Source organism: Mesorhizobium sp. CNPSo 4671 (assembly GCF_057784245.1).
In genome coordinates this window covers 57210-114880 of sequence record NZ_JBWLUW010000004.1, presented here as the reverse complement: position 1 = coordinate 114880, position 57671 = coordinate 57210, and the positions used below count along the sequence as shown (strand labels likewise).

Below are 57671 nucleotides of genomic sequence, written 5' to 3'. Positions count from 1 at the left end.
CCGCGAAGACACGGCGGTCGCCTTCGATGACGGTGGATAGCGACTGCTCGAAGACGGGATGCGATTTGTGCTGGGTGTCGATTGCCTCACGCGCCTGGCCGCCGAGGAATTCCTTGGCGTCGCGGACGGCGGCCTCCGCGCTTTCGGCTTCGACCGCGTCGGCATAGGCCCGGTTGACCCATTTCAGGCGCCCGTGCTCATCGCGCAGCCATGCCGGCATCTTCAGCGCCTCGAGCAGGCCGATCATCGTGTCGTGGTCGGCGGCCAGCCGCTGGTTGTCGATCTTCAGCCGGGCCTGGCTGCGCTGGGTCTCGGAAAGCGAGACGAACCGCACCAGTATGTGCGCGGCGCTCTTGCGGCCATGCACTTCGAGCGGTGCGCCGGCTTGCGATTCGATGACCAGGTCGAAGGGCCGGGCCTTTTCACGCAAGCCCGCGACGGCATGCTCGAGCGCCGCCGCCGAGCGCGGCATCAGCCAGCGGCCGAAGGCGAGGAAAGCTGCCCGCTCCTCCGGCGCGCCGCTTTCGACCGGCAATGTGCCGATGAGTTCGGGTTTCTTGTTTTCCGAGGCCCAGACGACCACACGCTGGTCGCGCAGATTGAGCAGCGCTTCCGAACGGCGCAGCGCCGCGTTGACGTCGGCGACGCGGCTTCTCAGTTCGACATTTTCCGCCGAGGTACGAGCCCGTTCACGGATGAGAACGATGGCCGACAAAAGCGCCGCGCCCGTCACGCCGACGAACACCGCAAGCTGCATGACTTCGACTGTGCTGATCGACAGGCCGGCCGTCGCCACGGCGGCGTTCTCGGCATGCGCCACGGCGCTGGCCAACGGATAGGCAAGTGCTGAACTGGCCAGGAACAGTCCCGCGCGGGCACGCCATGAAAGGCGCCCACCCTGAGTGGCCGAGCCTATGGTCCCCGAATCGTCATGGCCGCCGGAAACGGCCGATCCCGCTCCGTGCGGGTTTTGCCCCGGCATGTCTTGGTCCTCTCCGCCGCCTGAATGCAAGACCGCCCTGAAACGCGCCTCTCTGATCCCCTCTCGGGCCGGAAGCGTCGCGAATCACCTGACAATAAACCCTCGCCGAATCGCCGTGAAGGCTGATCGCGCGCAAAAATAAAGCCGGGCGAAAAGTCAATCGCCCGGCGTCAATATCTGGTAGTAAATTTAGCTTTGGTTAATAGCGGTAGTGTTCCGGCTTGAACGGACCCTGCGGCGTGACGCCGATATAGGCGGCTTGTTCACCCGACAGTTCGGTCAGGCGGGCGCCGAGCTTGTCGAGGTGCAGGCGCGCGACCTTCTCGTCGAGATGCTTGGGCAGGACATAGACCTGGTTCTGGTACTGCTCGCCCTTGCTGAACAGCTCGATCTGGGCCAGCACCTGGTTGGTGAAGGACGCCGACATGACGAAGCTCGGATGGCCGGTGGCGTTGCCGAGATTGAGCAGGCGGCCTTCCGACAACAGGATCATCCGCTTGCCGTCAGGGAAGGTGATCATGTCGACCTGCGGCTTGACGTTGGTCCACTTCAGATTGCGCAGCGACGCGACCTGGATCTCGTTGTCGAAGTGGCCGATATTGCCGACGATCACCATGTCCTTCATCGACCGCATGTGGTCGAGGGTGACGACGTCCTTGTTGCCGGTGGTGGTGATGACGATGTCGGCGGTCGGAGCCGCGTCTTCCAGCGTGACGACCTCAAAACCGTCCATCGCCGCCTGCAGCGCGCAGATCGGGTCGACCTCGGTGACCTTGACGCGGGCGCCGGCGCCCTTGAGCGAGGCCGACGAACCCTTGCCGACGTCGCCATAGCCGCAGACGACCGCGACCTTGCCGGCCATCATCGTGTCGGTGCCGCGACGGATGCCGTCGACCAGCGATTCCTTGCAGCCATACTTGTTGTCGAACTTCGACTTGGTGACGGAATCGTTGACGTTGATGGCCGGGAAGGGCAGCAGGCCCTTCTTCTGCAGCTGGTAAAGCCGGTTGACGCCGGTGGTCGTCTCTTCGGTGACGCCGCGGATGGCCGCCTTCTGCTTGGTGAAGAAGCCGGGCGAAGCCTTCAGGCGCTTCTTGACCTGGGCGTAGAAATATTCCTCTTCCTCGCTCTGCGGATTGGACAGCACATCCTCACCGGCCTCGGCGCGGGCGCCGATCAGGATGTACATGGTGGCGTCGCCGCCATCATCGAGGATCATGTTGGAAAGGCCGCCATCGGTCCACTGGAAGATACGGTCGGTATAGTCCCAATACTGTTCGAGGCTCTCGCCCTTGACAGCGAAGACCGGAATGCCGGCTTCGGCAATGGCGGCTGCCGCGTGGTCCTGGGTCGAGAAGATGTTGCAGGAAGCCCAGCGGATATCGGCGCCGAGCGCCTTCAGCGTCTCGATCAGCACCGCGGTCTGGATGGTCATGTGGAGCGAGCCGGTGATGCGCGCGCCTTTCAGCGGCTTCTTGGCGCCGAATTCCTCGCGGCAGGCCATCAGGCCCGGCATTTCGGTTTCGGCGATATCCAGTTCCTTGCGGCCCCAGCCGGCAAGCGAGATGTCGGCGACCACATAATCCTTGCTACCCGTCATGGCAGTGCTCCGTGCAATTTGATGTGCTTGCGAATTGGTTGCGGATGCGCCCGCGCCGGTTGGCGCGTCGAAGGGCGCGAATTGCCGGCCTGACTAGCAGATCGGTATCGAGACGACAATGGGATATAAAGAAATCTTTATCCCTGCATGTCTCTCGGGCATGCCCGGGCGGCGTGCGGGATCAGCATTCCTCGCCGAAACGGGAGGCGACAAGCTGCTCCAGCGCGTCCATGACCTCAAGCGCCTCAGGCCCGCTGGCGGTGACGCGGATCGAGTAGCCCGGGCTGGCGGCAAGCATCATCAGGCCCATGATCGACGTGCCGCCGACCTTGAGGCCGTCCTTCTCGACATGCACCGAGGCGTCGAAGCCGCTGGCAAGCTGGACGAATTTCGCCGAGGCGCGGGCGTGCAGGCCGCGCTGGTTGACGATCGGAAACTCCCGGACAATCTGGTCTTTTTCCGGGGATAGCGCGTTCATTTGCTGCTCAGAAGCTGGCTGGCGACGTTGATGTATTTGCGGCCGGCTGCCTGCGCCTCGTCGAGCGCGGCCGCCATGTTATCGCCCTTGCGGATCGAGGACAGCTTGATCAGCATCGGCAGGTTCATACCGGCGATCACCTCTGTGCGGCCGGACTCCATCACCGAAATGGCGAGGTTCGACGGTGTGCCACCGAACATGTCGGTCAGCACGATGACGCCTGTTCCGGTGTCGACGCGGGCGACGGCGTCGACGATGTCGCGACGACGCTGTTCCATATCGTCGTCGGCACCGATCGCCACGGTTTCGAAATTGTCTTGTGGCCCGACGACATGTTCGACGGCATGTCGGAACTCGGTGGCCAGTTGACCGTGCGTTACAAGCACGAGTCCGATCATTCTTTGGTGGCTCCCGTCATCGCCGCTTCACAGGCGCATTTTATGCTCGCCAGCCATTCCAGGCGGCGGGAGCGCTATCTTGTCGACGCGCGGCCCGTTGACAAGCCCAAAATTGCGCCGGCCCATGCCATTTTGACGCATTGCAGCAAAAAATCGGGAGCGGATCATAGAAAAGGCGCGATCGACAGCCGCGCCATCACGGCGGGCAGGGCCGTGGCGGCGTTACGCTCGGCAAGGTCGATACGCGGCACCGGGCAGCCTGCGACCGGCTCGCTGATTTCCTCCTGGAAACGGGCCATCTCTGGCTTTGGCACCAGCCTCACATGCAGGTCGATCACCCCGCCGGGCTCGAACGGCAGCGGACGCGGCATGAACCCAGGCACTTCGGCGAGACCGGCGATGGTCGCCGGCACGCGACAGACCAGCCGCCCCGCATGGGCCGTGGCAAGCAGCCTATCGTCGCCGATCAGCCGCGAGAACAACCCGCGCGCGCGACAATGGTCCAGGAGTGTCAGCGCCAGCGTCGTCTTGCCGGCACCGGACGGCCCAGTGATCAGGACGCCGCGCTCGCCGATCAGGATCGCGGTTCCATGGATGTTTTCAGGCGGAGCGACAGGATCAGGCACGATCATGACCGATCACGTCTTTGGATGAGGCATGATCTCTGGATGAACGGAACCGTTCGTCCGAGAAAACCGGTTTCCACTTTGCGGGATCATGCTTCTGCCGGCAGCGTCACGACGAAGCGCGCGCCCTTGATCTCGCCGGGCTTGGTGCCGGGGATGTTCTCGGCGGTCAGCGTGCCGCCATGGGCCTCGACGATCTGCCTGGAGATCGACAGGCCAAGGCCTGAATTCTGACCGAACGCCTCGCCGGCCGGCCGGTCGGTGTAGAAGCGTTCGAAGATGCGGTCGATGTTGTCGGCACGGATGCCGGGACCATTGTCGTCGACGGTCAGGATGTTGAACTTGCCGGCGCGCGCCAGCGACAGGCTGATATGGCCATGGTCCTCGGGAACGAAGGAGCGCGCATTCTCGATCAGATTGGTGACGACCTGGCCGATGCGCAGATCGTGGCCGGCGACGAAATAGCCTTTGACGCCCTGTGGCAGCTTGGCGACCTTGAGTTCGATCTCTACCGCCTTCTTGTTGCGGGTGGTTTCGCGCGACACGGCGACGAGGTCGGTGATGAATTTCTTCAGGTCCACCGTCCCGGCATCTTCGCGCGCCAGCTCGGCATCGAGACGGGAGGCGTCGGAAATATCGGTGATCAGCCGGTCCAGCCGCCGGACATCATGCTGGATGATGTCCATCAACCGGCTGCGCGAATTGTCGTTCTTGGCCAGCGGCAGGGTTTCCACCGCGCTGCGCAGCGAGGTCAGCGGGTTCTTCAGCTCATGCGACACGTCGGCGGCGAAGCTTTCGATCGCCTCGATGCGGGCATAGAGCGCGTTGGTCATGTCGCGCACGGCGACCGACAAATTGCCGATCTCGTCCTGCCGGTCGGAAAAGTCAGGGATTTCCTCGCGGCTCTTGACGCCGCGCCGGACCCGGACCGCCGCGGCGGAGAGCCGGCGCAGCGGGTTGGCGATGGTCGAGGCCAGAAGCATCGACAGGATGGCGGTGACCAGCGCCGCGATGCCGAAGACGCGCAGGATCGCCTTGCGCTCGGCAGCGACGATCTTGTCGATGTCGCCGCCTTCGGTCGACAGCATCAAGACGCCGAGAACGGCGCGGAAGCGCTGGATCGGCACCGCCACCGAGACGATCTGCTCGCCCTGTTCGGAGACGCGCACAATGGTCGACGGGCTGCCGGTCAGCGCCTTGACCACTTCCGGGAAGGCAGCGCCATTGCCGCCGGGCTGTTCGTGATAGACAGGCAGGTCGGTGTTGCGGAAGAAGTCGAAGATGAATTTCTGGACGCGCTCGACAAGGTCGGGCTCTTCCTCCTCGACCGGCGGCAGGTCGTAGCGCAGGATCTGGCCGCGCGAATAGAGGTGGCGCGAATCGAGCAGCAGATTGGCGTCGCGGTCATAGATGCGGGCCCGCGTCCGGGTCGGCGAGATCAGCCGCCGCAGCACCGGCGCGACACGTTCGGGATTGATCGGGAAATCCAGATTGTCGAGCTGGTCCGAACCCGGCCCCAGACTTTCGCCGGCCTGCAGCTCGAGCAGCTTTTCCGGGTCGATGCTGATCGAATCGGTCTCGACCGTCGCCGACGCCGCGATTGCCCCGGCGATGATCTCGCCCTGGGTCATCAGGCTTTCGACGCGGGCATCGATCAGCCCGTCGCGGAAGGTGTTGAGATAGAGGATACCGGTGACCAGGACGGCGAGGCCGGCAAGGTTGAGGAACAGGATGCGCCGCGTCAGGCTGGAAAAGATGTGGTGGCCGAGGAAGCGGCGCATCGGCACCGTGATTTTCGATACGAAGGACGGCATGATGCGCGACGGCCGCCTGGCGCCCGTCGGCCTGCTTCGCTGTGCTTCCACTGCCATCGAATAGCAGTCCCTGCTTAGTCTTCGGTTCGATGCATGACGCAGCCCCTGGGCCGGGGCCGCGTTTGCTCGACATACATCAAATTACGCTTCGCGGAACCGGTATCCGACTCCGTAAAGGGTTTCGATCATTTCGAAGTCGTCGTCGACGGCCTTGAACTTCTTGCGCAGCCGCTTGATGTGGCTGTCGATCGTGCGGTCGTCGACATAGACCTGCTCATCATAGGCTGAATCCATCAGCGCATCACGGCTTTTTACGACGCCGGGACGCTGCGCCAGCGAATGCAGGATCAGGAATTCGGTGACGGTGAGCGTCACCGGTTCGCCCTTCCAGGTGCAGGTGTGGCGTTCCTGGTCCATGACGAGCTGGCCGCGCTCGAGCGAACGGGCCTGCTGACTGGGCGCCTTTGCCGCTGCCTCGCGGGCGCTGGCACGGCGCAGCACGGCGCGCACCCGCTCGACCAAAAGGCGCTGCGAGAACGGTTTGCGGATAAAATCGTCGGCGCCCATCTTGAGGCCGAACAATTCATCGATCTCGTCGTCCTTGGAGGTCAGGAAGATCACCGGCAGGTCGGACTTCTGGCGCATCCGGCGCAAGAGCTCCATGCCGTCCATGCGCGGCATCTTGATGTCGAGGATGGCAAGGTTCGGCGGACGTGCCGCCAGGCCTTCCAGCGCGGACGCACCATCCGTATAGGTCTCGACGCGATATCCCTCGGATTCGAGGGCGATCGACACCGACGTCAGAATGTTGCGGTCGTCATCGACAAGCGCGATTGTTGCCATTTCAAGCGGCTCCCTCATGAGCTGTCCCTTCTTTCGTAGAGAAGGGGCTTTTGCAGGACAAATTAGGTACAAAATGTGGCATAGGGCTTGTCCGCTGTCACGCGCGGGGTGCCGCAGGCCACAATCCTACCTCGACATGGATTGGACGAACGAACAGCGCCAATCCTTTGGGCAACCGTGAAACTTTTCGCATATATAAACGATTTAAACAACTTTCAAAATATTTAAATCGATTAATGATTTGATATCATTTGGCTTTTCTGGTTTTGACCATCTCAGCCCGCACAGCGGGTGTGCCGGAAATACGCCGGCAAAGATGCGGCAAATCCAAGAAGGGACACCAATGTCGGAAGTCGGCAAACGCAATCCTGCTTGCCCGATCGATCGTATCGGCCTGAAAACCACCGGCGTGGTGCGCTACAATTTCGGTGCGGCCGCCCTTTACGAGGACTCGATCCGGCGCGGCGAGGCCCGGTTGACCGCGCATGGTGCGCTGGTCGCCGAGACAGGCCAGCACACAGGCCGCTCGCCCAAGGACAAGTTCGTCGTCCGCGACGCCGCCACAGAGGCGCATGTCTGGTGGGACAACAACAAGGCGATCTCGCCGGCCCAGTTCGAAACGCTGTTCGCCGATTTCCTGGCCCACGCGGCGGACAAGGATCTCTACGTGCAGGACTTGGTCGGCGGCGCCGATGCCGAGCTGAAACTGCCGACGCGCGTCATCACCGAATTTGCCTGGCACTCGCTGTTCATCCGCAATCTGCTCATCCGCCCGGACAAAGCCGAACTCGAACAGTTCGTGCCTGAGATGACGATCATCGACCTGCCGTCCTTCCGCGCCGACCCCGCCCGCCATGGCAGCCGCACCGAAACGGTGATCGCCGTCGACCTCAGCCGCAAGATCGTGCTGATCGGCGGCACCTCCTATGCCGGCGAGATGAAGAAGTCGGTGTTCACCATGCTCAACTATCTCCTGCCGCAGAAGGGCGTGATGCCGATGCACTGCTCGGCCAATGAGGGGCCGGCCGGCGACGCCGCCGTCTTCTTCGGGCTTTCCGGAACCGGCAAGACGACGCTGTCGGCCGATCCGTCGCGCACGCTGATCGGCGACGACGAGCATGGCTGGGGGCCGCACGGCATCTTCAATTTCGAAGGCGGCTGCTACGCCAAGACGATCAAGCTGTCAGCGGAGGCCGAGCCGGAGATTTTCGCCACCACGCAGCGCTTCGGCACGGTGCTGGAAAATGTCGTGCTCGACGCCGACGGCGTACCGGACTTCAACGACGGCCGGCTCACCGAAAACACACGCTGCGCCTACCCGCTCGACTTCATCCCCAATGCCTCGAAGACCGGGCGCGCCAGTCATCCGAAAAACATCATCATGCTGACCGCTGATGCTTTCGGCGTGATGCCGCCGATCGCGCGGCTGACCCCGGCGCAGGCAATGTATCATTTCCTCTCCGGTTACACGGCCAAGGTGGCCGGAACCGAAAAGGGCGTCACCGAGCCCGAAGCGACGTTCTCGACCTGCTTCGGCGCTCCGTTCATGCCGCGCCATCCGTCGGAATATGGCAATCTGCTGCGCGAACTCATCGCCAGCCATGGCGCCGATTGCTGGCTGGTCAACACCGGCTGGACCGGCGGCGCCTACGGCATCGGCAAGCGCATGCCAATCAAGGCGACGCGCGCTCTGCTCGCCGCCGCGCTCGACGGCTCGCTGAAGACAGGCGAATTCCGCACTGATGCCAATTTCGGCTTCAAGGTACCCGTGGCCGTGCCTGGCGTCGACAGCGCCATTCTCGATCCGCGCTCGACCTGGGCCGACAAGCCTGCCTATGACCGCCAGGCCGCAAGACTGGTCGGCATGTTCGCCGTCAACTTCGAGAAGTTCGAGCCGCATGTCGACGCAACCGTCATGGGTGCGGCGCCCCGGATGCAGGAAGCGGCGGAGTAATAGCCACGTCGCTCAGCACCATTGAAGGCCCGGTTTCGATCGGGCCTTTTCTTTTGTCCGCCGCCGCGCCATGACTGCGGCATGCCGATCGACGACAACATCATCATATCGGACGAAGCCGTGATCCATCCGGGCGATCTGCACGAGGATTTCATCCGCTCGTCCGGCCCCGGCGGCCAGAACGTCAACAAGGTGGCGACCGCGGTGCAACTGCGCTTCGACGCGGCCAACGCGGCCGGCCTGTCGGAACGCGTGCGGGCGCGCACCATCAAGCTCGCCGGCCAACGCGCAACCAAGGACGGCGTCATCGTCATCGAGGCCGGGCGCTTCCGCACCCAGGAACAGAACCGGGCGGATGCCCGGGCAAGGCTGACGGCACTGGTCGCCAAGGCCGCCGAACCGCCGCCGCCGCCACGCAAGAAGACGCGGCCTTCGAAAGGCGCTGTCGAGCGGCGGCTGAAGAGCAAGGCAGGGCGCGGCACCATCAAGAAGCTGCGCGGCCGGGTGGAAAACGATTAGGCGCCAGACCAAGCGCGTGCTCGACCATGTCTGACAAGGGCATTTGCGCGTCCAGAAGACGCGCAAACACATCAGACCCTACCAGCTGCGCTTCAGCGAAGCCGTGATGTTGCGGCCCTGGCCCAAATAGCAATAGCCGCTGTTGCACACGACAGGACGTTCATCGGCGATGTTGCGGACGGCGAAGGCGGCGGAAACACCTTCATACTTCCTGTCGATGGCGCCGAAATCATAGGACGCAGAGGCGTCGAGATAAACCGCCGCATCGTTCTTGGCGGTGTTGGTGGTGTCAGTGTAGGTCGCGCTCTGCAGCCTTGCACCCGCACCGACCGAAAGGCCAGGCGCGGCACTGCCCTCGTCGAACTTGTAGTTGGCCCACAGGCTCGCGACATGCGCGGGCGTGACCGCTGGAACCTTGCCGATCTCCGCAGCCACGCCGTCAGTGATCTCGGCGTGGTTGTAGTTGTAGGCAGCGATCACATCGAGCCCGTCGGTGATGGCCGCGCGGGCCTCCAGCTCAAGGCCATTGCTGGTGACTTCGCCCAACGCTCGGTACGTTCCCGCATTGGGATCGACCACGACCGGCTTGTTCTTCTCGATGAGATGATAGGTAACCGCCGACAGCAGGATGTCGGTTCCCGGCGGTTGATATTTGACGCCCAGCTCGAACTGCTCCCCCTCCGTCGGCTTAAGGATTTCGTGTGACGCAGTTTGGTTCGTGACCGGTTCGAACGAAGTCGCATAGCTCGCGAACGGCGCAACGCCATTGTCGAACAGATAGAGGGCGCCGGCCTGCACGCTGAAGGCGTTCTTGTTCAGGCCCTCGGAACTGCCGCTACCGTATTCGCGCGTCTGCTCGACCCAGGTCTGCCGGCCGCCGAGCGTGAAGCGCCATCTGTCCAGTTCGACCTGATCGAGCGCATAAATGCCGGTCTGGCGCAGATCCGCATCGGAAGTCGTGGAATTATAGTCCGGCGTCGGACCGGAAACACCGTATGTCGGATTGGCGATGTCGAAATCATAGGCAGGATTGACGGGACCCGCGCCATAGCCGAAGGACGAGGTCAGGTTGGTGTAGTCAAGGCCGAGAAGCACAGTGTGGGCCAGCGCCCCGGTGTCGAATTTGGCCTCGATCTGGTTGTCGGCCTGGAAGACGTTCATTTCGTCGCGGATCGAATTCGCATACCGATGTGCGACGGTGCCCGTCCAACTCGCGACCGCAAGGTAGCGCGACCTCAGGTCGAGATGGGAATACCGGACGTTCTGGCGGAACGTGATGCCGTCGCCGAAATCGTGTTCGAATTTGTAGCCGACCTGCTGCTGCCGGATCTTCTGATAGTCGTAGTCCGGATCGCTTGAGCGCAAAGTGTGTACCTTGCCCGACGGATCGGCAATCGCGGCGACACTGGTATCCGTCTCGTCGGCCTGCACCAGGCTGTAGATGGTGAAGGAGGTCGCGGCATCCGGGTTCCAGGTCAGCGAAGGCTGCAGGAAATAGCGGTCGTCGGCAATGTCGAAATTGGTGTCGCCGTTTCGCGCCAGGCCGACGATCCGGTAGAGGAACTCGTCGCTGCCTTCGGTGACGGGGCCGCCGAAATCGAAGGCCGCCTGCGCCCTGTCCTTGGTGCCGTAGAGCAACTGGACTTCGCGGATCCTGTCCTCGGTGGGCAGCTTGGGCACCTTGTTGACGATGCCGGCCGGCGTTCCCGTGCCGTAAAGCACCGACACCGGTCCCTTGATGACCTCGACGCGTTCGAGCGAATAGGGGTCGGTGCGGAAGGTGCCGTAGTTGATGTAGGGCTGGCGCAGGCCGTCCTTGTAGTCGCTGAGCGTGGTGGCGTCGTAACCTCTGATATAGTGACGCCCGCCGAATAGCGCACCGCCTCGATGATGTCCTGTGTGCCGCGCTCCTCGAGTTCCTTGCGCGTCACCACCGAGACGGAGCGGGGCGTTTCGATGAGCGGCGTATCGGTCTTGGTCGCACCGGAGCTGCGCTTGGCGGCCACTGTCTTGTCGTCCCCGGAAGTGACCGGATCGCCCTTGCCGCTGACCGTGATCGGCTCGAGCGTGCCGTCTTGCGTCCGACGGGCGGATTGCTGCGCAAGCGCCTGATGAGCACCGAGCAGTGCCGCGAGACACGTCGTGGCGAGCATTCCCCGGCACCACACCTTGCCATCCCTGACCATGTTAGACCCCTCATGAAACGTCACGTCGGTATGCCTCGCTCTTGCCATTTGCCGCCGGCGACTCTCCCCTTCCGCCGGCATCCAAATTGTTGTCTCAAACACTCAAGTTCAAAACTTGACTATGAAATTCATGTTTACGCGTCAACTACCTTTCGCGAAGCGGGGGCGTGAATTCCACATCGGCAGCTGGGGTGACACTGGCGACGGCTTTCGGGTCGCTGTTTTCCGTCGATGGTGGCATCTTGCCGGCTCGAACCATCTCAAGGTGCGCTATTCCATGCTCGTTCTGCCCAACGGCGTCCGCCACATGCCGGCTTATCTCTCCCGCACCACCCAGGAGGCGCTGGTCGAGGAAGTGAGAAGCATCGTCCAGCAGGCGCCGCTGTTCGTGCCGGCCATGCCGCGCACCGGCAAGGAGATGAGCGTGCGCATGACCAATTGCGGCCCGCTCGGCTGGGTCACCGACAAGGAGCGCGGCTATCGCTACCAGCCGACGCATCCGCTGACCGGGGAGCCATGGCCGCCGATCCCCGAGATCCTGCTCGATCTCTGGCGGCAGGTGTCGGGATATCCGAATCCGCCGGAGGCCTGTCTGATCAATTTCTACACGGCGGATGCAAAGATGGGCCTGCACCAGGATCGCGACGAGGCCGACTTTTCGGCGCCTGTCGTCTCCGTGTCGCTGGGCGATGATTGCCTGTTCAGGGTCGGCCAGACGACGCGCGACGGCGCCACCAAATCGTTCAGGCTGAAGAGCGGCGACGTCGTCGTGCTTGGCGGCGAGGGCCGTCTCGCCTTCCACGGCGTCGACCGCATTTACCCGTCGACCTCGGCACTGCTCAAGAACGGCGGCAGGATCAATCTGACACTGCGGCGGGTGACGAAAGCCGAGTGAGCGAGCTAAAGGCGAACTGCTCTAATGGGCGTCCGAGCGCCGGGCATAGACTTCAATGTAGTCCCCGCTGGCGATTTCCTCATAGCCGTCCATCAGGGTTTGGAAATCCGCGTTCTGACGCATCCACACGATCCAGATTGGCGGAAAGTCTGCCGTGAGCGACCACGCTGACTTTTTCTTGTTCATCCGATCCATCAGGATGATATCGGGCTTGTTGTCGCGGATCAGGGAATTGACGTAGCGCGTATAGTCATCAAGGTCCTGCCGCGCGATGCGCTCGTCTTCACCTTGGTACGTACCCCGCATCAGCCCCCAAAGCGCATAGGTGCCGACCCAATCATGGGCATAGGCCGACAGCCAGCGACCATTGCTCATCCTTGTCAGTGGGTTGCCGACGGAAAGATCGGAACTGACCTGAACGATCGATGGCGAGGCGTAACGGCTCTTGATGGCATCGACCAGGCTTTTCTCGGGCAGTTGGTAGAACTGGTGGTGCGTCACCGAAAGCGCGGCGACCACGGCCAGCCAGGCTGCGGCATGGAGCTTGACGCTGGCGATCTCGGGGGCGGCTTCGGCGTTTGCCAGGCCAAGCGCCATTCGCCATCGTGATGCCACAGCCAGCAGCATCGCGAACACCAGCGTGGTCTGGAAGGGATATTGGTGATTGGGCCAGTATTTTCCAAGATACATCATGGAAACAAAGAGGCCGCCGGCACTCGCCATCGCCAGCGCGACGTCGTCTCGCCAGACAGATTTACGCATCTGGAAAACCGCGAAGACGACAAAGATCGCAAAAGTCGGCAATGCGGCGACGATATTTATGTTGGCGCGCAGGCTGACATAGTAGCGCATCAGCACTTGCAGGAAGGTGCCGAGAAACTCGGGAAACCATATGTACACGCTGGCGAGATAGGCAGCGCAAACCGTGAAGATGATGACGTTTTCAGCCGTCAGGCACGCCATCAGCGAGCGTCTGCGCCAAGCGATGAAGAGGTACGGGACTACGATGCCGGTTGCCCAGTGCGGCTTGACCAAAAGCAGCACGCTTCCAGCCAGGCCAACCGCTACGGCAAGGCCGAGAGGAACCGGCGCATCGGCACGGTTTTCAAACCGCCACATCATCAGGAACAGCATCGGCATGAACAACATCGTGCCGATATGTTCGCGCTGGCCGAAAACATTCCCAGGCATGATGAGGAGCAAAACCGCCAGCGCGGGATAGATCCATGGCGTCTTCAGATCGGCAAAGATCCGGCCTCGTTCGATGACCACGGCCGACAGCGCAATTGAAACGAAAAAGACCAGGTAGATGAAGCACTCGATAGCCGATTCCGGTGAGATGCCGAGCCTGTGGGACAGCCACACCGGCCCAATATAGAGGGCAACGGAGAAGGGCGGATTGGTTTCCAGAATGTCGACATAGAGCTTCTGGCCATCAAGGACTTTTTCGCAGATGACGATGAGCCAGCTGACGTCGGTATTGTTGCCTGCTGTCCACGGCATGAAAAAAGAGAACACCACCACGGCCGCAACGAGCCAGACCGGCGACAAGCTTCCAATCGAAGATGCAAAGCCGGTCGCCGTACTGATGTTTCGGACACTTCCCATGCTCATCGGACCGCCCCAGCAAAGATCAATTTTACGCAGTACGACGAAATCATGGGCGGGTGCACAGCCGCGCCTGCCTGACGTCGCAAGCTAGCCGGGATTGCCTAAAGTGCAGTTAATCGTGCCGTTACAGTCTGCGATGTTCGTCAGCATCGCGTCGAGAACTTGGTTGTCCGTGCAAGACTGTTGCAACAGGCCGGGCGATGCTTGGTGGGTGCTTCCGTCTCAGCGCAGCGGCGAAAAAATCGCCGAGATCAGATGGAAGGGCAGTGCGCCATAGGCAGCCACTGTCGCCTCATCGTCCCATTGACGAAATTGCCTGGAAGGTCGCGCCTCCAGCGTCAAGGCATGCTTTTGCCCGTCAAGCGTCACCTTGCCGCGAAAATGCAGCACCCGTTCCCCGCCGGATCGGCTGATGGCCATGGCGCGCAGGCGCGCAATATGGTCGTCATCGGCGTTGATCTCCATCTCGATGCGGCGGCGGACCGGTGGAACACGGATCCTGACCGTGATGTCCAGCATCATCTCGCCTGCCGTTGGCGGGCACGGTATGGCCTGTGAGAACACCGATGGCGGCAGCGTTTGCGACGGCTCGTTGCGGGCTGGCCTGCCGCGCCAGGCCTTGGCTGGCGGCTCCTGCCGCAGCCGGCCGCTCTTACGCCGCAGCCGCAACTGCTTGGCAAGGCCGCGCGACAGCCAGACCAGCCTGCCGAAATCGGTCCGTGGCTTGGCCTGCAGCACCGCCGACCAGCGCGAAAGGCCGCTGCGGTCGGCCATGTCAAGCACGCGCGCCAGCACCCTGTCCGGCACCGCCACACCTGTTTCGAGCGCCAGATAGGAGAGTGCCACCGCCGAGGCCACGGCAAGGCCGCGCCTGGCGACAACATCGAGGAACACATCCCAGTCGACATCGCTGCCGCGAATGGCCACCGCGCAATCGACCAGCCAGTCGCTGTGTGTGTGGGCATCGAGCCCGCCATGCGCGATGGCAAGCGCGATGCGGTCGGCCGGTGACGGCACCAGCACGCCGACGCCGCTGAATTCGGCACTATCGGCCCGTTGCCAGATGGCCAGGTCGTCTTGCTCGCTGCGCTGCGAACCGTCATAGGCGAGCTGGTGCAGGTCGATGTCGCCAAGATTACCCTTGAAGAAGTTCATCGAGCGCAGCGACGCCAGCCTTGTCCTCAGATATTGCGGGCTGACGCCCGTGGCGATCTGCCAGTCGCCGTCGCGCAGCACGTCGAAGGCCGTCTGCATGTCCTGCGGCCGCACCAATATGTCGATGTCGTGCGCCACCCGGCCGCGCTGTGCTGAGGCGTTCAAGGCAATGCGGCTGGCGCCCTTGATCAGCATTACCTTGCATCCCGCATCCGTCATCGCCTTCAGCTCCGGTTCTGCTTCCCGCATCGCCATGCGCGATTTGGTCCACAGCATCTTCTGCAGGCCGACAAGGCGCGGATAAGCGGAATGGCCGGCGAGCTTCCTGCCGAACCTGTCGGAGATCGCGGCCAGCAGCCGGTGCTCGCGAAACGAGACATGATCGATATCGTTCTCGTCCAGCCAGCGGCCGGCGCAAGCGGCGGCGGCATCCTCGTCCGGAAGAAGTGCGGCCTTGAGCAACTGGTCGAGCCCGCCCGTCGGCCAGGACCAGCCATAGTCCGGGAAGCGACGCTCGATACGGCGAATATCAGCCATCAGCCGGGCCGGCCTTGTTGCGAGCCCGCAGCATGGCGAGCCGTGCCACTTCGAGATAGCCGCGGTCGCGGGCCGCATCGCGTCCATAGGACAGGCTGCCCGGCCGGATGCGGCGCAACGCCAGCGCCTCGTCCAGCATGTCGAGGGCAAGGCCCGCCTCGCGCGCCCGGGCGATCCAGTCGATCATTTCGCCACGCCCGCCCGGCGGGTCGACGATCGGTCCAACCGTCTCGGCGACCTCACGGCGGATCATCATGGTGGTCCGCGACCAGCCGGGCACGGCCGTGGTCTCGGGCGCGTCGGGCTGGTCGTTGCGGAAATTCCGCCAGTGACAGAAAACGCCCGATGTTGCGGGACTTCTCTCGAGATGCGCGAGCTGTCTTTCAATCTTGTCCGGCAACCACAGATCGTCCGCATCGAGCGTCGCTATGAGCGGCGTCGACAGCGCCGCGATACCCCTGGTCGTGGCGCTGCCGGGTCCGGCATTTGCCTGGCGCATCAGCTGCACCGGCAGGTCCGTTCCGCCGATCGCCGAAGCGAGATCGTCGGTCGAGCCGTCATCGACGATCACCACCAGGTCCGGGCGAACCGTCTGGGTGGCGACCGATCGCAGCGTCTCGGCGATGGTACCGCTTGCGTTGAATGCTGGAATGACGACGCTGTAGCCACTCATCACATGAACCGCCAGTCAGCGAGCTTCTTGAGCTCGAAGATGCCCTCGATCCGCCGCAAGGTCGGATCTGCCTTGCGGCGGGTCATCGACTTGTAGATGGCACGCATGAATTCACGCGACTGGACCTCGGTCTGTCTGGTCATGTTGCCGGGGTGGCGTCTGTAGTAGAGGGCCACGGTCTCCGGCATGACATATCTTGGTCCGCTCTCGAAGGTGCGCAGCAGGTAGTCGGTGTCCTCCGCCTGGTTGAAGGCTTCGTCGAAGACGCCGATGCGTGCGATAAGCCGGCGCGTGAAGATCGCCGCCGACAAATGGATGCCGCGAACCGTGATGCTACGGCTGTCGGCGGTGGGTTCCAGGTGCTCGTCGTCGATCTTGTCGACCAGCATCATTCTTGAATAGGTGAGATCCAGACCCGGATCGTTGCGGAAGAGTTCGATATCGGCCGCAAAGCGTCCGACCGGCGAAATGTCGTCCGAATCGAGAAAGGAGACAAGGTCGGTCTCCGGTTCAAGCAGTCCCAGCCCGGTGTTGCGCGTCCGGGTCACGCCCATGTTGGGTTGTTGAAACAGGCGGATGCAGGGGTTCTCCACCATCAGCGACCGCACCGCTTCGGCCGATCCATCGGTCGAGCCGTCATCGATGACGATGATGTCGAGATCGGCGGCGCCACGCTGCCTGAGCAGTGAGCGTAGCGCCGGGCCCACAAGGGTCTCGCGGTTATGGACCGGCATGATCACGCTCAGCCTCGGCATCACATCATCCGCCAATCAGCAGATGGGTCCTTCAGCTCGAAAATACCCTGAACCTCGCGCAGCGACGGATCGGCCTTGCGCCGTCGCATCGACTTGTGGATTGCACGCAAATGGTTGCGGACCCGGCTGTCATGTTCCTTGGTGATATTCCCGGCGTGGCGCCGGTAGTAGACCGCGACGTTGTCCAGCAATTCGTAGTTCGGACCCGTTTCGAAAACCCGCAGCAGATAGTCGGTGTCCTCGGCCTGTTCGAACTCCTCGTCGAATTCGCCCGTTCGCTCGACAAGGCTCCGGCGGAACAGAGCAGTGCTCAGCGAAATGCCCCGCATCGTCATGGTGCGGCTGTCGACCGCAGGCTCCAGCCTCTCGTCGTCAATCCGCTCGACCAGCGTCATCAGCGAATAGGTTAACTCCAAGCCGGGCCTCGCGCCGAAACGCGCAAGATCGGTCTTGAAGCGCCCGGCCAGCGAGATGTCGTCGGAATCCAGGAATGAAACGAACTCGGCGTCCGCAGGCAATTGCCTCAGCCCGGCATTGCGTGTCCTCGCGACACCCATATTCTCTTGCCGGAACAGCCGGATGCAAGGGTGCTCGACCATCATCGAACGCACGGCCTCGGCCGAGCCGTCGGTCGAGCCGTCGTCGATGACGATGATGTCGAGATCGGCGGCATCGCGCTGGCGCACCAACGAGCGCAAGGCCGGAACGACATAGCGCTCGCGGTTGTAGACAGGCATGATCACGCTCAATTTCACGAAACAACTCGCGTCAGAAAATCCGCAAGCGTGCCGGCGATCTCCTCGGGATGCGTTCCCAGGGACAGACGGTAGCTTGGCAACTGGCGGGTAAGATCACCGAAGAAGCGGAAGCCGCTTTCGCGTTCCCCCGGCATCTGCATGATGCCCGACGGTGCCAGTGCGATCATGGCGTCTCGACGCGACACTGGCACAATCGAACTCATGTCGCCACCGCCGATATGTGGCACCACCAACGCAACGATGTCCAGCGCTGCTGGCACCGGCCGGGGCGCGATGTCGGCAATGTGAAACGTGTGCTTGCCCTGCCAGTTCAAGGGGCTCTGGATCCTCAGTCGCTGCTTCAAGCCCAGCCGTGCGAAACCTTGCGGGTCCTGCTTCAGTGTTGAAAACAGCGGCCGCGCGGTCACGCCGCCGGCCAGATCGATCAGCACATAGTCATCGCCGACGCTGTCGAGCCCGTTGAGCAGACCGGCGGCGACGGTGCCGGATTTACCGGCGCCGCCCGCGCCAGCGAGCAGCACGCCCTTGCCATTGGCACCGAGCGTGCCGGCATGGGTCAGCCGCATGCCGCGCGCGGCATAGTCCCAGTGCAGGAAGGCCCGCAGAGGCGCTGCCGGCTCCCAGGGCGGAAAAGCATCGGGCGAGGTCATCAGCTGCACGCCAATACGGCGCTCCGGATCGTAGACCTGCCAGAAATCCAGATCGTGAAAATAGTGGCCACGCAGCCCGGCCCCGGCGAGCCGTTCGGCAAAGCCGTATTCAGTGAAATGCGCGTCGCCCCACCGTGCCGGCTCGGGAATGCCCTTGATGCCAGGGTGAGTGATGAAGATATTGCATGCCGATGGCTCCGCCTGGTCATCCGCGGCTTCCACGAAGGCGTGGTCGAGCGCATCCGCCAGCGCACCCGGACCGACATGCGCGGTCAGCTCCAGCCGGTGCAGGCGGACCGTCCGCGCGGCCGGATAATGTGTGGCGGTTTCTTCAGCGGCGGTGATGAGATACCGGGCGTAATCCGGCAAGGTTTCGAGCGTGACGCGCGGCATCCTGCGCCCCTGTCCCAGACGCGACCGGCTCGTCAGGATGCCTGCTTCACTGCTGGCCAGCCGAGGGGTTCCTCGACCTCGTGAATGGGATCCACGATGATCAAATCGGCGAGGTCGTCGTGAGTGCTCACCGTGAGCGGTTCGCTCGTGGCGGCAAGCTCGGCAGGCAGTTCGCCAGGCAGCGATCGCGCCGCCGCTTCCGAAGGCACCAGCAACCCCAGTTCGAGCAATTGCGATATGAAGTGTTCCAGTTCAGCCGCGCCGAGTGTCGAACCGCCAGCGTTCAGCCCGATCAGGGCCCGGGCATCGACCCCGGACGAGAGCGCCTGCCACACCCTGCTGCCGGAATCGGAGAAGCCGAAATACTTGCCGTTGGCAAGGTTGAGCACCACGGCCTCACCATCGAAGGATTCGAAGACGATGTCCCTGCTCGCAATCGAATAGGCGTCGGAATCGCGCATTATTGTTGCCCCGCCTCGCAGTTCCCGCCCTCCAGCAGGAACGCTTCCACTGACAACGCCTGTAAACGCTCGGTTCTTCGTTGGCAAGGCAAGCGTTGCCGGCAAACCGCCGGCCATTTTGGGCGCCAATCGAGGTCCGGGCGGATGGTGCTTCGATTTTCAGTGCCCGTGAGGCTCGCTTTCGGTGAAGGTGTCCTTCATCGCGCGCAGGATGATGACGGCCGAAGCGGCGCCAGGATCCATGTGTCCGAGCGACCGCTCGCCCAGCCGCGCCGCCCGCCCCCGCGCCGCCACCATGGACCGCGTCGCATTCGCGCCGGCTTCCGCGGCTTCGAGAATGCTGTTCCACATATCCGGGCCACCGGCATTGCGGGCCTGCGCGCTGAGCGCGGCTTCAGTGGCGGGGATCCACACGTCCAGCATGGTCTTGTCGCCACGCTGCCCCTTGCCGCGTTCCATGATGCCGGCCGTCATCGCCTTGATGATCGCCGCCTGGTCGGCAAGCGAAAGGCATTCATCCTGCTTGAGGGCCTGTCCGGCCCTTCGGAATGCGGTCGCGTAGAGCGGTCCGGTGGAGGCGCCGACGGCGTCGAGGAAGGCCGAGGCGGCGGCCGTGAAGATTTCCGAGGGAGGCGTGTCGTCGAGATTGAGCTTGGCCAGATACGCATTCACGGCCATGAAGCCGAGCGACATGGTGATGCCGTGGTCGGCGTCGCCGATGGCGCCATCCAGATCGGACAGCCGGTCCTTTCCCGCCTCGATCGCGATCGATATGCGGTAGAACATCCTGCTCAGGCGTCGTGCGGCATTGTCCGACATCATGGTCCTCCCAGTTCAAGCAGGATGCGGCCTGTGTTCGTAAGACGCATCTCTTGTTGTCCTCAACCCATACGCAGCACGGCCGTATCGCAAGGGTGGCGCAAAAGCTCCGACAGCTGATTATCGAGATGCAGGATCGATATGGAGGCGCCGACCATATCGAGCGACGTGCAATAGTGACCCACCCAGTTCGCCTCTATCTGGACGCCCTTGGCGCTCAGCCGCTGCTCGACGCGTCGGAACAGGATGTAGAGTTCCATCAGCGGCGTCGCGCCGAACGAATTGATCAGCACCGCCACGCGGTCGCCCGCAGCCGGCTTCATTTCGGAGAAGATGCGGTCCATCACCCGGTCGGTGATCGCATCGGCGCTCATCATCTTTTCGCGGATGACGCCGGGTTCACCGTGAATGCCCATGCCGATCTCGATGTCGTCAGGGCCGATCTCGAAGTTGTGGCGGCGGGTCTGCGGCATCGAGCAGGGCTCCAGCGCGACGCCCATGGTGAAGGTCCGTGCATTGGCCTTGCGTGTTACCGCCTCGCAGGTATCGAGCGAGAGGCCACGGTCGCAAGCGGCCCCGGCGATCTTGAACATGAAAAAGTTCCCGGCGACACCGCGGCGGCCATCCCTGTCCTCCAGCGGAGAGGAGGCGATATCGTCCGTCGTCACCACGGTGCGGACCTCGATGCCCTTGTCCGCCGCCATCTCGGCCGCCATGTCGAAGTTCATCACGTCGCCGGCATAATTGCCGTAGACGAAAAGCACGCCCTCACCGCCGGATGCCGCCTGGGTGCATTCGAGGATCGGCCCGGGAGGAGGCGAGGAAAAGATGTTGCCGACAGCCACGGCGTCGGCGAGGCCCTTGCCGACATAGCTCAGAAAACAGGGCTCGTGTCCCGAGCCGCCGCCGATCACCAGCCCGACCTTGCCGGGCCTCGGCCCGGTGCGGGCGACCAGAGCACGGTTGGAGCCCTTGATCGGCTTGATGTAGGAGGCATGGGCCTTGACCACGCCGTCGAGCATTTCCTCGACGGCATCGTCTGGGTCGTTGAGGAATTTCTTGATATGGGTCCGGTAATTGCTGGGCAGGGCGATCGTGTTGTCGACCCTGGGGCGCTGCGACAGCTTCTGGTCGAGTTCCGTCACGCCGTCGGCATTAAGGATGCCGCGGCCGGTGGCGGCGTCGGTGATCAGCACATTGACGTAGCCGCCGCGCAGGCTGGCCAGGATTGCCGGCACCTTGTCGAAGCCGCCGGCCACCGCGATGCGCAGGCCGATGGCTTTCAACATGTCCAGCGATATGCCGATCGTGCGGTCGTCGAGCGGGCCGGCCACCGGATTGCCTTGGCCGTCGATGAAGCGGCCGGCGACGACGCCCACCGCGTTCCTGGCGAGATACTGCTGTAGCGAAACGGATTCGAAGAAGCCGCTGGTGTGGATCGTCGAATTCGGACGCAGCGACGAGATACCGAACAGCGCCTTGTTGGCTTTGGCAAGCGCGTCGAACTGACTTTGGATGAGCGGCTCGCGCAAAAGCATGTCGCGGACTTCCGCGGTGGAGACGACGGCGGGCGCGGTGATGTTGATCAACCGCGCCTTGACGGCACCAGCGATGGCCGAGGCGCAGAGTTCCGGCGTATAGGCGAAGTGGGCGGCCGTTCCGCCGGTCGCCTGGACGACGGTGACGTCCTGCAGGCCGGGCACCGATGCCTGCTCGCCGATCGCCAGCACCGTGCGTCCCCAGGCGACCGCAAGCGTGTCGCCGGATTTCAACAGTTTGGCCAGCGCCTGCGCCGCCGCCCCGCCGAGACGGTCGATCAGCGGCCGCGCATTGTCGTCGCTAGGCACGACCAGGCAGTCATGCAGGCCGAAATGGCGCTTGAGTTCCTGCGCGATCGAGAGCGAGCTCAGCCGCGACGGTTCGAGCGAGATGTTGACGATGCCACGGGCGCGGGCGTCGGCCAGATAGCTGTTCACCGTCGCCCGCGATATGCCCATGATTTCGGCGATGTCGCCTTGCGTCATATGGTCTTCGTAGTAGAGCCAGCAGGCCCAGACATACGGATCGTCGCCGTAGCGCAGCGGGATGGGCTCGGCCACCGCCTCGGTTCCATTCTTGCGCGCCGATGATGTCTTCACGGTCATGCTGCCTGGTTTCCCCGAATCCAAGATCGATCGTCAAGATGAGCGCAAACGGGCGAACTCTCAATCTTGCTGCGATCGGCCACTTAGCGCGCTCCCGGCTGCAATGTCAGCCGGGAGCCTTTGCTCGGGAGGAGCATATTCATAAATTCAATGGCCAGCGGTCGCGGATTTCAGCAGCTTCTGTTTGGCGCCGGACGCCAGGGTTTTCAGGATCAGCGCGCAGGATGTCGCGCCGGCGTCGAGGACGCCCACCGAGCGTTCGCCGAGCCGGCTGGCGCGGCCGATCCTGGCCACGAGATCCCTGGTGCTGTCGCGGCCTTGCTCGGCGGCGGCGGCCATCGCGTCGAGCGCATCCGCAAACGGCTTGCCGGCGGCGTTGGCGCTGTTGAAGGCCTCGATCGCCGGCACAAGCGCGTCGAGCAGCGTCTTGTCGCCGACCTTGGCCAACCCGATCGTCTGGATGCCTTCGAGGCCGCTGCCCAGCATGGCGCCGAAGGCCTCGGCGCTGATCGACGGAGAGGTTTCGATCGTTTCGGCGAACTGGGTGAACATGACGCCATAGAGCGGTCCCATGGAGCCGCCGATCTCGGTCATCAGCACCGTGCCGAGCGTATCGAAGGCCATGGCCAGCGACATGTCGTTGCCCCTGATCCTTTCCGCCGCCATGCCGAAGCCCTTGGCCATGTTGACGCCGTGGTCGCCGTCACCGATCTTGCCATCGATCTCGCTGAGATAGGCCCGGTTTTCGATGATCCGGTCGGCGAGCGAAAGCACGATGTCGCCCGCGGAAGCATTTTCAAACTGCTGCATTTGCCTGTTTCCTAAAGCCTTGCGGGACAATCGACGTCGACATTCAGAAGCCGTTTCAGCTCGCTGTCGAGCGCCATGACCGTGAGTGTGGCGCCGACCATTTCCAGCGAGGTGAAATAGTTGCCGACATAGGTCTTGTGGATGATCAGGCCGCGTCCGCTAATCTCGGCCTCGATCGTGTCGTTGAGGATGTAGAGTTCGTTGACCGGCGTCGCGCCGAGGCCGGACACCAGCACCGCCACTTCGGTTCCGGCCGCAAGCGCATGATCGTCGAGCACGATCTTGACCATGTCCCGGGCTATGTCGGCCGCCGGCTTCAGCGATTCGACGCGCACGCCGGGCTCGCCGTGGTGACCGATGCCGACCTCCATCGTGCCCGGCTCGATCACGAAATTCGGATGCCCGACCGCCGGCAGCGTGCAGGGACCAAGGCCGACGCCGATCGAACGGCAATTGTCGATCGCCCGTTGCGCCACCGCCTGCACCTCCGCGAGGCTTGCGCCTTCCGCCGCCAGCGCACCGGCGCATTTCCACATGAAGATCTCGCCGGCGACGCCGCGGCGCTTCTCGCGCTCGTCCGGTCCCGCCGAGCAGACGTCGTCATTGGCTACGACGGTGGCGATCTCGATGCCTTCCTTGGCGGCCAGCTTGATGGCCATCTTCACGTTCATGTTGTCGCCGGCATAGTTGCCGTAGAGACAGACGACACCTTTGCCGCCATTGGCTTCGCGCGCCGCGTCGAGGAAGCTCTTGGCCGTCGGCGAGGAGAACAACTCGCCGACCGCGACCGCATCCAGCATGTTGCGGCCGGTGTAGCCGATGAAGGCCGGCTCGTGACCGGAGCCGCCGCCGGTGATCACGCCGACCTTGCCGGCGACTGGGGCATGGCGGGCCGCGATGACGCGCGGGTTGCTGCTGCCGAGCCTGACGATGCCGGCATGCGCCTTGACGAAGCCCTTGACGGTGTCCTCGACGACCTCGTCGGGATTGTTGATGAAACGCTGCATTGTCGCTCCCGCCGCTCAGATTATGGTGTAGCCGCCATCGACCAGAAGGTCGGCGCCGTTGATCATGTCGGCGCCGTTCGAGGCCAGGAACACGGCGGCGGCGGCGATTTCCTGCGGAAAGGCGAAGCGGCCGGTCGGGATGCGCAGCTTCAGTGCCTCGCCGCGCGGCCCGTCCCAGGCCTTCTTGCCGAGCTCGGTCAGAACCACGGTCGGCGAGATCGTGTTGACGGTGATGCCGTGCTTGCCCCATTCGGCGGCAAGCGTCCTGGACAGCCCGATGACGCCGAATTTCGAGGCGCAGTAGGCGGCGTGCTGGTCGATCGCCACGGTGCCGGCCTGCGAGGCCATGTTGATGATCTTGCCGCCCTTGCCGACCTTGATCATGGCGCGCCCGGCGGCTTGGGAAATCAGGAACGTTCCCTTGAGATTGATAGCGATGGTCTTGTCCCAGGCATCGAGGCCGAGTTCCTCGGCGGGAGCAAGCATGACGACGCCGGCGCTGTTGACGACGATGTCGATATGGCCGAATGCCGCCAGCGCTGAAGCGAACGCGGCGTCCACGGATTGCGGATCGGACACATCGCACACGAAGGCTTTCGCGCCATTGCCGAGTTCGGCGGCTTTCGCCTGCGCGACCGCTTCATTGATATCGATCACCCCGACAATGGCGCCCTTGGTGGCGAATGCCGATGCGATGGCGCTGCCGATGCCCGACGCGCCGCCGGTGACCAGGGCGACCTTGCCGCCCAGCGAAAAATTGAGATCAACATCTATTGTTTCGGTCATGGTTCTCTTCTCGGCCTGATGGAGTGCGGGGCGGGCCGCAAAGCCCACCCCGCGGCTGGATCACTTGCGCGTCGCAAGCAGCTTGTCGACGTTATCAGCCGTCACCGGCGTCCACGGCACATTGTAGAGCTTCTCCTTGCCGTCCTTCCAAGGCATGTCCTTGTAGGTCTCCCAGATGTCGGACTGCGGCTTGTACTCACCCTTCTTGGCATTGAAGATGGCAAGGTCGAGCGCACCTTGCGCCTGGGCGCGCGCATCCTGCAGGATCGAGGTCATGTCGCCGTTCTTGACGGCGTGCAGCGCGTCGGTGATGCCGTCGATGCCGGCGATGGCGAAGCTCTTCACGTCAAGCTTGGCGGCCTTGATCGCCTCGATGGCGCCAAGCGCCATTTCGTCGTTCTGGCCGATCACGCCATTGATCTGGTTCGGGTGAGCGGTGAGCCAATTCTCCATCAGCGTCTGGGCCTCGGCGCGCGACCAGTTCGCCGTCTGGTCCTCGAGGACCTTGACGTCGGGGCATTCGGCCAGCGCCTTCTTGTTGCCTTCCAGCCGTGAGATCTGCGCGGACTGGCCGACGGGGCCTTCGAGGATGACCACATTGCCCTTGCAGCCGATCTTGTCGAGCACGGTCTTGGCTTCCATGTAGCCCGAAATCGTGTCGTCCGATCCCACATAGGAGGTCAGAAGATCGGAATGGACGCGGGTGTTCGAGCCGATGACCGGAATGCCGGCGTCGGCGGCGGCCTGCACGGCGGCAGCGCCCGCGTCGACGTCGATCGGCGCAAAGATGATCGCGTTGTATTTCTGCGTGACCATCGTCTTGAACTGGTCCTGTTGCACCAGCGCGTCGTAGCGTCCGTCAAAGACCGTCAGTTCGACCTCGCCGCTCTTGACGGCGGGATGGTCCTGCAGCGCGGCCACCCAAATCTGCATGAACTCGGCATTCAGCCCGTAGGGCGCGGCGCCGATCTTGATCTTGTCCTGCGCCATGGCCGGCGCGGCCAAAAGCGCGGTCGCGGATGCGAGCGCGATCATCCATCTTTTCATTTCGTTACCTCCACCTTGAGTGAGCGACCGACATGGTTCGCCTTAGAACGGACACGCCTGACGCAGGTCCGGTACCGGAAAGGGGCCTAGGCCCCGTAGTTTCGCTTCTGGTCGAGCATCACGGCGCCAACGATCAGGGCGCCCTTGAGGACCTGCTGGTAGTAGGATTGGATGCCCATCAGATCGAGGCCGTTGTTCATGACGCCGATGATCAGCGCGCCGATCAACGTGCCGGTCACCCGGCCCACGCCTCCCGACAGGCTGGTGCCGCCAATCACCACTGCCGCGATCGCGTCGAGCTCGTAGGCAATGCCGGCCTGCGGCAGCGCCGACCCGGTGCGGGCGCTGAGCAGCATCCCGGCGAAGCCGGCAAGGCCGCCGGAAATGACATAGACGAGGAACTGGATGCGGGTGATGTTGATGCCCGAGGTCCTGGCCGCGTGCGGGTTGCCGCCAACGGCATAGATGTAGCGGCCAAAACGCGTCCGGTTGAGGATCCACCACGACGCGGCGAACACGACGGCAAGGATGAAGACCGGCGCGGGTATGCCGAAGACGTCGCCGGTGCCGATCCAGCGGAAAGCCGGTGTCAGTGCGGGAACCGGACGGCCGCCGCCATAGATGAGGGTCATTCCGCGCGCCGCCGAAAGCATGCCGAGCGTCGTCACGAAGGCAGGCACCGAGAAGCGGGACACGATGAGGCCCGAAATCGCGCCGCAGGCAATGCCGACCAGCAGGCCGATGCCGAGGCCCAAGGCGACCGGATAGGGCGCGCCGGCGACGCCGGCGGTCGCCGAACTGGTCATGAAGCTGGCACTGACGATGCCGGCGAGCGCGACGACAGAGCCGACCGAGAGATCGATGCCGCGGGTGAGGATGACGAAGGTCATGCCGATGGCCAGGACACCGTTGATCGACGTCTGCAGCAGCACGTTGGAGATGTTGCCAGCCGTCAGGAAGAACTCATTGGAGACCGACAGCACCGCCACCAGGATCAGGAAGGCAAGGAAGATGCCGTACTCCTGGATCAGCAGCCGGCGCTGCTCGGAACCGAGCCAGCCTTGCATCGTCTTCTTGTCGCCAACCGACATTCCTGGCTCCTTTGCCGCCGAACCCCGTTCAGGTCGATAGGTGGACGAGTGATTGCGCATCCGTTTCCTCCCGCCTGAAGGTTCCGGCGCTTCTGCCGGCCCGCATCACCATGATCCGGTCCGAAATCCCAAGAACTTCATCGATCTCGGAAGAGATCATCACCACCGTGCCGCCGGCGGCGGCGAAGTCGCAGATGACCCGGTAGATTTCGCGCTTGGCGCCGACATCGACACCACGGGTGGGCTCGTCCAGCAGCAGCACCTTCGGGTTGCGCAGGAACCACTTGCCGAGCACCACTTTCTGCTGGTTGCCGCCCGACAGGCCCGAGACCGGCATGGTGTCGCGCGCCGCCTTGATCTGAAACCGCTCCCGCATCCGGCGGCTTGCTTCCGTCTCGCGCGACCGGTCCATGGCAAAGGCGGGGCTCATCTCGGGCAGGCTGGCCATGCAGATGTTGGCGCGCACGGAATCGGAAAGATTGAGGCCGGTGAGCTTGCGATCCTCGGTGACCAGCGCCAGGCCATGCGCCATCGCATCCGCCGGTTTCGAGATGGCGACCGGGACCCCGTCGATGGCGATGGTCCCGGTCGAAGGCCGGTCGAGCCCGAATAGGCAATTGAAGATTTCCGTCCGTCCGGCCCCCATCAGGCCGTAAATGCCGAAGATCTCGCCCTTGCGGGCCGTAAACGAGATGCCCTCGATCTTGTTCGGGCAGCTTAGTCCGGTAATTTCGAGTCCGGTTTCCTCGGTCGGCGTGTTGGTCTTGATGTACTCCTCGGACAGCTCGCGGCCGACGATCATGCGGATCAGGCCGGGCCGGTCGATCTCGGCTAGCGCCCCGCTGCCGACATAGGAACCGTCCCGGAAGACCGTGTAGGAATCGGCGACCTGGAAGATTTCCGACAGGCGATGCGACACGTAGACGATGCCGCGGCCCTGCCTCTGCAGACGGCCGATCGCGGCAAACAGATGCTGTGCCTCCCGCTCGCCGATCGCCGACGTTGGCTCGTCCATGAAGATGACCTCGGCGTCGTGGCTGAGCGCCTTGGCGATCTCGACCAGCTGCATCTGGGCGACCGAGAGGTTCATCATGTATTGGGTGGCCCGAATGTCGAATTCGAGGTCGTCCAGAAGCTTCTGCGCGGCGCGGTTCATGCCGCGAAAATCGATGCCGCCGAACCGCGCCTTCGGTTCGCGGCCGAGATAGATATTCTCGGCGACCGTCATGTGGGGAACCGGGCTCAGTTCCTGCTCGATGATGGCGATCCCCGAGGCCAGCGCGTCGGCGGGACTGGTGAATTCCACGTCCTTGCCTCGGCGGCGGATCGAGCCGGCATCGCGCCTTTGGATGCCCATCAGGATCTTCAGGAACGTGGACTTGCCGGCGCCGTTGCCGCCGCAGAGTGCGTGAACCGTGCCGGCGCGAAGCTGAAAGCGGCCGTCGCGCAAGGCGGCGACGCCACCAAAGGACTTCTTCAGCCCTTCCACTTCGAGCAACAGCTCCACCATCGTCCTCCCATGATCTCGGCCAATCCCTGTCGGATGCCGATCGGCACGTGATCTCCCGCCCAAATGCCGATGCTGACAATAGTCAAGTTGCAATCGACAAATGTCAAGCGGCGCGCAAACTTTAAAATCTTGAGACCAGAGGCGGTGAGCGGGGCTTCAAAAAGTCATGAAAAAACAAATGATTATCGCGCCCGCCCAATTCGTGGCTTGCTCGACGGGAGATGGCGTTCACGGAATTGTTTCGCCGGGCGATTAGGGCGCTGGGGCTGGAGAGGGTCGAACGGCGAGCCGTGTTGCGGCTCGTCCGGGACGATCGGCTGAAACGGCGAGGACTCTCCCGAAGCAGATGGAGGGCCAGGGCGCCACAGGCCGCAACAATAACCTCGTCCCGTGCCTGGGACAGGCACGAAGGCGACGCCTCTCGCTAATCCGCCCCGATGTTGCTTACGCCTCGATTTCGAGAGCGGACAGCGGCTTCGAGCAACAGGCGAGGATGAAGCCGTCGTCGATCTCGTGATCGAGGATGCCGCCATTGTGGCTCATCTCGACGGCGCCGGAGACTTTCTTCACCTTGCAGGTACCGCACAGGCCGAATTCGCAAGCTGCGGGGATCCGCACGCCCGAGGCGCGCGCCGTCTGCAGCACGGTCTGGCCGGCGACGCAATCGGCATCGACGTCCGAAAGCGCGAAGCGGATCGGTGTTGCGGCTTCGACGGGAACGGCCACGCTGTCCGGTGCGGCGAACGGCGCCGGGATTTCCTCCACCATCGGTGCGGCAAAGCTCTCCTGGTGGTATTTCGTCATGTCGAAACCGGCGGCCTCCAGCATGCCGCGCACGGCGCGCATGAAAGGGTCCGGACCGCAGCAGAAGATCTCGCGTTCGCGGAAATCGGGCGCCAGCAGCGGCAACCGGATGGCGTCGATGCGGCCCATATGGCCGTACCAGCCCTCGCGGCTCGACCGCTCCTCGATCATGAAGCCGAGCGACAGGCCGGGCATATGACCGCCGAGCAGTTCGAGCTCCTTGCGGAAGATGATTTCTTCGGCGCGCCGCGCGCAGTTGACGAAGCCGACATCGGTCCATGGCGCGCAATCGTTCAGCCAGCGCAGCATCGACATCATCGGCGTCACGCCGGAACCGGCGGAGATGAACAGATATTTGGCCGCCGGGTGGCTGTGCAGCGAAAAATCGCCGGTCGGCCCGTAGGCCTTGACGTGGGAACCTGGCTTCAGGTGGTCGAACATCCAGCGCGTGCCGATGCTGCCGGCCTGCGCCTTCACCGTCACGGCAATCGAGAACGGCCGCGACGGCGAGGACGATAGCGTATAGGTGCGCATCAGCGGCCCGTCCGATGTCGGCAGTTCCAGCGTCACGAACTGGCCCGGCTTGTAGCGGAACCAGGTCTGGTTGTCGGACCGGAAGGTGAAGGTCTTGACGTCAGGCGCCTCGTCGCTGACGCCGATCACTTCCAGCACCTGCAGCCTGTCGTTCCACGGCGCCATCTGATCCAGATGGCGATAGAGGCCAAGATCCGTCATCGCATTCATCCCTTCACCCCTAGGCGACACTGCGCAAGGCCGGCCTGCCGTCGTTGGCAAGGCGCGGACCGATGAAGCGGGCGTACCAGTCGACGAACTGGATCACGCCGCCCTCATGGAGTTCGGAGTAGGGGCCGGGTTCATAGGCCGGCGACAGGATGCCGAAGGCATTTTCCTCGACGATGCGGCGATCCTGGTCGTTGGTCTCGGTCCAGACATGGGTTAGCTCGGCGAGATCGTAGTCGACGCCCTCGACCGCATCCTTGTGGACCAGCCATTTGGTCGTCACCGCGGTTTCGGTCGCGCTGATCGGCAGCACGCGGAAGGTGACGGCATGGTCGATCAGGATGTGGTTCCAGGTCGTCGGATAGTGATAGTGCATCAAGGTGCCGATGCGGTCGGCGGAGACGCTGTCGGAGAGGTTCTTCTTCACCGCCCGCTTGCCGTTCATGGTGTAGCTGACAGCGTCGCGCAGCAGCGGCGCCCTTGTGGCGCGGTATTGCCCGGCCGGGTCGATGCGGAACTTGCTCGGCAGGCCCGCCGCCTCGCATTTGGCCCAGTGCGCCAGCATCTCCGGATCGCTGTCGGCGCCTTGCACACCGGTCACCGTCGGGGCTTCCGGGAAGGTCTTGCACAGTTCCGGGTGATTGCCGGCGCAATGGTAGCACTCGCGGTTGTTTTCCCAGACGAGCTTCCAGTTGCCCTTCTCGACGATCGTGCTCTCGAAGGCGATCTTTGCTTCGCTGAGCCGGTGCGGCTTGAGATAGGGTTCGATCATCGCCCGCATCGGCGCGAAGTCGGCGGGCTCCTTGGCCAGGCAGATGAAGATGTAGCCGGCCACGCTTTCGCAGGCGACCGGCTTCAGGCTGAACTGGCTCTTGTCGAAACCGTCGGCCATCTGGCGGGCGAACAGCAGCCGTCCGTCCAGCTCATAGGTCCACTGGTGATAAGGACAGACCAATTTGGCGGCCGTGCCCTTGTCGGTGTTGCAGACGCGGCTGCCGCGATGGCGGCAGGAATTGTGGAAGGCGTTGATCTTGCCCTGCTGATCGCGCACCAGCACGACCGGATAGTCGCCGATCTGTACGGTGATGAAGCTGCCGGGCTTGGGCAGTTCGCAATCATGGCCGATGAACAGCCAGTCGCGATACCAGATCAGCTCCATGTCCAGTTTGAAGAAATCGGGATCCGTGTAGAAGGGCTGCTCCAGCGAGAAGCCCTCTCTGCGGCTGTTCAAGAGCGTCAGCATATCGTTGCGCGCATCCATGTCCTGTCCTCTTCATTTAAGGACTGACTATGGTGGTGATTGAGGAAGGATCGGCCGCGCGCCGGCTCGCGCCGGATATGCAGCATCCGCCTCTTGACCGCCCACCGCGATCAGTCGAGTCTAGATATCTCGGGCTGGTTTCCGGGCTCTGGAGTGTCCTTGCGGACGGTCGCGACACCTTCCCAGGCTTTCGCCCAGTGGTCTCCCGTTGCGACTTGAACTCCACCACCGTTGCGGGGGCAGCGCCGGACTTTGACCGGCTTCCCAATTCTCCGCCCCGTCGTCACGAAGCGGCACCTGAGATCACATGATCTAATCACGACAGCGTTTGCGACATCGGCATGAAAGCGACATCGCATCCATATGGCGCGACACGCATGCGAAACGATCGGGTCAAGAAACGGCGGTCGCGAAAATCATCGCGGTGACGGCTGTACCGGCCGTCAGAATCGACCCGGAACGGGCGCCAAAAAGGTTAACGGTTTCGAAAAGTGACTATTAGCAGATTCTAAAATCGAACCGAACGGTTCGTTTCTGTTGACGGTGCGTGCAGGACGTCGTGAACGCTGAGGCTCCGATACAGTTGGTGATCGCTGCGCTGGTTTCAGCTAAAAGTTTGATATCGAAGAGAAAAATGTTTGACGTAGAAGGCCATGGTACAATTTCAAGTGGTGGATTCTTGGTCCACGGCAAACAACTTCGTGATTGGAAACGACTAGCTGGCTTTCCCACATCGGGCCTGTCCGAACGACGCGATTTTAATCCCAAGACACGCCGCTAGACGGACAGAAAAATACTGGAGTGCCCAAAATGAAAAAGATTGTTCTCACTGCCGTCGCCCTTCTGGCGATTTCCGGCAGCGCCTTCGCTGGTAGCGACCACTATGGTTCGGATGCCGCTGCAGCCACGGCTGTCGACAGCCAGCACACCGCTTCGACCAAGAAGTCGGAACCGGCTGCTCAGGCGCCTGTCCAAGGTGCTGACCGCAACCTCTTCGGCAACAATTAACAGCCGATGCCAGCCAATGGCAGGTTTTCGCCCGCCGCTTTGGCCGATCTCAAGAATTCAGGAGACTAACATGAAGAAGTTCATCATTGCCGCCGCCGCCGTCGTGGCCATCTCCGGCAGCGCTTTCGCCGGCAGCGACAACTATGGCTCCAATGGCGCCAACCAGGCTGCTGCCGCTGCTTCGAACGACAGCTCGTACACCGCTTCGATCAAGAAGTCGGCTCCGGCCACCCAGGCGCCTGCTCAGCAGGGCGCCGACCGCAACCTTTTCGGCAACAACCAATAGCCGGTTCGCAGCGGGACGGTGGGCATACCTGCTGTCCCGGCGAAATCTAGAGACTCAGGAGACTTGAAATGAAGAAGATCATCCTTGCCGCCGCCGCCGTTCTGGCCATCTCCGGCAGCGCTTTTGCCGGCAGTGACAATTATGGCTCCAATGGCGCCAACCAGCCTGCCGCCACTTCGGTTGACAACTCGCGTACGGCTTCGATCCGCGACAGCGGTTCGCCCGTCTACAAGCTGCTCAATTCATCGGGCGACGCGCAGAAGTCGGCGCCTCAGGGCAGCGACCGGAACCTCTTCGGCAACCACTAAGAGCTGAAGCTAATCTTCCAAAAAAGAGCGGCGGGCTTGGCCCGCCGCTCTTTTTGTGTCGCCTCGACCCGGCAGGACTCTCGACCCAGCAAGACTGGCGGCCTCAGGCCGCTTTTGCTTCCGGCTTCTGCAGCGCGAAGGAATGTCCGTCCGCATCGAAGATATGCAGGTCCTCGGCATTGGCACTCAGCCGCAGCGTCGAACCGCGCTTGACCTCGACATTGCCAGGCAGCTTGGTCACCAGCGGCAGGTCAGCGCGGCCGATGTCGACATAGACAAGCTGGACCTCGCCGAGCTGCTCGACATAGTCGACCGTTCCCTCGAACAGATAGTCCACGCCGGTGGCGACCATAAGATCTTCCGGCCGCACGCCGAAGCTTACAGCGGCGCCCTTCGCCGAGGCGGGCGTCGTGATCGGCACCGTCGCCTTGCGCCCACCGACATGGCTGACGACGGTCGGGTTTCCGGTCTTGTCGATGGTCGCTGGCAGGATGTTCATGGCCGGCGAGCCGATGAACTGGGCAACGAACAGATTGCCGGGCTTCTTGTAGAGGTCCATCGGCGTGCCGACCTGTTCGATATGGCCGTCCTTAAGCACCACGATGCGGTCGGCCAGCGTCATTGCCTCGACCTGGTCGTGGGTGACGTAGATCATCGTCGTGGCGGGCATCGATTCCTTCAGCTTCGCGATCTCGATGCGGGTGGCGACGCGCAGGGCGGCGTCGAGGTTCGACAGCGGCTCGTCGAACAGGAACACTTTCGGATTGCGCACAATGGCGCGGCCGATGGCGACGCGCTGGCGCTGCCCGCCCGACATCGCCTTGGGCAGCCGGTCGAGATATTTGGTCAGCTGCAGGATTTCCGCCGCCTGGCGCACGCGGCGGTCGATCTCGGCCTTGTTCTCCTTGCCGATCTTCATCGAGAACGCCATGTTGTCGTAGACGGTCATGTGCGGATAGAGCGCATAGGACTGAAACACCATGGCGATGCCGCGCTTGGACGGCGGCACATCGTTTACGACCTCACCGGCGATCTTGAGTTCGCCGGAGGTGATTTCCTCGAGCCCGGCGATCGACCGCAGCAATGTCGACTTTCCGCAGCCCGACGGGCCGACGAAGACGATGAACTCACCCGATTTGATATCGAGGTCGATGCCGTGGAGAATGTGCAGGTTGCCGTAGGATTTCTTCACTTGTCTCAGATTGACATCGGCCATTGGTTTCCTCCCAGTGATGTCTCAAAAATTCAGTCGATCCGTCCGAACCAGGCGCCGTAACCGCCGAGCTCGATCGAACCGGGGCTCGCCTGCCCGGAAAACCCGTGTCCCGGCAAAGGTTGCAGGGATCGGTTGCCAAGGTCAACCTTGGCCGGCTTGGCGCCGAGGTTGAAGACGCAGACGACCTGCTCATTGCCGGCACGGCGGGTGAAGGCGACAGTGTCGCCCTCGCTTTCGATGAAGGTGATGTCGCCCTTGGCCAGTGCCGGATGGGCGCGGCGGAAGGTCAGGAAGCGCCGGTAGTGCTCGAGCAGCGAAGCCTGGTCGCCCTGCTGGACATTGACCGCCTGCGCCAGATGCTTGGCCGGCACGGGAAGCCAGGGCTTTGCCTGGGAGAAGCCGCCATTCTTGGCGTCGCCATCCCAGACCATCGGTGTGCGGCAGCCGTCACGGCCTTTGAATTCCGGCCAGAAACGGATGCCATAGGGATCCTGCAGATCCTCGAAACGCAGTTCGGCTTCGCCGAGCCCGAGCTCTTCACCCTGGTAGAGGCAGACCGAGCCGCGCAGCGACATCAGCAAGGCTGAGATAACCTTGAGATAGGCGATGGGGTCGGCTTCGCCGGCGGCCCAGCGCGAGGCCGGGCGCATCACGTCATGGTTGGAAAAAGCCCAGCACGACCAGCCGTCGCTGGCGACCTTGCCGAAGGCTTCGAGCACCGATCGGACCTTGTCCGCGCTGATCTTCTCCGGCGCCAGGAAGTCGAAGGAATAGCACATGTGCACGCGTTTGCCGCCGGCGGTATAGGCCGCCACCACTTCGAGCCCGCGCTGCGAATCGCCAACCTCGCCGACCGCTGCGGTCGCCGGATATTCGTCGAGCAGCGCGCGGAAGCGTTCGAGGAAGCCGAGGTTTTCCGGGCGGCTCTTGTCGTAGATATGGTCCTGGTAATTGTAGGGATTGACCGCCGGCGCGGTCTGGTCGTTGCGCTCTTCCGGCGGCAGCGGCGGGTTGTTTTCCAGGCCCTGGCTGTGGAAGTAGAAATTGATCGTGTCGAGGCGGAAGCCGTCGACGCCGCGCTCCAGCCAGAAGCGGGTGACCTCGAGCAGCGCGTCCTGGACTTCGCGGTTGTGGAAGTTGAGGTCGGGCTGCTCGGCCAGGAAATTGTGCAGATAATATTGCTGGCGGCTGGTGTCCCACTGCCAGGCCGAGCCGCCGAAGATCGACAGCCAGTTGTTGGGCGGCGTGCCGTCGGGCCTGGCGTCCGCCCAGACATACCAGTCCGCCTTGGGATTGCTGCGGCTCGACCGGCTTTCCTTGAACCACGGATGGCTGTCGGCGGTGTGAGACAGCACCTCGTCGATCATCACCTTGAGGCCGAGCCGGTGCGCCTCCCCCGTCAGCGCGTCGAAATCGGCCAGCGTGCCGAACATCGGATCGACGTCGCAATAGTCCGAGACGTCGTAGCCGAAATCCTTCATCGGCGATTTGAAGAAGGGTGAGATCCAGATCGCATCCGCACCGAGCGCGGCGATGTAGGGGAGCCGTTGAATGATGCCCTTGAGATCGCCGATGCCGTCGCCGTTCGAATCCTGGTAGCTGCGCGGATAGATCTGGTAGATCACCGCGCCCCGCCACCAGTCGCGATCGATGGCGAGGTCAGGGTTCGAGCTGGCTTTCAAAGCGGATTGCATGGTCTCAGCCTCCTTTCACCGAGCCGGCAAGCAGCCCGCGGACGAAATAGCGCTGCAGCGAGAAGAAGACGATCAGCGGCACGATGATGGTGATGAAGGCCGATGTCGTCAGGATCTCCCAGTTGCCGCCGCGAGAGCCGAGCAGCGCGTTGAGCTTGGCCGTCAACACGATCTGGTCGGGTGCCGTACCAAGGAAAACCATCGCCACCAACAGATCGTTCCATACCCACAGGAATTGGAAGATGGCGAAGGAGGCCAGCACCGGGAAGGACAGCGGCAGCACGATCTTGACGAAGATCTCGAAGTCGCTGGCGCCGTCGATGCGCGCCGATTCCATGATCTCGCGCGGCAGGCCGGCAATATAGCTCCTCAGCAGATAGATGGCGAAAGGCAGGCCGAAGCCGGTATGCGCCAGCCATATGCCGAGATAGGTCTTCGACGGGACGCCGAAGAACGCACCGACATTGTTGTAGAGCTTGAGCAGCGGGATCAGCGACATCTGCAGCGGCACGACCAGGAGGCCGATGATGACCGCAATCAGCAGCGCCCGGCCGGGAAAGCGCATCCAGGCCAGTGCGTAGGCGGCAAAGGCGGCGATCAGGATCGGGATGACAGTCGCCGGTATGGTGACGGTCAGCGAATTCATGAACGAGCGGCCGATGCCTTCCGAAAACAGCACGGTGTCGTAGTTGTCGGTGGTGAATTTCGGCGGTGCCGACGAGGCATAGTAGAGGCGCTGGCCGCGATCGCCTTCGAACGCCTTGGGCGAGACCATGACGAAGCCGCCGTCGGCATTGACCTGCAGGGTCACGCCGTCACCCAGGTCCGCCAATGTGCCGGCCGGATATTGCGTCGGTGCCGCCGCCTTGATGCCGAAGGCGCTGATGTTGCGCTTGGCGCCGTCGCCGAAGATGTTGCCCTCGAGGACGAACTTGCCGTCCTTCTGGGTCTGCGCCGAGGCGGGCGGCAGCCGGCCGGCTTCGGTCTGGCTGGAGCTGCCGAACGAATTCCACCAGCCCGAGGCGACGATCTGGTCCTTGTCACGCAGTGACGAGACCAGGATGCCGAGTGTCGGAATGGTCCAGATCGCAACGAAGACCAGCACCGCTATGTGAACGCCGAAACGGCTGGCGAAGGAATTTCCGGTCGCGACGGCCATCTCAGTGCCCTCCCGTCTCTTTGTTCGCCTGGCGGATGTTCCAGACCATGATCGGGATGACCGCGATCATGATGATGATGGCGATTGTTGCGCCGCGGCCGAAATCGCCGCCACCGCGGAACATCCAGTCAAACATCAGATTGGCCAGCACCTGGCTGTTCCACTGGCCGTTGGTCATGGTCAGCACGATGTCGAACACTTTCAGCACCAGAATGGTGATCGTGGTCCACACCACCGCGATGGTGCCCCAGATCTGCGGCACCATGATCTTCCAGAAGATCTGGAACGGATTGGCGCCGTCGATGACGGCGGCCTCCAGTGTCTCCTCCGGAATACCGCGCAGCGCCGAGGACAGGATGACCATGGCAAAGCCGGTCTGGATCCAGATCAGGATGATCATCAGGAAGAAATTGTTCCAGAACGGCAGCGATATCCACACCTGCGGCTGGCCGCCGAAGTGCTGGATGATGGCGTTGAGCAGGCCGATCTGCACCTGGCCCTCGCCGCGATATTCGTAGATGAACTTCCAGATCACGCTGGCGCCGACGAACGAGATGGCTAGCGGCAGGAAGATCAGGCTCTTGGCAATCGTGCCCCACCAGATCTTGTCGGTGAGCACGGCGATGATCAGGCCGAGGAAGGTACAGGCGGCCGGCACCACTGCCAGCCAGAGCAGATTGTTCAGAATCGAGCGTCGGAGATCTGGATCACGTAAAGCCCACTCGTAATTGGCGAGCCCGACGAAACTGGTGCCGCCGCGGTCGAGGAAAGAGAGCCACAATGTCGCGATCACGGGGTAGATCAGGTAGATGGTGAGAATGATCAGCGCCGGACCGACGAACAGCCATGGCCGCACCAGGCCCTGCCGACGCAGATTGTTGATGGCAGCCGTGCCGGAGACCCCGCGTGAAGGGAAGGTCAGGTCGAGCAGTTTGTTGGCGCCCCAAAAATAGGCGACACAGCCGCCGACGCCGATGATGATGACGAATATGGCCGAGAAAATCTGAGCCGCCATGGGTCCCTCTCCCTGCGCATGATCAGCCAGGCTTGGAACGGCCTTGGCGATGTGGCGATGCGCCGATTCAGTTAATCGGAACGAGCGAACGCAAATCGGTCCGGCGTGCAGCGCCGGGCGGATCCGGGCCGACGGGGCCCGGATCCAGTCTGTGGATCAGGAAGTTTCCAACCGCAGCGAAGGGGCTGCTTACTTGCCAGCTGGCTACTTGATGGCGTCCCAGCTCTTCTGGATGTCGGCGGCCACGTCCTGGGCGGATTTGCCGCCGACCAGATCGATCATGCCGGTCCAGAATGAGCCGGCGCCGACCTTGCCGGGCATCAGGTCCGAACCGTCGAAGCGGACCGTCGTCGCTCCGACCAGGATCTCGCCCTGCTTCTTCAGCGCATCGCTGCCATAGGCGTCCTTGTTGGCACCCTTGAAGGGCGTGACAAAGCTCTTCTGCGCCATCCACAATTCATGGGCGAGCGGCATCTCGAGGAACTTGATGAATTCGCGCGAAGCCTTGGAATCCTTGGTGATCATCACCAGCGTTCCGGCGACTTCCAGCGGCGTGCCAAGTTCCGGCTTGGAGGCGTAGGGCGGGTAGGGGAAGAAGTCCGCATCCTGGCCGAGCTTTACGCCCTCCGGAAAGAAGGAGGGGATGAACGATGCCTGATGGTGCATGTAGCACTTCGGCGGCACGGTAAAGAGGCCCTTCGGGCTGTCGCGGAAGTCGGTCGCGGCCACCGCCTTGGCGCCGCCATCCACCATCTTGTCGTCGGTGGCGATCTTGCCGAAGATGTCGATGGCGTTGACCACTGCCGGATCGGTGAACGGAATCTCGTTCTTTGTCCACTTGTCGTAAACTTCGGGCGGCTGCGTCCTGAGCATGATGTCCTCGACCCAGTCGGTCGCCGGCCAGCCGGTCGCGCCGCCGGAGCCAAGCCCGATGCACCATGGCTTGCCGCCATCGGCGATGATCTTCTTTTCGAGCTCGGCCAGTTCCTCCTGGGTCTTCGGCACCTTGTAGCCGGCTTCCTGGAAATTGTCAGGCGAGTACCAGACCAGACCTTTCACGTCGATCTTGTAGGGAAAGGCATAGAAAGCTGACTTGCCGTCCTTGCCCGTATAGGTCCCGAGCTTGGCCCAGGAGTCGCCGGCGGCGTAGTTCTCCTTGATCCAGGCGGCGACGTCGTCGCCCAGCGGGGTCAGCACGCCTTTGGAAGCGAGGTCCTGGATTAGGCCCGGCTGCGGCAGGACGGCGATGTTCGGCGGGCTGCCGGCCTGGGTATCGATGACGATCTGCTGCTCGTAATTTTCGGATGAGGAGTATTTCACCTCCGCCCCGGTCGCCTCGGAGAAATAATCGAGCACCGAACGGACAAGCGTCTCATCCTCGCCGCGCCACGGCCCGAAGATGGTCAGCGTCTCGCCCTTGAGATCGACTTTCTTGAGGTCTTCAAAATTCGCCCAGTGAAACTTCGGATCCTCGCCCGGCTTGAACTTCAGTTCAGCATGCGCGGGGGCGCCAAGGGCGAGCGCACCAAACGCAACACCCAGCAAAAGCATTTTCTTCATCGGTATTCCTCCCAGTGGGTCACATACACCGGACGGAACCTCCATTCCGCCCGCCGACGCCGCAGGACTGTGACTCAGTCGCAAGGGAACCGCAACCTTTCGAAGAGTCTTCCAAAGCGCTTTGGCTTTCGTGATCACGCCATTGAATTGACCGGAAGTCAAGAGGGTCGGTAAACTAATCGATTTAATTTTGCAGATTCTGGCGCTGAAAAGTGCAGCGCAGCATGCTTTTTGGCAGCGCAACAGCAATTTTCTGTTTCAAACCGGCCTCAACCCCGACTATGGTCATCCCGATGCCGTCGCGCCCTTGCGGCACTTGGGTCGATTCAATTTAAAAGCGCTTTGAGGGAATGGAGGCCGTTGTGAACCTCAAGCAGCTCGCGCAAATGCTGGCGCTCTCCCAGACCACGGTAAGCCGGGCACTGAACGGCTATCCGGAGGTCAACGAGGAGACGCGCAGGCGCGTCATGGATGCCGCCAAGCGCCATGGCTACCGCCCCAATCCGAGCGCGCGGCGGCTGGCGACCGGCAAGTCCGGCATGATCGGCTATGTCCTGCCGACGGGTGCAGCCGTCGACATCGATCCGCACTTCGTCGAATTCCTGTCCGGCCTCGGCGATTATGCGCGCTCGCACGAGCTTGATCTCGTGCTGTCGCCGGCCGACGCTGACGACCAGGAGACGACCTATCGGCGCATCGTCGCCAACCGGCAGGTCGATGCCGTCTATATCTCTTCGCCGAGGCCGCGGGACAGTCGGGTGTCGCTGGTCAGCACGCTCGGCATTCCTTTCCTCGTCCATGGTCGCAGCGAAGGCTTCGATTTCGACTATCCCTATCTCGACATCGACAATGAGGGTGCTTTCCACGAGGCGGCGCGCCTGCTGGTGCAACTCGGCCACCGGCGGCTGGCGCTGATCAATGGCGACGACCGCGAGACCTTCGCCATCCATCGCGAGCGCGGCGTGCGCCGGGCGCTTGCCGCAAGCGGGCTGACCTTGGCCGAACGCCACGTCTGCTCCGTGGTCATGACCGAGGAGAACGGCTATCGCGCCACCAGGCGTCTGCTGGAGGAGAACGAAGCCCCGACGGCGATCGCCTGCTCCAGCCTGATCATGGCGCTGGGCGTCGTGCGCGCGGTGCGCGACCTCGGCCTGACGATTCCCGGCGACGTGTCGTTGATCGCCCATGACGACGTCTTTCCCTGGCTGAAGCCGGAAAATTTTTCCGTGCCGCTGTCGACGACGCGCTCGTCGATCCGTCTTGCCGGCGCCCGCGTCGCCGAACGGCTGGCAGCGCGGATATCGGGACTGGAAGAAGGCGCTCGCGGCGAGGTGTGGCCGGTCGACCTGGTGGTGCGCGGCTCGGTCGCCGGCGCGCCGGCGTAGCTAGGCAGGCTGATAGCGGCAGACAACTACTTCGCCGCGTCCGCCGCCTTGATGTCCAGCAGCCCGTAGCCGAAATCATTGTCACGCCCCTTCGGGCCGAGATCTTTCGCCGTTGCCGCCAGTGCTTTCTCGATGTCGTCGGCCGAGCGGTCGGGCGAAGCATGGAGGAGATTGGCGATGGCGCCGCTGACAATCGCCGCTGCGAACGAGGTACCGGTGACCACGTCCGAGCCGGCGCCGCTTGGCGCCACCATCTCGACGCCGGGGGCCGAGATGAAGACATAGGCGCCGCGATTGGCTTGCGGCATCAGCCCGTCCTTGGCGTCTGTTGCGGTCACCGCGATGACGCCGTCGAAGGCTGCCGGGTAGCCATAGGGCGCCTTCGGCCCGTTATTGCCGGCGGCGGCGACCAGCACCATGCCGAGCGCCCTTGCATTGCGGCAGGCGGCGCCGAGCAGATCGTTCTTCGGTCCGACGAAGCTCATATTGATGATGCTGACATTCTGCTCCGCCGCCCAGTCGAGCGCCGACAGGATGACGTCCATGGTCGACTTGCCGCCTTCGAAGGCGCGGGCGTGATAGATCCTGGCGCCCGGCGCCATGCCTTCCAGCGTGCCGACGCCGGCGATCAGCCCGTCAACCGAAGTGCCGTGGTCGCGCTTCTCGATCGGCACGTCGGGCATGGCATCGAACTGCGCGGCGATGACGCCGGCCAGTGCCGGATTGGCGTCGTCGATGCCGGTGTCGATGACGGCAACCCTGACGTTTTCGCCGCTCGCCTGCTTGGAATCGAGTTCGATGCGGCCGAAGGCATAGTTCACGATGCCCGCGGCCTGCTGCAGTGTATAGATATGATTGGGTTCGCGGCGCTGGGTGCGCCCGTCTGCGGCAAGCTGCGCCAGCACGACGCCGACGGGACGGCCGTCGGGAATGCCGAAGCGCACCAAAGTGGTGCCGAGCAGGCGGGACTGGCGCTGCGAGCGCACTTCAAGGCCGAAGGAGGCGGCGATCTGCTGCACGGCACCGGCATCGCCGTCGACGGTCACCAGCACCTCGTCGGGCACGAACTCGCCGGCCACCGCGCGCGGCGGCTGAACGGCAATGAGATCGGTCGGCGAGATGATCGGACCGCCGGCCGGCGGGCCGGCCTGGTTGTTGCCGGGTGGCGTCGCCGGTTCTGGTCCTGGCGTCGGCACCGGTGCCGGAGGCGCGACCGGATTGGGAAACAGGTCGACGATCAGGGCGGGAAGAAAGACGGCGCCGGCCTGGGCAGGACCCGCACCGCCGGCATTGTCGCTGGCGCCGCTGCCGTCCTTGGCGCAGTTGGCGCCGGCGGCATTGGTGCCGTTGCGGCAGTCGATTTTCGTCTGGTCGCTTTTGGCGGCGTTGGTCTGTGCCGACGCAGGCACGGCGGCGATTGTCATCGCCGCCGCCAAAGCAATTCCAAGAAAGGTGCGTAGCGGTTTTCTCGGGAAAAGCGCAAAGCGCTTTCCCTTGGGAATTGCGTCAAAACAGGAAGATTGAGCGGGTCGGTGTTTCCGTGAAACGCCGACCCGCTCAAGCATCGCCGCTAATCGAAGGGCCGCCTCAGCCGCCATCTGCCGGTTTCCTTCCCTCGATCACAGTGTCCGCGAACGGCTGGGCGGCAATAAGGCTAAGCTGCTTGGCGTAATCGGCCGCGTTGGTCGCGGGAATGCCGAGCCGGAACACGCCGTCGGCGGTCGGTCCACCGATGACCTTCAGACCGTTGCTGCCGAGGAATGCCGAAATATCCGACATCTTCGCATCCGGCTTGAACTTGACCAGCGCGAACGGCAGTTTCGCCAGATCGTCTTCTGCCCCGGCGATCTCGAAATCCTTGCCCTTGCCGCCGGGCTGCACCAGGGATTGCACCGCAATCAGCGCCAGCAGGACCGCGGCCGCTGCCCAGGCGACGCCGACCTGCACCGCCATGAAGCGGCCCCAGGCCTGCGCCAGCCAGGACGAGCCTGCTGGCTTGCGTGCGGGTCCGGCCTCGGCATCGAGCGCCCTGGCGAAGCGGCTGAGCGCATCGGCGGGCGGGCGGATGGCTTCATTGGCGGCCGATGTGCCGGAGAATTCGGCCTCGGCCTCGCCAAGGGCTGCCATTGCCGCCGGATCGGTTGACAGCCATTCCTCGACGGCTTCGAGGTCGGAGCCTTCCAGCGAGCCGTTCAGATAGAACGGGAGCAGCGTTTCCATTTCGTCGCGGCGCGACATCTTTTCAGCGGCGCTCATGGCCACCCCCTGTCGTAACCGGCGGCCTTGAGGGCCTCGCCGAGTTTCTTGCGGGCGTAGAACATCCGGGTCTTGACCGTCGCGACCGGGATGCCGAGCACCTCGCCGATCTCGGTCACCGACTGTCCGTGATAATAGGCAAGGTCGATCACCGTGCGATGCTCTTCGGGCAAGGCGTCGATGAAACGGCGCAAGGCGGCGGCCTTGTCCTCTTTCATCGTGATGACCTCCGGCGTGTCGGCGCCGTCGGGCACCGCGGCGGCGGCCTCGTCGTCGATCCAGTCTTCCTTCTTCTTGCGCAGCAGCGACAACGCCTTGAACCGGGCGATGCCGAGCAGCCATGTCGAGACTTCGGAGCGCCCTTCGAAGCCTGGCGCCTGGCGCCATAGTTCGAGGAACACCTCGTTCGCGATATCGTCAGCCATCATTTCCGATCCCGTCTGGCGCGCCACGAAGCGGTAGACCCGCGCGTGGTGACGCATGAACAGGAGCCGAACGGCGGCACGGTCGCCCTTCGCGACCCGGTCGACAAGCGCGCGATCGGTATCCGTCGCTGCCGTCATGGCCGGTCGAGCCGCCTGGCTCCTGTCTGCTCTGTCGCTGATCGGTCCAAAAAGGTTCATCCTCCGCCAAGGAATTTGCGGAGGCTAACCGAAGAAAGGGGAGGTTGCCAGAGCCGCCGGCTCAACTCAAGAAAGGCTTCGCCTTCATCGTCGCCGGAATAGCCACACCCAACCGGCTCAGCACCGTCGGCGCCAGCTGCAGCTGGTCGAGCAGCGTATTGCTCTCGGGACCTTGCGCAGGGCCGAAATAATACAGCGCGAAATCCTGCATCTCGTCGTCGTGGCCGCCATGGTGGCCGCGGTCGGTCTGGCCGTGATCGGCGGTGACCATGACCTCGTAGCCGGCCGCGATCCAACCCGGCAGGAAGGCCGCCAGCATACCATCCATCGCATAGACGGCATGGTCCATCTCGTGGCAGTCGTGGCCGAAGCGGTGGCCCATCGAGTCCAGCGTGCAGGTGTGCAGGATGCCGTAGTCGATGCCGTGGCGTTTGGTCAGCATGGTCAGCGTCGCGAACAGATCGACATCGCTCGGCGTCATCTGGTTGCGGGCGTTGTAGCCGGTCATGGTGTGGAAGCGGCCATGCGTGATCGGCCCGCCGGGCTCGTCATACTCGATGTCCTCGACCAGATCGAACGGATAGGACCGGAAGAATTCCGACCAGTAGGAATGGGTCACGGCGCCGGTTTTGCCGCCGGCCTTGCTGACTTCGGAGAAGATGTCTGGCTGCCCGACGCGAAACCGGTTCTCATTGGAAAGAATGCCATGCACCTGCGGCGACACGCCGGTGTGGATCGAAGCATAGCAACAGGCCGAGGTCGACGGCAGCACCGAGCGCATCTTCCAGACCCGCGCCTCGCCCGATTGTACCCAGCCTTCGAGATTGCCCATCAGCCGGCGCCAGTTCCGGTAAGGCACGCCGTCGAGGATGATCAGCAGAAGCTTTGATTTGAGCGCCATGGGCTGCTCCATGATGTCTGGCAGTTGAAACGGAAACGCCGCATGCCGTTTCGGGCACACGGCGTTCTTACAGGTGAATCACACGGGCACGGTTCGGCTAAGCGTTGAGCCAGCACTCGCCGAGCGCATAGCCATCCATCATTTCGCCATTCGGGTTCTTGACGTAGCCGCTGATCTTGTTGGTGGCGGCCGCGTCAATGAACTGGTTGAAGAACGGTACGATCAGGCCGCCTTCGTCGCGCATCAGCACCGCCATGTCATGGTAGATCGCCTTGCGCTTGGCCTGGTCGAGTTCGGCGCGGGCGGTGAACAGCATCTTGTCGAATTCCGGCCGCTTGAAGCGGGTGTCGTTCCAGTCGGCGGTCGAGACATATCCGGTGGAATACATCTGGTCCTGCGTCGGCCGGCCGCCCCAATAGGAGAGCGAGAAGGGCTGCTTGTTCCAGACTTCCGACCAGTAGCCGTCGCCGGGTTCGCGCTTGATCTCGATCTTGATGCCGGCCTTGGCGGCGCTCTGCTGGTAAAGCTGCGCGGCATCGACGGCGCCCGGGAAAGCGACGTCGGAGGTGCGCAGCAGGATCGAACCGCTATGGCCCGACTTCTTGTAGGCCGCGGCCGCCTTTTCCGGATCGAACTTGCGCTGCTCGATGGCTGTAAACAGTGGATAGGCTTCGTTGATCGGGAAGTCGTTGCCGACCGAGCCGTAGCCGCGCAGGATCTTCTCCAGCAGTTCGTCGCGGTCCATGGCGAGCTTCAGCGCCATGCGCAGGTCATTGTTGTCGAACGGCGCCGTGTCGCAGAACATGTTGAACGGATAGTAGCCACGGCCCGAGACGTTCTCGATTGTGACACCGGGAATGCGCTTGACCAGGTCGACGACCTTCGGCTCGACGCGGTTGATCATGTGCACCTGGCCGCCTTGCAGCGCGGCCAGCCGCGCCGTCGCGTCATTGATGACGACGATCTCGACCTGGTCGGCGTGGCCTGCCTTGTCGCCGCGCCAGTAATTGGCGAAGCGCTCGCCGCCATGGCGCACGCCGGGTTGGTTGACGGTGACCTTGTAGGGGCCGGCGCTGATGCCGGCATTCGGATTGTCCTTGCCGCCATTCGGCTGGATGACGAGATGGTAGTCGGCCATCAGATAGGGGAAGTCGGCATCGGCGTCGCCCAGTGTGACGACCACTTCCTTGCCGCTCGGCTTGATGCCTTTGATGTTCTTCAGCACGCCCAGCGCGCCCGACTTCGACTTCTCGTCGGCGTGACGTTCGAGCGTGGCCGCGACGTCTTCGGCGGTCACGGTCTTGCCATTGTGGAATTCAATGCCGTCGCGCACCTTGATCGTCCAGGTCTTGGCGTCGGCAGAAGCGCCGATCTCCTCGGCGATGAGGTTCTCCACGCCGCCATCCGGCTTGAGGCGAACCAGGAATTCACCCCACTGCTTGCAGAAACTGAAAGTGACCTGGCTGAGGTTCAGCGCCGGGTCGAGGCTGTTGGTCGACTCACCGCCCTGCAGGCCGGCCTTGAGGATGCCGCCCTTGACCGGCGTCTGTGCGAAGGCTTTCCCGGCCAGCGTCGTTGCCAGTGCGGCCGACACACCCAGAGCCGCCGCGCGGCCAAGGAAATCGCGACGCGATATCCGGCCCTGGCCGGCGAGATCGGCGAGATGGTCGAGTTCAGTCTTCATGTCCTACCCCTTGTTGAAAACAACGTCACGAGCAGCGCCCGTCCGCAAGGACGTGTGGCGCTTTAGTGTTGCATACCGATGACGAAAGCCGCCTCTGACCAGCGGTCGCTAGTTCCCGGCGCTGGCCATGCGCCGTCCCTTGATCGCCTTTTCCAGCCAGCCGATCTCCATCTCCGGGACCGATGACAGGAGAAGGTCGGTGTAGTCATCGAAGGGCGGGGTCAGTACCTTGCTCTTCGGCCCATAGCGCACCACTTCGCCGCGATACATCACCGCGATCGAATCGGCGATCGACTTCACCGTGGCAAGGTCGTGGGTGATGAACAGATAGGCGACGTTCTCCTCCTTCTGCAACTCGAGCAGCAGCTCTAGGATGCCGTGAGCGACCAGCGGGTCGAGCGCCGACGTTACCTCGTCGCAGATGATCAGCTTGGGCTTGGCGGCGAGCGAACGGGCAATGCAGACGCGCTGCTTCTGGCCGCCGGAAAGCTCCGCCGGGTAGCGGTCTGAAAAGCCCTTGCCCATCTCGATCTTGTCGAGCAGCTCGGCGACGCGCCGGTCGCGTTCCTTGCCGCGTATGCCGAAATAGAATTCGAGCGGCCGGCCAATGATGGTGCCGACGGTCTGTCGCGGGTTCATCGCCACGTCGGCCATCTGATAGATCATCTGCAACTGGCGCAGATCTTCTTTCGGCCGGTCGGCCAGCCGGTTAGCCAGCGGGCGCCCGTCGAAAGTGACGGTGCCTTCCTCTGGCGGCAGCAAACCGGTGATGGCGCGCGCCAGCGTCGACTTTCCGGAGCCGGACTCACCCACCACGGCCAGCGTCTGGCCGGGATAGATGTCGACCGAAACGTTCTTCAGCACCTTGATGTGGCTGCGGCCGTAGGCAGCGGTGACGTTCTTGACCGACAGGAACGGTGTGGTGCCGGGTTTCTGTTCGGCATGTTCGATCTCATGCACCGAGACCAGCGCATTGGTGTATTCCTGGCGTGGTTCCTTGATGATCTGCCTTGTGCCGCCCCATTCGACCAGTCGGCCATGGCGCAGCACCATGATCTCGTCGGAGACCTGGGCGACGACAGCAAGATCGTGGGTGATGTAGAGCGCCGCCACATGGGTGTCGCGGATGGCATCCTTGATCGCCGCCAGAACGTCGATCTGCGTCGTTACGTCGAGCGCCGTGGTCGGCTCGTCGAAGACGATCAGGTCCGGTTCCGAGCATAGCGCCATCGCCGTCATCACGCGCTGCAACTGGCCGCCCGAGACCTGGTGCGGAAAGCGTTCGCCGATGGTTTCGGGGTTTGGCAGGCTGAGCTTCTTGAACAACGCAACGGCGCGCTTCTCGGCCTCGGCGCGCGTCGCCGTGCCGTGCAACAGAGTGGCTTCCACCACCTGATCCATCAGCTTGTGCGCCGGATTGAAGGCCGCCGCCGCCGATTGCGCGACATAGCAGACCTCGCGGCCGCGCAGCTTACGGAAACCTTCCTTGCCACTCTTGAGGATATCGCGGCCGTTGAGGATCACCTCACCACCGGTGATCCGCACGCCGCCACGCCCATAACCCATGGACGACAGGCCGATGGTCGACTTGCCGGCACCGGATTCGCCGATCAGGCCCAGCACCTTGCCCTTTTCCAGCGTCAGCGAAACATCGTGCACCAGCACGATGTTCTTCGGCGGCTCGCCGGGCGGATAGACGGTGGCCTCGATGCGCAAATTGCGGATGTCGAGGAGCAGGCCAGGCTTCGCTTTGCTGTCGGCCATCACCCGCGTCCCCCCTTCAGGCTTGTCGTACGGTTAAGCACCCAGTCGGCGACGAGGTTGACCGAGATCGCCAGCATGGCGATCGCCGCCGCCGGGATCAGTGCCGCCCCGATGCCGAAGACGATGCCGTCCTTGTTTTCCTTGACCATGCCACCCCAGTCGGCATCCGGTGGCTGCACGCCAAGACCGAGGAAGGACAGCGTCGACAGGAACAGCACCGCATAGATGAAGCGCAGGCCGAGTTCGGAAACCAGCGGCGACAGCGCATTGGGCAGGATTTCGCGGAAGATGATCCAGGCGCTGCCTTCGCCACGCAGCTTGGCGGCTTCGACATAGTCCATGACATTGATGTCGACGGCCACCGCTCGCGACAGGCGATAGACGCGTGTCGAATCGAGAATGCCCATCACCATAATCAGCGTCACCAGGTTGGTCGGAAGCACCGACAACACGACCAGGCCCATGATCAGCGTCGGGATCGACATCAGGAGGTCGACGAGGCGCGACAGGATCGTGTCGAACCAGCCGCCGAACACCGCCGCCGAGAAGCCCAGTATGGCGCCAAGCGAGAACGACAGCGCGGTGGCCAGCACCGCGATGAACAAAGTGATGCGAGCGCCGTAGATCATCCGCGACAACAGATCGCGGCCGAGATTGTCGGTGCCCAGCCAATGCGCCGCCGACATAGGCTCCCAGACATCGCCGACGATCTCAGCGTTGTCATGCGGTGAGATCCAGGGTGCGAAGATCGCAGCCAGCACGAACAGTGCCGTCAGGATTATGCCGATCAGCGCGGGGATGGGGATGCGTTTGATATCGAGCATGCCCGCCCCCTATTTCGGATGTCTGAGGCGCGGATTGGCGATGATCGCCGCTATGTCCGCGATGATGTTGAGGCTGATGTAGACGGCGGCGAAGATCAGGCCGACGGCCTGCACCACCGGCACGTCACGCTTGGTGACGTGATCGACAAGGTATTGTCCCATGCCGGGATAGACGAAGATCACCTCGACCACGACGACGCCGACGATCAGATAGGCGAGGTTGAGCATGACGACGTTGATGATCGGCGCGATGGCATTGGGAAAGGCATGCTTGCGGATGACGTTGAAGGCCGACAGGCCTTTCAGTTCAGCCGTCTCGACATAGGCCGACTGCATGACATTGAGGATCGCCGCGCGCGTCATGCGCATCATGTGGGCGAGCACCACCAGCGTCAGCGCCGTCGCCGGCAGCGCGATCGCCTGCATCCGCTCACCGAAGGGCATGCCCTCATAGACTGTCGAGATGCCCGGGAAGATTTGCCACTTCACGGCAAAGAAGTAGACGAGGACATAGCCGATGAAGAATTCGGGGAAGGAGGTCGAGGCGAGCGCCAGTCCGGAGATCAGCTTGTCGACCCAGCCATTGCGGTAACGCACCGCGATCAGGCCGAGGATGATCGCCAGCGGCACGGCCACGATCGCCGCCCAGAAGGCGAGGAACAACGTGTTCCACAGCCGGCCCTTGATCGAGGTGGCGATATCCTGGCCGCTCGACATGGCTGTGCCAAGGTTGCCGGTCAGCACGCCGCCGAGCCAGTGGAAATACCTGACGTAGGCAGGGTCGTTCAGCCCGAGCTGCTCGCGCAGATTGGCGAGCGACTCCGGCGTCGCCGATTGTCCCAGAATGGCTTGCGCGACGTCGCCGGGCAGGATTTGCGTGCCGGCGAAGATCAGGACCGAAATGGCCAACAAAAGGAGGATGCCCAGCGCGATGCGCTGGGCAATTAGCTTCAAGATGGGTGAAGACATCTCTGCAAAGCCGGACTCAGGCCTGCAGCCAGCACTTCGCCAGGGCGTAACCGTTCATCAGTTCCTGATGCGGATCGTCCACCCAGCCATCGACCTTGGCGCCGGTGGCGTCGATGAACTGATTGAACATCGGCAGGATCAGGCCGCCTTCGTCGCGCACCATGACGGCCATGTCGTGGTACATCTGCTTGCGCTTGGCCTCGTCGAGTTCGGCGCGCGCTGCCAGCACCATCTTGTCGAAGTCCGGGCGCTTGAAACGCGTGTCGTTCCAGTCGGCGGTCGACAGATAGGCGGTCGAGTACATCTGGTCCTGGGTCGAGCGTCCACCCCAATAGGAGGCGCAGAAGGGCTGCTTGTTCCAGACCTCGTTCCAGTAGCCGTCGCCGGGTTCGCGCTTAAGTTCGATCTTGATGCCGGCCTTGGCCGCGCTCTGCTGGAAGAGCTGCGAGGCATCGACCGCGCCGGGGAAGGCGACGTCGGAGGTCCTGAGCAGCACGGTGCCGTCATGGCCGGATTTCTTGTAGTGGAACTTGGCCTTGTCGGGATCGTACTTGCGCTGCTCGATCTCGGTGAACAGCGGATAGGACGAGTTGATCGGGAAGTCGTTGCCGAGCGAGCCATAGCCGCGCAGCACCTTGGTCAGCATCTCCTCGCGATCGATCGCGAGCTTCAGCGCCATTCTGAGGTCGTTGTTGTCGAAGGGTGCTGTGTCGCAATGCATGATGAAGACATAGTGGCCCGGACCCGCATGGTTGCGGATGGTCACGCCCGGCACGCGCTTGATCAGGTCGACGATCTTCGGCTCGACGCGGTTGATCATGTTGACTTGGCCGCCCTGCAGGGCCGCCGTGCGCGCCGTCGCATCGTTGATGACGATGACTTCGATCTGGTCGGCATGGCCCATCTTGTCGCCCTGCCAGTAATTGGCGAAGCGCTCGCCGCCATGGCGCACGCCCGGCTCGTTGGTCTTGACCACATACGGGCCGGCCGAGATGCCGGCATCGGGCTTGTCCTTGCCGCCATTCGGCTGGACGATCAGGTGATAGTCGCTGAGCAGGTAGGGAAGGTCGGCATTGGCCTCCTTCAGCGTCAGCACCACTTCCTTGCCGCTGGCCTTGATGGTCGCGATGCCCTTCATGTAGCCGAGCGCGCCGGATTTCGACTTCTCGTCCGAATGACGCTCGAGCGTGGCGGCCACGTCCTCGGCGGTCACGGTTTTGCCGTTGTGGAATTCGACCCCGTCGCGAATTTTCAGAGTCCAGGTCTTCGCATCGTCGGAGGAGCCGATCTCCTCGGCGATACGGTTCTCGAGCTTGCCGTCCGGCGAAAGCTCGACGATCATTTCGCCCCAGCACTTGCCGAAGGCGAACGGCACCTGCGTCATCATCAGCGCCGGGTCGAGGCTGTTGGTGGATTCACCGCCGACCAGGCCGGCCTTCAGCGTGCCGCCCTTGACCGGTCCTGCCGCCCGCGCCGCGCTTGAAAGCAGCGAGTTGGCGAAGGGCGCGGCGATGCCGAGCGCTGCCGCCCGGCCGAGAAAATCACGACGGCTCAGCTTGCCTGCTGCAACCCGCCGGCTAAGGAATTCCAGTTCGTTTGACATTTGAGTTCCTCACTCTGTTGGTTCGACTCTGCGGTCGATTTTCTTGCTTCTTGTGAGGGGAATAATGACCGTAAGGGAAAGCGGTAAGCAAGACCGAATGCGACATGCCGTGGCGTAAATCGTACGTCGCATTTGGACCAACGGTGTCAGCGCTCACACAAGCGCGCGCGGAATCTTTTCCTCGAAATTGCGTTCGAAGACGATTTTTTCGCCCTCATAAGCCTCGATTCTGGCGCTGACGATGAAGTTTTGTTCGTCCGATCGCATCTCGGCCCATGTCTCGGTGCGCACCGACCATCCATTTCGCGACAGCGTCTGCGTCCAGTGTGTCTTTCCCGCGGCTGACAATGGATTGTCAGGATGGATCGTCCAGGTCTCGCGGGCAATGCTGCCATTGACCAGGCCGTGGTCGAGATCGCGCACCGCGCCGAAATCATCCGCTATGGAAAGCGTGACGATTCCCGTCTTTTCGTCATGATCGACATGGCGTTCGGAATTGGCGGGCCGAACAGTCTCGGTGGCCCACGGCGCAGCCCCTTCCGGCTCGGCGAACGTCGCTTCGTTGCCTTTTGCCAGCGGCCGTAGCGGCAAGGCCAACGTCGCAGCCGACAAGGTCAGCTGGACCGGCTCCGGCGAGGGCCAGATCATAGGCCAATAGGCGTTCGACACGGCAATGCGCAGGCGATGGCCGGCCGGCACGCGGTAGGCGCATTGATCGAGCACGACACGCGCCGACACGGTCTCGCCCGGCACCAGGGCCTGGGGGAATTCGTGCGAGTCGCGATGCGTCAGGTTGAGCACGCCATAGGAGATCAGTTCCGAAGCGCCGTCAGGATGCACGTCGCAGAGGCGAACAGCGATATTGGCCTGCGGGCGGTCGGACGAGAACATGACCTGGACTTCCGGCGCACCGACGATGTCGATGGCGTCGGAGAGTTCCGGCTGGTCGAAACACACCGACAGCGCATCGTCGGGACGCTGGTCGCCCGGCAATTCCGGGCCGAAGGTGAACGGGAAATACTCGCCGCCGGCGAGGCCACAATTCTGCGGCGAGGCGACGATGGCCGGTTTGCTCCCCTTGGGCAGCAGATCGATGGTCCGGGTCTTGATGGTGGGCGACGGCCATTCTTGCTCCGCCGCCCAGCGGCCCGGGCGCTCCGGGTGCCAGCGGGCCGGGCGCACGCTGTCCATCACATAGGCGCGGTAGTCCGGATCGGCCTCGACGCCGGTCTCGGCACCCTTCAGCCAGCGGTCCCACCAGCGCAGCGCTTCCTGCAGGAAGCCGATGGCCGGCTGAGGCCCGGCATAATGCGGGTATTTGTGGATCCAGGGGCCGACAATGCCCTTTACCGGCGCCTCGATGTTGCTGACGAGGTGCGAGATCGTATTGCGGTAGCCGTCATGCCAGCCGCCGATCGACAGAACGGCGGCCTTGACGGCGGAAAAATCCTCGCAGATCGAGCCACGCTTCCAATAGGCGTCGCGATGCTGGTGGCTGAGCCAGAGCGGCAAAAGGAAGGACTGGTTTTCCAGCCGGGTCAGCCACAGATCACGCCATCTGTTGTCGCCGGCGATCAGCGGATCCGGCGGCCGTGACGAATAGGACAGCATCGTCGAGGCCCAGCCGAAATTCTCGATCAGCAGGCAGCCGCCCTTGTAGTGGATGTCGTCGGCGTAGCGGTCGACGGTCGAGCACAGGCTGATCACCGCCTTCAGCGCCGGCGGCTGCTTGGCGGCGACCTGCAGGCAGTTGAAGCCGCCCCAGGAAATGCCCATCATGCCGACATTGCCGTTGCACCAGGGTTGGCTGGCCGCCCAGGCGATGACGTCGCAGGCATCCTGCAATTCCTGCTCGGAATATTCGTCGTCCATCAGCCCTTCGGAATCGCCATTGCCGCGCATGTCGACGCGGATCGAGGCATAACCGTGCCCGGCGAAATAGGGATGCGTCAGCTGATCGCGAAAGATGGTGCCGTCGCGCTTGCGGTAGGGCAGGTGCTCGAGAATGGCAGGCACCGGATCGTCGCCGGCATCCTGTGGCATCCAAACCCGCGCCGACAGCCGGCAGCCATCCGGCATGACGATGCCCATATCGGGGAATTCGACGACTTTGCGGGGAAATTCGGTGATGGTTTTCATGGGTGCGCATAACGCCCCGCGGCGCGGCAAGTTTCAATCGCCATTCGCGACTGGCGTAGCGAATTATGCGACCTGTGCCGCTACCTGCTTACACGCTCAATTCAGCGGAATGTCGTTTTCGCTCTTGTTTGCCTGGTAGGCGCCGGACAGCTCGTCGTAACGTGCCGAGATCTTGCCGATGCGCGTTTCCAGCCGCTGGCGTTCGGCCTCGGGCAGCGCCCGCACCAGCCTGCGGATAGAAAAGCTCTTCCAATAGGCGTTCTCGGCATTGTAGCCGCCGGGGTCGAGGGTGAAGACCTCTTTCAGGATCTTCAGGTCGTGTGGGATCGCAAAACTGTCGCGCGAATCCTCGTGGCTGAAGAGGTAGTAGAAATTGTCGAAGCCGGTCCAGGTGATCGCCGACAGGCAGAGCGAGCAGGGCTCATGCGTGGCGATGAACAGCGCATCCTTGGTGTCGACGCGCTCGGCTTTCGGCATCTCGTAAAACCGTTTCAGGCAATGCACCTCGCCATGCCAAAGCGGGTTCTCGATCTCGTTGTTGGTCTCGGCCAGCACCAGCGAGCGGTCGTCCTTGCGCAGGATCGCCGCGCCGAACAGCTTGTTGCCATGGGCAACGCCGTCAGCCGTCTTCGGCACGATGTCGTGCTCGATGACGTCGAGCAGGCGGTCGATCAGGGAAATGTCGGTCATGGGAATCGAAAGCTTTCAGGGGAGATGGATCTCGTAGGCGTGCGAGAAATGAAACTCTTCGAGGTTGGAGCCGTCGCCGCCACGATCAACGATCAGGAAATCCTGGGGTTCGCCGAGCGGCGTCAGCACGCCGTGCCAGAGATTGCGCGAATAGTTGATGCCTTGTCCGGGCGCGGTGATGAAGGCGTGCGGCTCGCCCGGCCCCTCCTTGCCGTCATGGCAGACGACGACCAGGAACGGGCGCGGCGACAGCGGAATGAAGGCCTGGCTGCCGAACGGATGCCGCTCGACCATGGTCAGTTTCAGCGGCAGTTCATAAGGCGTGCCGCGCACCATCGAGATCAGCACGCGCGCGTTCGGTCCGGTGGCCTCAGCGGTGGCCAGATCATGGTAGCGCTCGGCCTTGCCGCCATTGATCGGGTAGTGGTTGTCGCCGCCCATGTCGATGACATCGCCGAAGGGGGCAAAGGCCTCCCTGGTCAGCTTCTGCGCTGTGATGCGGGTCACCGCGCGCGACCGCCGATATCAGCCCCGCCCAGCTTGGCGTGCCGGTTGACGTCCTTGTAGAGCAGATAGCGGAATTTGCCTGGCCCGCCGGCATAGCAGGCCTGCGGGCAGAAGGCGCGCAGCCACATATAGTCGCCGGCCTCGACCTCGACCCAGTCCTGGTTGAGGCGATAGACCGCCTTGCCTTCCAGCACATAGAGCCCGTGTTCCATGACATGCGTCTCGGCGAAGGGAATGACGGCGCCGGGCTCGAGCGTGACGATGGTCATGTGCATGTCGTGGCGCAAATCGGCCGGATCGACGAAGCGTGTCGTCGCCCAGCGGCCCTCGGTGCCCGGCATCGGCGTCGGCGCTATATCCTGTTCATTGGTGAAGAAGGCTTCCGGCACGTCGAGACCGTCAACCACTTCGTAAGCCTTGCGAATCCAGTGGAAACGAACAACCGCCTTGGCCTCGTTGCGAACGGTCCAGCCGCTCGCCGGCGGCAGGAAGGCAAAGCCGCCCGGCCTTAAGCTATGCTTCTTGCCGCCGAGCAGAACGGTCAGTTCGCCCTCGACCACGAACAGGGCGCCTTCGGCGCCGGCATCGGGTTCCGGCCGATCGCTTCCGCCGCCAGGCTCGACCTCGACAATGTATTGCGAAAACGTCTCGGCAAAACCGGACAGCGGCCTCGACAGGATCCAGACGCGGGTCTTGTCCCAGAACGGCAAGGCGCTGGTGACGATGTCCTGCATCACGCCTTTGGGGATGACGGCATAGGCCTCGGTGAAGACGGCCCGTCCAGTCAGAAGCTCGCTCTGGCCGGGATGGCCGCCATGCGGTGCGTAGTAGGTGCGCTCTGGCATCCTGATCGTATCCATGGGTTCAAACCTATTGCGGTAGCATGTCTATGAGGCGGAGCAGCGCGATGCGCTCGACCTGTTTGCAGGCGGTCTCGAATTCGACGCCACGACTGTTGCCGATGCGCGCCTCGAATTCGGCGAGGATTTCCTCCTTGGTCTTGCCCTTCACCGCGATGATGAAGGGGAAGCCGAAAGTGGTGACGTAGGCGGCATTGAGCTTGGAGAACAGTTCGCGCTCCTTGTCGGTCAGCGCGTCGAGGCCGGCCGAGGCTTGTTCCCGCGTAGACTCCGCCGTCAGCCGCTTGGCCTTGGCCAGCTTGCCGGCAAGGTCGGGATGAGCGTTGAGCACGCCGAGCCGCTCGGTCTCGCTGGCGGAACGGAAGATGCGGCAGAGCGCATTGTGCAGGCCGCCGGCCGTGTCGTGGGCCGGGCCGAGCTCCAGCTCGTAGGCCCGCTCGGCAATCCACGGCGAATGTTCGAACACGCCGCCGAAAGTGTGGACGAATGTCTCGAATTCCATCTTCGATGGCCTCAGCGCCGCCGGCTTGTAGGGATGGTTCTCCTGCCAGTGCCTGGCGATGTCGATGCGCCGCGCCAGCCAGACCTTGTCATGCGACTTCACATAATCGACGAAGCGCTTCAGCGCCGCCACCCGGCCCGGCCGCCCGACGAGCCGGCAATGCAGGCCGATATTCATCATGCGCGGCCGGCCGGCCTGGCCCTCGGCATAGAGTGTGTCGAAACTGTCCTTGAGATAAGCGAAGAACTGGTCGCCCGAATTGAACCCCTGCGGCGTGGCGAAGCGCATGTCGTTGGCGTCGAGCGTATAGGGGATGATGAGCTGCGTGCCGCCGCTGTGCTCGAACCAGTAGGGCAGTTCATCGTCATAGGTGTCGGAGACGTAGTCGAAGCCGCCCTCTTCAGCCACCAGCCGCACCGTGTTGACCGAGGTGCGGCCCGTATACCAGCCGGTCGGGCGCTGGCCGGTCACCTCGTAATGCAGCTTGATCGCCGCTTCGAGGTCGCGGCGCTCATCCTCGGCGCTGTGGTCGCGGTAGTCGATCCACCGCAGCCCGTGCGAGGCGATCTCCCAGCCGGCGTCCTGCATGGCCGCGACCTGGTCGGGTGAGCGGGCGAGTGCGGTGGCGACGCCGTAGCAGGTCACCGGGACCTGCGATTCACTGAACAGGCGCAGCAGCCGCCAGAAGCCGGCCCGCGCGCCATATTCGTAGATCGATTCCATGTTCCAGTGACGCTGGCCCACCCAGGGCGCGGCGCCGACGATCTCCGACAGGAAGGCTTCCGAAGCCTTGTCGCCGTGCAGCACGCAATTCTCGCCGCCCTCTTCGTAGTTGACGACGAACTGCACGGCGACATGCGCGCCGCCCGGCCATTTCGGATCCGGCGGATTGGCTCCGTAGCCGCGCATGTCTCTTTCGTAACGCATTACCCCTCCCTGCCGGACGCTGCCGCAAGTTATGATCAGGATATCCAAAGGGTGCTTCTCGCATTCCCCCGAAAATTTTTGAAAGTGTTTTTGTCGCACTCCGCTCGACCGGGACTTATGCATCGCCTTTAATTGGCGCACAATTCATCACTGTTGTTCTGATGTACCTGGATGGGAGGCGGCCAATGGCAGAAACGTCGAAAGCCGATGGCGGGCGTCTGACGACCCATGTCCTCGACACCGCGACCGGCAAGCCGGCGGCTGGATTGTCGATCGCGCTCTATCGTCTCGATGGTTCGGCCAGGACACTTTTGAAGACGGTCGCAACCAATGCCGACGGCCGTTGCGACGCGCCGCTCTTGGCGGGCGCTGAGTTTCGCGCCGGCGAATACGAACTGGTGTTCGCGGCCGGCGACTATCTGCGTGGCCAAGGCACAAAACTGCCCGAGCCGGCTTTCCTTGACATCGTGCCGATCCGCTTCG

52 protein-coding genes, 1 pseudogene and 1 riboswitch (2 of these 54 cut by a window edge) are annotated in these 57671 nt (G+C 63.1%); of the genes and pseudogenes, 9 read left to right on the top strand and 44 right to left on the bottom strand.

Annotated features, from left to right (window positions below; all coding sequences use genetic code 11):
- The 7 genes from AC04SF_RS12625 to AC04SF_RS12595 form a co-directional block, all read right to left on the bottom strand.
- Nucleotides 1-982: the beginning of a sensor histidine kinase gene (locus AC04SF_RS12625; RefSeq protein WP_488478066.1), read on the bottom strand. The gene continues 1574 nt to the left of window position 1, outside the view; the window shows 982 of its 2556 coding nt (coding positions 1-982); it begins with the start codon at nt 980-982; the stop codon falls past the left edge of the window.
- 199 nt (nt 983-1181) lie between these two features.
- Nucleotides 1182-2582, bottom strand: a complete 1401-nt coding sequence (gene ahcY / locus AC04SF_RS12620; protein WP_027040652.1) for an adenosylhomocysteinase — start codon at nt 2580-2582, stop codon at nt 1182-1184.
- 181 nt (nt 2583-2763) lie between these two features.
- A complete protein-coding gene (locus AC04SF_RS12615) occupies nt 2764-3060 on the bottom strand; it encodes an HPr family phosphocarrier protein (RefSeq protein ID WP_096452795.1) in 297 nt (98 codons plus the stop codon).
- Nucleotides 3057-3458: a PTS sugar transporter subunit IIA gene (locus tag AC04SF_RS12610; RefSeq protein ID WP_027032585.1), complete on the bottom strand. Its 402-nt coding sequence runs from the start codon at nt 3456-3458 to the stop codon at nt 3057-3059. The genes AC04SF_RS12615 and AC04SF_RS12610 overlap by 4 nt, the downstream gene beginning before the upstream one ends.
- Nucleotides 3459-3622: 164 nt before the next feature.
- A complete protein-coding gene (locus AC04SF_RS12605; RefSeq protein WP_095201014.1) occupies nt 3623-4084 on the bottom strand; it encodes an HPr kinase/phosphorylase in 462 nt (153 codons plus the stop codon).
- Nucleotides 4085-4173: 89 nt separating this feature from the next.
- On the bottom strand, nt 4174-5955 hold the full coding sequence (locus AC04SF_RS12600; protein ID WP_095200753.1) for a sensor histidine kinase: 1782 nt from the start codon (nt 5953-5955) through the stop codon (nt 4174-4176).
- Between the two features lie 84 nt (nt 5956-6039).
- Entirely contained in the window at nt 6040-6741 is a 702-nt protein-coding gene (locus AC04SF_RS12595) for a response regulator transcription factor (RefSeq protein ID WP_010912942.1), read from the bottom strand.
- 343 nt (nt 6742-7084) lie between these two features.
- On the opposite strand from AC04SF_RS12595, the gene AC04SF_RS12590 reads away from it, so the two are divergent.
- Nucleotides 7085-8695, top strand: a complete 1611-nt coding sequence (locus AC04SF_RS12590) for a phosphoenolpyruvate carboxykinase (protein ID WP_488478065.1) — start codon at nt 7085-7087, stop codon at nt 8693-8695.
- Between the two features lie 81 nt (nt 8696-8776).
- Nucleotides 8777-9214: an alternative ribosome rescue aminoacyl-tRNA hydrolase ArfB gene (arfB, locus tag AC04SF_RS12585; protein ID WP_056569055.1), complete on the top strand. Its 438-nt coding sequence runs from the start codon at nt 8777-8779 to the stop codon at nt 9212-9214.
- Nucleotides 9215-9292: 78 nt separating this feature from the next.
- Here arfB and AC04SF_RS12580 read toward each other — a convergent pair.
- Nucleotides 9293-11367 (bottom strand): annotated as a pseudogene (locus AC04SF_RS12580) (TonB-dependent siderophore receptor).
- A 310-nt stretch (nt 11368-11677) separates the two neighbouring features.
- Here AC04SF_RS12580 and AC04SF_RS12575 point away from each other — a divergent pair.
- Nucleotides 11678-12295, top strand: a complete 618-nt coding sequence (locus tag AC04SF_RS12575; protein ID WP_488478593.1) for an alpha-ketoglutarate-dependent dioxygenase AlkB family protein — start codon at nt 11678-11680, stop codon at nt 12293-12295.
- Nucleotides 12296-12316: 21 nt separating this feature from the next.
- Here the strand turns inward: AC04SF_RS12575 and AC04SF_RS12570 are convergent, their stop codons facing one another.
- The 17 genes from AC04SF_RS12570 to AC04SF_RS12490 all read right to left on the bottom strand — a co-directional run bounded on the left by AC04SF_RS12570 (nt 12317) and on the right by AC04SF_RS12490 (nt 31308).
- Entirely contained in the window at nt 12317-13909 is a 1593-nt protein-coding gene (locus tag AC04SF_RS12570; protein ID WP_488478064.1) for a hypothetical protein, read from the bottom strand.
- 219 nt (nt 13910-14128) lie between these two features.
- Nucleotides 14129-15598, bottom strand: coding sequence for a nucleotidyltransferase family protein (locus AC04SF_RS12565; RefSeq protein WP_488478063.1), 1470 nt, complete (start codon nt 15596-15598; stop codon nt 14129-14131).
- A complete protein-coding gene (locus AC04SF_RS12560; protein ID WP_488478062.1) occupies nt 15591-16271 on the bottom strand; it encodes a glycosyltransferase family 2 protein in 681 nt (226 codons plus the stop codon). The genes AC04SF_RS12565 and AC04SF_RS12560 overlap by 8 nt, the downstream gene beginning before the upstream one ends.
- Nucleotides 16271-17026, bottom strand: a complete 756-nt coding sequence (locus AC04SF_RS12555) for a glycosyltransferase family 2 protein (protein WP_096452809.1) — start codon at nt 17024-17026, stop codon at nt 16271-16273. The genes AC04SF_RS12560 and AC04SF_RS12555 overlap by 1 nt, the downstream gene beginning before the upstream one ends.
- Nucleotides 17026-17763, bottom strand: coding sequence for a glycosyltransferase family 2 protein (locus tag AC04SF_RS12550; protein WP_488478061.1), 738 nt, complete (start codon nt 17761-17763; stop codon nt 17026-17028). Before AC04SF_RS12550 ends, AC04SF_RS12555 begins: the two co-directional genes overlap by 1 nt.
- Before the next feature lie 14 nt (nt 17764-17777).
- Nucleotides 17778-18827 (bottom strand): serine kinase, encoded by a 1050-nt coding sequence (locus AC04SF_RS12545; protein ID WP_488478060.1) that lies wholly within the window; start codon nt 18825-18827, stop codon nt 17778-17780.
- Between the two features lie 32 nt (nt 18828-18859).
- Nucleotides 18860-19405: a PqqD family protein gene (locus AC04SF_RS12540; RefSeq protein ID WP_488478059.1), complete on the bottom strand. Its 546-nt coding sequence runs from the start codon at nt 19403-19405 to the stop codon at nt 18860-18862.
- Nucleotides 19406-19447: 42 nt separating this feature from the next.
- Nucleotides 19448-20107 (bottom strand): dihydroxyacetone kinase subunit DhaL, encoded by a 660-nt coding sequence (gene dhaL, locus AC04SF_RS12535; RefSeq protein ID WP_488478058.1) that lies wholly within the window; start codon nt 20105-20107, stop codon nt 19448-19450.
- Nucleotides 20108-20169: 62 nt separating this feature from the next.
- Nucleotides 20170-22251 carry a bifunctional sugar-binding transcriptional regulator/dihydroxyacetone kinase subunit DhaK gene (locus tag AC04SF_RS12530; RefSeq protein ID WP_488478057.1) on the bottom strand — a complete coding sequence of 694 codons (2082 nt, stop codon included), beginning with the start codon at nt 22249-22251 and terminating at the stop codon, nt 20170-20172.
- Between the two features lie 147 nt (nt 22252-22398).
- The gene (dhaL, locus tag AC04SF_RS12525) at nt 22399-23061 is read right to left on the bottom strand and encodes a dihydroxyacetone kinase subunit DhaL (protein WP_488478056.1); all 663 of its coding nucleotides are present in this window, start codon (nt 23059-23061) and stop codon (nt 22399-22401) included.
- 11 nt (nt 23062-23072) lie between these two features.
- A complete protein-coding gene (locus AC04SF_RS12520; RefSeq protein WP_488478055.1) occupies nt 23073-24068 on the bottom strand; it encodes a dihydroxyacetone kinase subunit DhaK in 996 nt (331 codons plus the stop codon).
- Nucleotides 24069-24083: 15 nt separating this feature from the next.
- The gene (locus AC04SF_RS12515) at nt 24084-24854 is read right to left on the bottom strand and encodes an SDR family oxidoreductase (RefSeq protein WP_488478054.1); all 771 of its coding nucleotides are present in this window, start codon (nt 24852-24854) and stop codon (nt 24084-24086) included.
- A 60-nt stretch (nt 24855-24914) separates the two neighbouring features.
- On the bottom strand, nt 24915-25901 hold the full coding sequence (locus tag AC04SF_RS12510) for a substrate-binding domain-containing protein (protein WP_488478053.1): 987 nt from the start codon (nt 25899-25901) through the stop codon (nt 24915-24917).
- Nucleotides 25902-25987: 86 nt separating this feature from the next.
- On the bottom strand, nt 25988-26992 hold the full coding sequence (locus AC04SF_RS12505) for an ABC transporter permease (protein ID WP_488478052.1): 1005 nt from the start codon (nt 26990-26992) through the stop codon (nt 25988-25990).
- 28 nt (nt 26993-27020) lie between these two features.
- A complete protein-coding gene (locus AC04SF_RS12500) occupies nt 27021-28499 on the bottom strand; it encodes a sugar ABC transporter ATP-binding protein (protein ID WP_488478592.1) in 1479 nt (492 codons plus the stop codon).
- Between the two features lie 447 nt (nt 28500-28946).
- Nucleotides 28947-30041 carry an FAD-binding oxidoreductase gene (locus AC04SF_RS12495; RefSeq protein ID WP_488478051.1) on the bottom strand — a complete coding sequence of 365 codons (1095 nt, stop codon included), beginning with the start codon at nt 30039-30041 and terminating at the stop codon, nt 28947-28949.
- Between the two features lie 19 nt (nt 30042-30060).
- Entirely contained in the window at nt 30061-31308 is a 1248-nt protein-coding gene (locus AC04SF_RS12490; protein WP_488478050.1) for an aromatic ring-hydroxylating oxygenase subunit alpha, read from the bottom strand.
- Between the two features lie 115 nt (nt 31309-31423).
- Nucleotides 31424-31624: riboswitch (cobalamin riboswitch) on the bottom strand.
- Nucleotides 31625-32118: 494 nt separating this feature from the next.
- On the opposite strand from AC04SF_RS12490, the gene AC04SF_RS12485 reads away from it, so the two are divergent.
- From AC04SF_RS12485 to AC04SF_RS12475, 3 genes are all read left to right on the top strand, one after another.
- Nucleotides 32119-32316 (top strand): DUF680 domain-containing protein, encoded by a 198-nt coding sequence (locus AC04SF_RS12485; RefSeq protein ID WP_488478049.1) that lies wholly within the window; start codon nt 32119-32121, stop codon nt 32314-32316.
- Nucleotides 32317-32386: 70 nt separating this feature from the next.
- Nucleotides 32387-32602, top strand: a complete 216-nt coding sequence (locus AC04SF_RS12480; RefSeq protein WP_488478048.1) for a DUF680 domain-containing protein — start codon at nt 32387-32389, stop codon at nt 32600-32602.
- A gap of 68 nt (nt 32603-32670) precedes the next feature.
- Nucleotides 32671-32910, top strand: coding sequence for a DUF680 domain-containing protein (locus AC04SF_RS12475; RefSeq protein WP_488478047.1), 240 nt, complete (start codon nt 32671-32673; stop codon nt 32908-32910).
- A gap of 103 nt (nt 32911-33013) precedes the next feature.
- On the opposite strand, the gene AC04SF_RS12470 is transcribed toward AC04SF_RS12475, so the two are convergent.
- The 5 genes from AC04SF_RS12470 to AC04SF_RS12450 all read right to left on the bottom strand — a co-directional run bounded on the left by AC04SF_RS12470 (nt 33014) and on the right by AC04SF_RS12450 (nt 39554).
- Nucleotides 33014-34126, bottom strand: coding sequence for an ABC transporter ATP-binding protein (locus AC04SF_RS12470; RefSeq protein WP_202351849.1), 1113 nt, complete (start codon nt 34124-34126; stop codon nt 33014-33016).
- 29 nt (nt 34127-34155) lie between these two features.
- Complete coding sequence (bglA, locus tag AC04SF_RS12465; RefSeq protein ID WP_488478046.1) at nt 34156-35820, bottom strand: beta-galactosidase BglA; 1665 nt, start codon at nt 35818-35820, stop codon at nt 34156-34158.
- A 4-nt stretch (nt 35821-35824) separates the two neighbouring features.
- Nucleotides 35825-36979, bottom strand: coding sequence for a carbohydrate ABC transporter permease (locus AC04SF_RS12460; RefSeq protein ID WP_488478045.1), 1155 nt, complete (start codon nt 36977-36979; stop codon nt 35825-35827).
- Nucleotide 36980: 1 nt separating this feature from the next.
- Nucleotides 36981-37994, bottom strand: a complete 1014-nt coding sequence (locus AC04SF_RS12455) for a carbohydrate ABC transporter permease (protein ID WP_096452829.1) — start codon at nt 37992-37994, stop codon at nt 36981-36983.
- Between the two features lie 204 nt (nt 37995-38198).
- The gene (locus AC04SF_RS12450) at nt 38199-39554 is read right to left on the bottom strand and encodes an ABC transporter substrate-binding protein (protein ID WP_488478044.1); all 1356 of its coding nucleotides are present in this window, start codon (nt 39552-39554) and stop codon (nt 38199-38201) included.
- A 190-nt stretch (nt 39555-39744) separates the two neighbouring features.
- On the opposite strand from AC04SF_RS12450, the gene AC04SF_RS12445 reads away from it, so the two are divergent.
- Together AC04SF_RS12445 and AC04SF_RS12440 are read left to right on the top strand one after the other, a co-directional pair.
- Nucleotides 39745-39900 carry a hypothetical protein gene (locus AC04SF_RS12445; protein ID WP_488478043.1) on the top strand — a complete coding sequence of 52 codons (156 nt, stop codon included), beginning with the start codon at nt 39745-39747 and terminating at the stop codon, nt 39898-39900.
- A gap of 16 nt (nt 39901-39916) precedes the next feature.
- Nucleotides 39917-40939 carry a substrate-binding domain-containing protein gene (locus AC04SF_RS12440; RefSeq protein ID WP_488478042.1) on the top strand — a complete coding sequence of 341 codons (1023 nt, stop codon included), beginning with the start codon at nt 39917-39919 and terminating at the stop codon, nt 40937-40939.
- Between the two features lie 26 nt (nt 40940-40965).
- Here the strand turns inward: AC04SF_RS12440 and AC04SF_RS12435 are convergent, their stop codons facing one another.
- From AC04SF_RS12435 to puuE, 14 genes are all read right to left on the bottom strand, one after another.
- A complete protein-coding gene (locus AC04SF_RS12435; RefSeq protein WP_488478041.1) occupies nt 40966-42363 on the bottom strand; it encodes a S8 family serine peptidase in 1398 nt (465 codons plus the stop codon).
- A gap of 163 nt (nt 42364-42526) precedes the next feature.
- Entirely contained in the window at nt 42527-43195 is a 669-nt protein-coding gene (locus tag AC04SF_RS12430; RefSeq protein ID WP_488478040.1) for an anti-sigma factor, read from the bottom strand.
- Complete coding sequence (locus AC04SF_RS12425) at nt 43192-43758, bottom strand: sigma-70 family RNA polymerase sigma factor (RefSeq protein ID WP_488478039.1); 567 nt, start codon at nt 43756-43758, stop codon at nt 43192-43194. The genes AC04SF_RS12430 and AC04SF_RS12425 overlap by 4 nt, the downstream gene beginning before the upstream one ends.
- A 121-nt stretch (nt 43759-43879) precedes the next feature.
- Nucleotides 43880-44719, bottom strand: a complete 840-nt coding sequence (locus AC04SF_RS12420) for an alkaline phosphatase family protein (protein WP_488478038.1) — start codon at nt 44717-44719, stop codon at nt 43880-43882.
- Between the two features lie 97 nt (nt 44720-44816).
- Entirely contained in the window at nt 44817-46403 is a 1587-nt protein-coding gene (locus AC04SF_RS12415) for an ABC transporter substrate-binding protein (RefSeq protein ID WP_488478037.1), read from the bottom strand.
- Nucleotides 46404-46511: 108 nt separating this feature from the next.
- On the bottom strand, nt 46512-48167 hold the full coding sequence (locus AC04SF_RS12410; RefSeq protein WP_488478036.1) for an ABC transporter ATP-binding protein: 1656 nt from the start codon (nt 48165-48167) through the stop codon (nt 46512-46514).
- Nucleotides 48167-48991, bottom strand: coding sequence for an ABC transporter permease (locus AC04SF_RS12405; RefSeq protein WP_096452845.1), 825 nt, complete (start codon nt 48989-48991; stop codon nt 48167-48169). Before AC04SF_RS12405 ends, AC04SF_RS12410 begins: the two co-directional genes overlap by 1 nt.
- Before the next feature lie 9 nt (nt 48992-49000).
- The gene (locus AC04SF_RS12400) at nt 49001-49960 is read right to left on the bottom strand and encodes an ABC transporter permease (protein ID WP_095200783.1); all 960 of its coding nucleotides are present in this window, start codon (nt 49958-49960) and stop codon (nt 49001-49003) included.
- A 16-nt stretch (nt 49961-49976) separates the two neighbouring features.
- On the bottom strand, nt 49977-51563 hold the full coding sequence (locus tag AC04SF_RS12395; RefSeq protein ID WP_488478035.1) for an ABC transporter substrate-binding protein: 1587 nt from the start codon (nt 51561-51563) through the stop codon (nt 49977-49979).
- 153 nt (nt 51564-51716) lie between these two features.
- Complete coding sequence (locus tag AC04SF_RS12390) at nt 51717-53702, bottom strand: CocE/NonD family hydrolase (protein ID WP_488478034.1); 1986 nt, start codon at nt 53700-53702, stop codon at nt 51717-51719.
- Nucleotides 53703-53798: 96 nt separating this feature from the next.
- Entirely contained in the window at nt 53799-54392 is a 594-nt protein-coding gene (locus AC04SF_RS12385) for a nucleoside deaminase (protein WP_488478033.1), read from the bottom strand.
- Nucleotides 54393-54407: 15 nt separating this feature from the next.
- Entirely contained in the window at nt 54408-54899 is a 492-nt protein-coding gene (locus AC04SF_RS12380; protein WP_038651561.1) for an ureidoglycolate lyase, read from the bottom strand.
- Entirely contained in the window at nt 54896-55759 is an 864-nt protein-coding gene (locus AC04SF_RS12375; protein WP_488478032.1) for a bifunctional allantoicase/(S)-ureidoglycine aminohydrolase, read from the bottom strand. The genes AC04SF_RS12380 and AC04SF_RS12375 overlap by 4 nt, the downstream gene beginning before the upstream one ends.
- Nucleotides 55760-55769: 10 nt before the next feature.
- On the bottom strand, nt 55770-57188 hold the full coding sequence (puuE, locus tag AC04SF_RS12370; RefSeq protein WP_488478031.1) for an allantoinase PuuE: 1419 nt from the start codon (nt 57186-57188) through the stop codon (nt 55770-55772).
- 185 nt (nt 57189-57373) lie between these two features.
- Here puuE and uraH point away from each other — a divergent pair, with 185 nt between their 5' ends.
- Nucleotides 57374-57671 carry the 5' portion of a hydroxyisourate hydrolase gene (gene uraH / locus AC04SF_RS12365; RefSeq protein ID WP_488478030.1) on the top strand. 77 nt of this gene lie beyond the right edge of the window, so only the first 298 of its 375 coding nucleotides appear in the window; the start codon lies at nt 57374-57376; its stop codon lies off the right edge, out of view.

Bases quoted from the DNA above. Each gene is read 5' to 3' on its own strand.
- ahcY (WP_027040652.1), bottom strand. From the start codon at position 2,582: ATGACGGGTAGCAAGGATTATGTGGTCGCCGACATCTCGCTTGCCGGC.
- AC04SF_RS12615 (WP_096452795.1), bottom strand. From the start codon at position 3,060: ATGAACGCGCTATCCCCGGAAAAAGACCAGATTGTCCGGGAGTTTCCG.
- AC04SF_RS12610 (WP_027032585.1), bottom strand. From the start codon at position 3,458: ATGATCGGACTCGTGCTTGTAACGCACGGTCAACTGGCCACCGAGTTC.
- AC04SF_RS12600 (WP_095200753.1), bottom strand. From the start codon at position 5,955: ATGGCAGTGGAAGCACAGCGAAGCAGGCCGACGGGCGCCAGGCGGCCG.
- AC04SF_RS12595 (WP_010912942.1), bottom strand. From the start codon at position 6,741: ATGGCAACAATCGCGCTTGTCGATGACGACCGCAACATTCTGACGTCG.
- AC04SF_RS12590 (WP_488478065.1), top strand. From the start codon at position 7,085: ATGTCGGAAGTCGGCAAACGCAATCCTGCTTGCCCGATCGATCGTATC.
- arfB (WP_056569055.1), top strand. From the start codon at position 8,777: ATGCCGATCGACGACAACATCATCATATCGGACGAAGCCGTGATCCAT.
- AC04SF_RS12575 (WP_488478593.1), top strand. From the start codon at position 11,678: ATGCTCGTTCTGCCCAACGGCGTCCGCCACATGCCGGCTTATCTCTCC.
- AC04SF_RS12570 (WP_488478064.1), bottom strand. From the start codon at position 13,909: ATGAGCATGGGAAGTGTCCGAAACATCAGTACGGCGACCGGCTTTGCA.
- AC04SF_RS12565 (WP_488478063.1), bottom strand. From the start codon at position 15,598: ATGGCTGATATTCGCCGTATCGAGCGTCGCTTCCCGGACTATGGCTGG.
- AC04SF_RS12560 (WP_488478062.1), bottom strand. From the start codon at position 16,271: ATGAGTGGCTACAGCGTCGTCATTCCAGCATTCAACGCAAGCGGTACC.
- AC04SF_RS12555 (WP_096452809.1), bottom strand. From the start codon at position 17,026: ATGCCGAGGCTGAGCGTGATCATGCCGGTCCATAACCGCGAGACCCTT.
- AC04SF_RS12550 (WP_488478061.1), bottom strand. From the start codon at position 17,763: ATGCCTGTCTACAACCGCGAGCGCTATGTCGTTCCGGCCTTGCGCTCG.
- AC04SF_RS12545 (WP_488478060.1), bottom strand. From the start codon at position 18,827: ATGCCGCGCGTCACGCTCGAAACCTTGCCGGATTACGCCCGGTATCTC.
- AC04SF_RS12540 (WP_488478059.1), bottom strand. From the start codon at position 19,405: ATGGCCGGCGGTTTGCCGGCAACGCTTGCCTTGCCAACGAAGAACCGA.
- dhaL (WP_488478058.1), bottom strand. From the start codon at position 20,107: ATGTCGGACAATGCCGCACGACGCCTGAGCAGGATGTTCTACCGCATA.
- AC04SF_RS12530 (WP_488478057.1), bottom strand. From the start codon at position 22,251: ATGACCGTGAAGACATCATCGGCGCGCAAGAATGGAACCGAGGCGGTG.
- dhaL (WP_488478056.1), bottom strand. From the start codon at position 23,061: ATGCAGCAGTTTGAAAATGCTTCCGCGGGCGACATCGTGCTTTCGCTC.
- AC04SF_RS12520 (WP_488478055.1), bottom strand. From the start codon at position 24,068: ATGCAGCGTTTCATCAACAATCCCGACGAGGTCGTCGAGGACACCGTC.
- AC04SF_RS12515 (WP_488478054.1), bottom strand. From the start codon at position 24,854: ATGACCGAAACAATAGATGTTGATCTCAATTTTTCGCTGGGCGGCAAG.
- AC04SF_RS12510 (WP_488478053.1), bottom strand. From the start codon at position 25,901: ATGAAAAGATGGATGATCGCGCTCGCATCCGCGACCGCGCTTTTGGCC.
- AC04SF_RS12505 (WP_488478052.1), bottom strand. From the start codon at position 26,992: ATGTCGGTTGGCGACAAGAAGACGATGCAAGGCTGGCTCGGTTCCGAG.
- AC04SF_RS12495 (WP_488478051.1), bottom strand. From the start codon at position 30,041: ATGACGGATCTTGGCCTCTATCGCCATCTGGATCAGATGGCGCCGTGG.
- AC04SF_RS12490 (WP_488478050.1), bottom strand. From the start codon at position 31,308: ATGGATGCGCGCAACGATATGCTGACGCTCTTGAACAGCCGCAGAGAG.
- AC04SF_RS12485 (WP_488478049.1), top strand. From the start codon at position 32,119: ATGAAAAAGATTGTTCTCACTGCCGTCGCCCTTCTGGCGATTTCCGGC.
- AC04SF_RS12480 (WP_488478048.1), top strand. From the start codon at position 32,387: ATGAAGAAGTTCATCATTGCCGCCGCCGCCGTCGTGGCCATCTCCGGC.
- AC04SF_RS12475 (WP_488478047.1), top strand. From the start codon at position 32,671: ATGAAGAAGATCATCCTTGCCGCCGCCGCCGTTCTGGCCATCTCCGGC.
- AC04SF_RS12470 (WP_202351849.1), bottom strand. From the start codon at position 34,126: ATGGCCGATGTCAATCTGAGACAAGTGAAGAAATCCTACGGCAACCTG.
- bglA (WP_488478046.1), bottom strand. From the start codon at position 35,820: ATGCAATCCGCTTTGAAAGCCAGCTCGAACCCTGACCTCGCCATCGAT.
- AC04SF_RS12460 (WP_488478045.1), bottom strand. From the start codon at position 36,979: ATGGCCGTCGCGACCGGAAATTCCTTCGCCAGCCGTTTCGGCGTTCAC.
- AC04SF_RS12455 (WP_096452829.1), bottom strand. From the start codon at position 37,994: ATGGCGGCTCAGATTTTCTCGGCCATATTCGTCATCATCATCGGCGTC.
- AC04SF_RS12450 (WP_488478044.1), bottom strand. From the start codon at position 39,554: ATGAAGAAAATGCTTTTGCTGGGTGTTGCGTTTGGTGCGCTCGCCCTT.
- AC04SF_RS12435 (WP_488478041.1), bottom strand. From the start codon at position 42,363: ATGACAATCGCCGCCGTGCCTGCGTCGGCACAGACCAACGCCGCCAAA.
- AC04SF_RS12430 (WP_488478040.1), bottom strand. From the start codon at position 43,195: ATGAGCGCCGCTGAAAAGATGTCGCGCCGCGACGAAATGGAAACGCTG.
- AC04SF_RS12425 (WP_488478039.1), bottom strand. From the start codon at position 43,758: ATGACGGCAGCGACGGATACCGATCGCGCGCTTGTCGACCGGGTCGCG.
- AC04SF_RS12420 (WP_488478038.1), bottom strand. From the start codon at position 44,719: ATGGCGCTCAAATCAAAGCTTCTGCTGATCATCCTCGACGGCGTGCCT.
- AC04SF_RS12415 (WP_488478037.1), bottom strand. From the start codon at position 46,403: ATGAAGACTGAACTCGACCATCTCGCCGATCTCGCCGGCCAGGGCCGG.
- AC04SF_RS12410 (WP_488478036.1), bottom strand. From the start codon at position 48,167: ATGGCCGACAGCAAAGCGAAGCCTGGCCTGCTCCTCGACATCCGCAAT.
- AC04SF_RS12405 (WP_096452845.1), bottom strand. From the start codon at position 48,991: ATGCTCGATATCAAACGCATCCCCATCCCCGCGCTGATCGGCATAATC.
- AC04SF_RS12400 (WP_095200783.1), bottom strand. From the start codon at position 49,960: ATGTCTTCACCCATCTTGAAGCTAATTGCCCAGCGCATCGCGCTGGGC.
- AC04SF_RS12395 (WP_488478035.1), bottom strand. From the start codon at position 51,563: ATGTCAAACGAACTGGAATTCCTTAGCCGGCGGGTTGCAGCAGGCAAG.
- AC04SF_RS12390 (WP_488478034.1), bottom strand. From the start codon at position 53,702: ATGAAAACCATCACCGAATTTCCCCGCAAAGTCGTCGAATTCCCCGAT.
- AC04SF_RS12385 (WP_488478033.1), bottom strand. From the start codon at position 54,392: ATGACCGACATTTCCCTGATCGACCGCCTGCTCGACGTCATCGAGCAC.
- AC04SF_RS12375 (WP_488478032.1), bottom strand. From the start codon at position 55,759: ATGGATACGATCAGGATGCCAGAGCGCACCTACTACGCACCGCATGGC.
- puuE (WP_488478031.1), bottom strand. From the start codon at position 57,188: ATGCGTTACGAAAGAGACATGCGCGGCTACGGAGCCAATCCGCCGGAT.